The sequence below is a fragment of the Lacrimispora sp. genome (genome assembly GCF_036758025.1).
GTDB lineage: Bacteria > Bacillota > Clostridia > Lachnospirales > Lachnospiraceae > Lacrimispora.
Genome location: NZ_DAIOXM010000029.1, coordinates 1 through 52,624 on the forward strand (window position 1 = coordinate 1; position 52,624 = coordinate 52,624).

A 52,624-nucleotide genomic window follows, 5' to 3' on the forward strand; every position below is an offset into this window, starting at 1 on the left:
AGGTGCATATGAAGCATTCTGGGCATTTTCATATCAGCCGCATATTCAAGGGCACCTGTCACTTTACCTCTGGCATCAACTCTTTCTGTACAAGAGCCAATTATTTTGTCAGTATCCGGAACAATTGAGTCTAAACAATCCATGCTTTTTTCATTATTTAATATATCCCGAGCCAATTCTATGGCATCTATTATTTTAGCATAACCGGTACATCTGCAAATATTTCCGCTAAGGCCTCTTCTTATTTCAATTCTATTTGGATTTTTATTCTTTTTTAATAAAGATGTTGCCGCCATGATCATACCCGGAGTACAATAACCGCATTGAACAGCTCCAACTTTCATAAATGACCTTTGAATAATGCTTAATCCTTCAAGACCAATGCCTTCTATGGTTAGAATTTCACAGTTATCAGCTTTGACCACCGGTATCATGCAGCTTTTTTTCAGCACTCCATCAAGCAAAATGGAACACGTTCCACATTCTCCTGCATTGCATCCTTTTTTTGTTCCGATTAAATGAAGTTCTTCTCTTAAAAAATCTGCAAGTCTCATGGAGGGAGCCACATATTTACAGACTTTTCTTCCATTTATTTTCATTTCAATCTTTACAAGTTGTGAATCCATAATCTTCCTCCCTTTATAATTTGTAAATCATATTTAATTTCAAATGGTTGATTGTAAAACAAAAATAGACAACTGAATAAAAAAATCCAAAGTAATTTTCCAAGATGGTAGTTAAGAGTTACAACACATTAGCTGTTGAAGGAAAATCACTATGGGCGCTCCCAATGATAGCATTAAAAACGTAGAACGCAAGGGAGGTGAGCACTTAACTTTTACGGAGCGAGGGCAGATACAAGCTCTGAAGCGGCTGAAATATTACAGCCGTTACATTGCTCTCCAAGCCATCTCACCACACTGCAGGGTGATGAGATGATTCGGATCGCCCATTGGCATCTTTTTCTACTCATAGGTGTCCAGCTTGTTATAGCCATTTACATTTAATTTTTTATTTCAGTACAATATTGATTTCAGCAAGCGCTTCATAAAGACCGTCCAGCAAAAAGTTTCTAATAACCGTTTTTCTATACTCTCTTCTGCTTCGGGACTGAACAATATCCGATGGAATATATTTAACCATTTCATGAATCATATCCTTTGAAATGAGGCTGCCTTTTAACTTGTCTTCAATCTCTTTTAATCTTGCTGGAAGCGGGCCGACTCCTCCAAACGCAATTCTGACATCTTCAAAATATTTACCTGTTTCATCAGCTTTTACTAAAAAAGCAGAATTTACAGTGGAAATACATAAAGAACGTCTAAGCCCTACTTTTTTAAATGCACATCCATAATCTTTTAATACAGGGCATGAAATTGAGTGAATAATCTCGCCTTCAGATAATGAAGTTTTACCAACTCCCTTAATGAAATCAGCAATGGGTATATCTGTTTTATAAATACCCTTCTCATTTTTCATAATTGTATGAATGACTGCATCCATTGCTAATAAAGGCGGGATCATATCTCCGGTAGGAGAAGCATTTGCCAGATTTCCTCCAACAGTCGCCATTTCCCGTATTTGTTGTTCAGCAAACCAAATAGCTGCATGCTTCATCAAAGGCACATGTTCAGTTAATTCAGGATCTTCTAAAAACTGCTGAATCCTGGTATTGGAACCAAATGTTATAAAATTATCACGAGATTCTATAATGGAAAAATCTTCAATGCTGCTTATATCAATAGCAAATTTCGGATTATGAAAAGAATTATTTTCTTTTGCATAAAGGTCTGTTCCTCCGGAAATGATATCAAAAGAATTCCCATTATTTTCCATTAAACTGAAAAGATCTTCCTTTGATTTGGGCATATAATAGTCTTTGTATTGAAGCATGCAAGAATCCTCCTATCCCGGTATCTTCACAACAACTTTGATAGCGTCCTCGATTCTTTCTTTTGAATATTTTAACGCTGTAAGCAAATCATTAAAACCAAATGTATGAGTATGTATTAAAGATGCATCAAAATATTTTTCACTGATTAATGAAGCAGCTCTGTGAACAGCGCTCTTGCCTTCACCTCTGATACCAAACATAGAAATATTATTGCGGACTAAAGCTGCGACATCAACTTCAACAGGCTTTGACGGGAAGGCGGCTAAACAGATTTTACCACCTCTTTTGAGCATCTTGGCAGCATCATTGATAGCACTTGCAGCTCCCGAGCATTCCAGTACATAGTGAACGCCTTCACCGTTGGTAATTTTTTTCACTGCTTCAACTACATCTTCATTTCTGACATTTACCGTATAATCTGCACCAAGTTTTTTTCCAAGTTCAAGTCTGCTGTCTCTTGTACCCGTCAAAATAACAGGACTGGCGCCTAAAGTTTTAGCAACCGCTACTCCCATTAAACCGATCGGACCCGGACCTGTTACAACCAGTGACTGACCTGCAAATAAACCGCCAAGGGCATCTAAACCATACATAGCAGTTCCTGCTGTTACAATCAGTGTTGCTTCTTCATCTGTAACATTGTCTCCCACATGACATAAGGTGTTAACATTGTTAACAGCATATTCAGCAAAAGCGCCGTCTGTTGTAAAGCCGTTAGCTCTGTGACCTTTGTCATTGCCTTCGTAGTTTTTGCCATAGTTTAAGCAGGAGGTATACATACCTTCACGGCAGCGTTCACATCTTCCGCATCCGGCGTGAATTTCTACAGCAACTCTGTCACCGACTTTATATTCATCAACGCCTTCTCCCAGCTTTACAATTGTACCCATGTATTCATGACCCGGTGTAAACCCTTTATTAAAAGGTAAACCGCCTTGAATCAAAGCAGGTGAACCACGTTCAATAATCTCTAAGTCTGTTGCACAGATTGCTACTGCATCAACTCTTACAAGCACTTCTGCTTTTCCGGGCTGGGGAACAGGTTTTTCTGTGAGTGTAAGCTCATCGGGATTTCCTAAAACCCACGCTTTCATTTTTTCGGGGATCTCGTAATTCATAAAAATATCTCCTTTTTTAATAATATATTTTATCGGCAGCATTTGCATCCGCTGCTAATAATTCAAACGGATCTGCTATGTAGTTCTAAAAGCCAATTTCATGCTTCAGTTTCTGGACCCTTTCGCACCAATTGCCAACATTCCAATCTCCGAAAGCACCAAGACCGGACAATTCATCACTTCCGTAATATACAGGAATATGGATCAGGGACAGTCCATCATATTCATATGCCTGCTTTAAAGCATTTTCAAATTCTTCTATGGTTTCTCCGCCATAGAAACCTTTCACACCTTTTATAGACTCTGCCATTTGTACGTAGTCAACAACCACTGCATCATCGGTTTTATATTCTTCGTCATACTGAGAGTATTGAAGGCTGGTGATAGCACCCATGCGGCGGTTATCAAACAGGACAATCATGCCTTTTAATTTATGCTGCACTGCATCAATTAAAATTTGAGGGTTCATCATAAAGCTGCCGTCACCTGTAAAGGCCATAGGATAATCATTCTTTTCCGACAGTGCAAAAGCAAGCATGGAAGAAACTGCGAAGCCCATATAAGATGCACCGGTTTCTGTGATTGTCTGCCCGGGTTTTTCATCTGTCACAATTTGGAATCCATTTGCCTGAACATCACCTGCATCAAATATTTTAATGCATCCATGCATATCAGCAAAATCTACTGCTTTCTTTATTGCAGCCGGCTCTGTGAGAATGGTTTTTTCCCACTTTTCATCTTTTAAAACAGGATTATCATATCTTAATTGTTTAAAAGAATCCCACTCGTTCCGTTTATTTATGCACTCTTTTAACCACTCAGGGTCAGATGATTTATCTTTGGCATTCTTTACCATATCTATTAATTTCAGAATAACTTCCTGTGCATCTCCCTGTAAACGTACACTATTGTTATACTGGCCTAAGTCATCGTAATCACAATTAATATTGATGATTTTCTTTGCGTTTCGATAAGCGGTTCCGGAACTATCCCATTGACAAACGCCTCTTGCTCCAATGACAATCATTAAATCACATTCATTCATAGCATAATTTCCGCAAATAGATCCTTTTGAGCCGCCAACACCCATATTGCGCAATTTTGAATATGGATATAAGCCCGGGACCTGAGGGCCATGTACGTATGCGGCATCGATCAGGTCTAAAAATTCCTCTAATACTTCAGGAGATACATTTGCAGCTCCGCCTCCGGTTTTAACTGTGATTCTGGTTGAATGACAGATAGACTCCAGTGCGGCATGAAACAGATTTAAATCTGTACTTATGATTTTTGACTCCTGTGATTTTTGAGGAAACTCAAGCAAATTGCAGTTTTCCATTGTTTTAGGTTGAATATTCATGGGAAGCAGCATATAAAACGGTGATTGTTTTACACCTCCGTTGACGGTGGCATCACCTCTTTTTAAAGCTGTAAAAACAGCTTCCGGGGTATGTAATGAATATGCAGATCCCAGTGTTGAAAAAAGACGAAGAAAAAGCTCTTGTTCTCTTTTTGGGATTTGCTGCATATTCGGTCCTTCACTATGGCTTGTTTCATCTCCCATCAGATAATATACGCCAAGGCCATTGGACAATGAAACTAAAGATCCGGCTACAGCTTGTAACGCTCCCGGTCCAATAGAAGTAAAAACTGCCGAAACTTCATCATACTTCCATCGAAGCATTGATGCCACATGAGATGCTTCTACTTCATTGCGGACATTTACTGTTCTAATGGCATGTTCTTCTTCGTATATACGCAGTACTTCTCCCACATCTGTCATTCCATGGCCAAAAATACCTATAAAAGTTCTGACACCTTGATTTAATAAGCCTAAAACAACAGCTTCACTGAGACTGATATCCTGAAATTGTTTTAAACTGCCTGCTTCTACAGCTTTTTGCAAGGTGCCGTAAGTTTTAATCTCTTTTGCACGTTTTCTTCTCTGTTCAATTATTTCATTCATACTTAATCCTCATTAATCCTCAATATATTTTTGTAATAGAGTTTGGGTTTTTTTATCTAAGACACTGATAAAACCGGGGAAGCCGGCAACTGCTTTTACAATTTCCTGCGGCATATCATCAAGTATTTCAAAAAACGGTCTATGGGCAATTTGAGAAATACGTGAAAGAGTCTGTCTTGACTTTTGCTGTGATTCTCTTCTGTTTTCAGGATAGCCGCATCCACTTTCAACGCTGAAAATCCGGTCAAAGACAAAACGAAGATTTACATCTGCTGCCCATCCATAACCTTGATTTAAGGGTAAAGAAATACAATTTCCTCCATTAATCTGTGTGAACAGCCAGGCGTCTAAAGAAGAAGAAATCAGTCCGCAAAATACTCCCGGAAACTGCATGGCAGCATTTAAATATCCTTGTCCTGTCCCACATCCTCCAACAACAAAATCAACTGAGCCAGAGTTTAATAATATTGCTGTCATTAACCCTGTATGTATATATGTGAGTTCCGGCAATTCTGAATTTCCGGTCATACCTAAATTTAAAACTTCATGTCCCCGGCCTTCTAATGCCTTAATAATATCACTGTTTTTCTGCCTGGCACTTACTTCATTGATTACTGCGATACGCATAAATACCTCCTTGTATTGTTGATGGTTTTAATCGGTATTTTTAATTAAGCCTTCTGTTCTGTCTGCAATATCCTGAACATTCATTTTCATTTTACTAAATATGGCTTCGTCATCACCTGACTCAAGAAAAATATCCGGAAAACCAATTCTAAGCAGAGGACAACACTGTTTTTCTGTTAATACTTCCGCAACAGCACCGCCAAGACCGCCAATTCTGCTATGATTTTCAACAGTTATAATTCTTCCGCATTCTCTGGCTGCTTTAACAATTATTTCTTCATCCAGCGGTTTTATTGTTCCCATATGAATAACACGAACATTAATTCCTTTTTTCCGCAGCAGCTTACCGGCTTCTAATGCTTTTGGACTCATCATCCCGGTTGAAATAATTGCAGCATCCTTTCCATCCATGAGCTCAACACCTTTTCCTAATTCCATCTTATAAGACTCGGGAAAGATAGTAGGAACAGGGCATCTGACCGTTCTTAAATATACCGGCCCCGGTGTTTCAAGTGCCAGGCGGACAGCCGCTGCAGTTTCAACAGCATCACTTGGATTTAATATTGTCATATTTGGCATAGCTCTCATAAGTGCCATATCAGCTACCGATGAGTGTGTCGCTCCGGCTCTGCCTGTGGGGAGGCCAACATAAGCAGCATTAATTTTAACGTTTAAATTTGTATATGCTACCGAAACACGGATTTGATCAGCCGCACGTTTTGCTAAAAATACAGCAAAAGCAGAAACAAAAGGGATACAGCCGACAGACGCCATTCCGGCTGCCATTCCAACCATATTTGCCTCCGCAATTCCGCATTGGATAAATCTTTCCGGATATTGCTCTCTAAAAAGATGTGTTTGTGTTGAAGTACATACATCCGCATCTAATACATGAAGCATAGGGTATTCATCAGCCAGGTCTACTAAAGCCTTTCCAAAAGCCACTCTTGGTGCAACCATATTATTCATATTTATCTCTCCAATTCTTTTATAGCCAAGGCGTATTCCTCTTTATTAGGAGCCTTGCCATGCCACTGATAATCATTTTCCATAAATGAAACGCCTTTACCTTTGACAGTCTTTGCTAAAATCATAACAGGTCCTTCTTTTGACAGGCTTTTGGCATGTTCAAGTGTTGATACAAGCTCTGTCATAGAGTGTCCGTCACATTCTAAAACAGTCCAGTCAAATGCTTCCCATTTTTTCTTTAAGGAACCCAGTGAGAGAATGTTATTTACTTCTCCCGATAATTGAACACCGTTATAATCGGTAATACCGATCAGACCTTTTGTTTTATTTGCCCCTGCATACATAGCAGCTTCCCACACTTGACCTTCTTGAGATTCTCCGTCGCCAAGGAGTGTATATACACAAAAATCCAGATTATTTGCATCTCTGCCGGTACACATTCCTATGCCTAAGGATAAGCCCTGGCCTAAAGATCCGGATGAAATATCGACCCCCGGTGTTTTGTGCATATCCGGATGTCCTTGCAGAATAGTTCCTTCTTGATCAAAAGTCAAAAGCTCTTCCAGCGGAAAGAAACCTCGCTTAGCCAATGTGCAATAATATCCGGGTGTTGAGTGTCCTTTTGAAAGGATAAAACGATCTCTGTTTTCCATTCTCGGATTGCTTGTATCTATATTCATTATGCGAAAAAATAAGGCAGTCAGAATATCAGCTTCAGATAAAGAGCCTCCGGTATGACCGCATCCTGCATTAAAAATTGTCTTTAATATGTGACGTCTGATATCGGTAGCCGTAGCTTCAAGATCAGGAATACTCATTTTATTCATATTTTTACTCCCAGCCTATTTATGGCTTATATTTATAATCTGCTTATGCTTGTTCGAGTGCAAGGATTTGGGGAAATATACTTGAAATCCTTGCACTTAGCGCCCGGGGCATATGTCCCTGAGCACTTCAAGCTGTCACCAATGTATCTGATTTATAATTAACATTTTATGTAGCGGCAATTCTTATATGGTTCCATCCCATGTTGATACTTCAGTCTGATGGATCTCTTCTTCATCAAACCAATGACTCGTTACTACTTTCGTCTCTGTATAGAAACGGTAGCCGTCTTTTCCAAGGCAGTGTAAATCGCCTATAAAAGATTTCTTGTGTCCCGAGAATGGGAATACGCCTACAGGAACGGGAATACCAACATTCACACCAACCATGCCGCCATCTGTGTATCTTGCAAATTTTCTTGCATAATATCCGTTCTGCGTAAAGATAACAGAACCGTTTGCAAATTCATTGTGATTCATAAGCGCCAAACCTTCATCAAAGTTTTTCACACGTTTGATACAAAGTACGGGACCAAATATTTCTTTGTCTCCAATTGTCATCTCCGGTTTGATGTGGTCTAAAATGGTTGGCCCCACATAGAATCCGTTCTCAAAACCTTCCACCTTCACATCTCTTCCGTCTAACGCAAGCACTGCACCTTCTTCCAAACCTTTTTCTATCCAGGAAAGTACGGATTTCATATGAGGCTCATTGATTACAGGACCCATGTTTGATTCTTTATCATAGGCAGGACCCACTTTTATTTTAGAGGCCAACTTCACAATTTCCGCTACCAGTTCATCGGCAATTGCTTCTTCCACAACCACTACAGGCAATGCCATACATCTTTCTCCGGCACATCCAAATGATGCATTGATGATACCTGCGGCCGTCCTCTTAATAGGCGCATCTCTTAAAACTAAGGCATGATTCTTTGCTTCGCACAAAGCCTGCACTCTTTTTCCGCTGGCTGCTGCTGTGGAATAAATATGCATCCCCACGCTTGTAGAACCGACGAAACTGATACCTTTGATGTCCTCATGTTTTAAAAAGATTTCCGCTTCGTTTCTGGAGCAAGTTACAATATTAAGTACTCCGTCAGGTAATCCGGCCTCTTTATATAATTCAGCAATCCTCATACACGTCTGGGGTGTAAATGTAGCTGCTTTTAATACGATTGTATTACCGCAAGCGATACACATAGGTGTCATCCACCCCATCGGAATCATTGCCGGAAAGTTGAAAGGAACGATTCCTGCAAATACACCCAGCGGCTCTCTGTATAATACAGTGTCATATCCGGAAGACGCATCCATAAGGCTTTCACCCATCATAAGGGACGGCGCTGCGATTGCTTGTTCTGTACCTTCCTTTGCCTTTAAAATGTCTCCCTTTGCTTCATCCCATGTCTTTCCATTTTCTGTCGCCACCAGATGGGTTAATTCATCCATGTGCTCAATCAGTAAGTCACGTAATTTATATAAAATTTGCACTCTCTTGATAACCGGTGTACCGGACCAACCGGGATAGGCCGCTTTTGCCGCAGCTATTGCTTCTTCAACCTCCTGTGGTGTACAAGTGGGAACTTGCGCAATCACCTCTCCCGTACTGGGGTCAAACGCATCCAAATATTTTGTTGTTTTTGATTCTTTAAATTCTCCATTGATAAAATACGGTAGTCTTTTCATTGATATACAAAGCCATTCCCTTCCGCCTTTCGGCAACTTATAGTCAGTACTCACAAAATTTTATTTGCAAAAACAAAGAAAGTTTTGTGCCATACTTAATTTAGCACAAAACTCTCTTTGTTTCCAATACTTAATCTGTCATAAATTTATAATAAATTTGTTATCATTGTCAAAACATGTGCATTTGCCTTAGCTAAAAGCACGGTTCATAGTTGTCGGAAATTTCAAAATAGCGGATCAAATAGTCCCTGAAGTTCTTAGCAGACGAAGACAAGTAATCGTCCTCCCGCCACGTCAAGTTTAAATAGCTGTAACACCTGGGAAATGCAACAGGAAGTAAAGAAATATTATCACCACCCAACACTTTGCCCCAAGTAATAGAAGGGGTAAAGGAAACTCCCAGCCCTTTATCAATAAAATTTTTCACCGTTTCCGGACTATTGCTTTCTAAAATAATTTTTGGCTTAAAGTTCACCATTTCACAATAAAAGTCAGTTATGGTACGGATACTTTTGCCTTTTTGCAAGCAGATAAAATCCAATTCAGATAAATCATGCAAATTTATTGCTTCTTGCTTTGATAAGGGATTGCTTTTAGGCAGGGCAACTAAAATTTCTTCTCTAAACAGCGAACATGCGCAAGGATGGTCGAATATGGGGTGAGCAGTGGAGTATAAAAACAAATCATGGGCAGAATTTGATGCCGTTTTATAATCCCCATGCAAAATTTTGAATTTAGTCGTTGGGTAAATTTTGTTAAATTCCATTATAATTTCAGGAAGTATTTTTGATGCCGATGACAGCGAAATAATAACTGTGGTGTCAAAATCTTTTTTACTCTCCTCAATATCTGTAGTAATACCGTCAAGCTCCTTAAAAACCCTGTTTGTTCGTTCTAACAGTATTTTACCATACGTATTCAGCTTAATATACTTGCCTACACGGTCAAAAACCGCCACCCCTAATTCATTTTCTAAGTTATTGATTGTCCGGCTCAATGAAGGCTGCGCAATATGAAGTTCATTAGCAGCCTTAGTGAAATGTTCCAATTCCGCAATTTTTTTAAAATACAATAATGATTGAAGATCCATATTTACACCTCCTCATGTTTCACGGTACTGTAAAGTTTGTTCCGTGCGCCGTAGTAATGGTTTTGGGGGAAGAGAATCATCTGTCAAACAGTACATATTGGGCAGAATAAATCAACTCCAACATTATGTCGGCTGCCTCACGGCGGGACTGCTTACGGCGTTTCCCTGCCTGTGAACGGCCATCATAAGAAGTTGCTGCGAAAAGGAGACAATGATTGACTGAAACCAAGATTTTCACAATTTATAGTTTACTACAATATTCCAGATGTTTCAATATAAACATTCAATCTCCGAAAAGTGGCAGAATTGATTTTTTAAATCCCACTCTTTTAATCTTCTTTTGGAATATCTGCAAACATCCCCTTTTATTATTAAAATCCTCTGACAAACTCCAGCACCTGCCGGTATATTCCCATTTCATCCAGCTGATATTTCTGCAATAATTCCTTTGCCGGTCCGGACTCACCAAACACATCCTGGATTCCTATTTTCTTTACCGGAACCGGGCATTCCCTGCATACGGCATCACAGACAGCGCTTCCCAGTCCGCCGACCGTTGAATGTTCTTCAACCGTGACAATCTTTCCGGTCTCCCTTGCTGCCTTACAGACAAGCTCCTCATCCAGCGGCTTAATGGTATGTATATTGATGACTCTGGCCGAAATCCCATCAGATTCCAGCCGTTTTGCTGCGGCAAGGGTTTCCGGCACTTCAAGCCCGGTAGCAATCAAGGTCACATCCGTTCCCTCACGAAGCACAATTCCCTTTCCCAGCTCAAAGGTATAATCCGGCCTATCATTGATGACAGGAACTGCCAAACGTCCAAACCGCATATAAACCGGTCCGTCATATTCCGCCGCTGCCTTTACCGCTGCCTTTGCCTCTATATCATCCGACGGGCAGAGTACAACCATCCCTGGAATCGTCCTCATTAAGGCAATATCCTCGTTGCACTGATGGGTAGCCCCATCCTCGCCGACAGAGATACCTGCATGGGTAGCTCCAATTTTTACATTTAAACCGGGATAACCAATGGAATTCCTGACCTGTTCAAAGGCCCTGCCTGCTGCAAACATGGCAAAGGTGCTTGCAAACGGTATCTTGCCCGTAGCGGCAAGACCGGCGGCAATCCCCATCATATTGCACTCTGCAATCCCGCAGTCCACATGGCGCTCCGGAAATGCCTTTTTAAAGATTCCGGTCTTTGTCGCCGCAGCCAGATCTGCATCCAATACGATGATTCTCTCATTTACTGCTCCCAGTTCCACCAGTGCATTGCCATAGCTTTCCCTGGTGGCAATCTTCTTTACTGCCATTTCCTTTATCTCCGGCATAGCGCTTCACCTGCTTTCTCCAAATCTGCCATCGCAATTTCATACTGCCCGTCATCGGGTGCTGTCCCATGCCATGCCACAGAGCCTTCCATGAAAGAAACACCTTTGCCTTTAAAGGTTTTGGCAATGATGGCTGTCGGCATCCCCTTCGTCAGCCTTGCTTCCTCAAATGCGCTCTCGATCTGTGCAAAATCATGGCCGTCAATATTGATGACATGGAAATTAAAAGCCTCAAACTTTTTGTCAATGGGATACGGAGAGCAGACATCATGGATGGGACCATCAATTTGAAGCCCATTATTATCGACAATAACCACCAGATTATCCAGCTTTCTATGACCGGCAAACATTGCTGCCTCCCAGACCTGTCCCTCTTCTATCTCCCCGTCCCCAAGGAGGGTATACACCCGGTATGATTCTTTGCTGAGTTTTGCAGAAAGCGCCATCCCCACCGCTGCCGAGACTCCCTGTCCCAAAGAACCGCTGGACATATCCACTCCCGGAATATGCTTTCTATCCGGATGACCCTGTAAGTAGGAGCCGGTATGGCGCAGGGTCTTTAAATCCTCCACCGGGAAAAATCCCCGGTGGGCCAGGGTTGAATAATATCCCGGTGCCACATGGCCTTTAGACAGCACAAACCGGTCCCTGTCCTCTTTTGCCGGATGTTCCGGGTCAATATTCATCTCCCGGAAATAAAGCCAGGTAAACAAATCTGCCGCCGACAGCGAACCGCCGGGATGACCGGATTTTGCACTATGTACTGCCGTCACAATCCCCTTTCGGATTTCATTTGCCGTTATTTCCAATTCTAGATAATTCTCCATCTTCTCTCCTCCCAGCTTACTCTCCAAAGACAGCACGATAATCCGCCTGGAATTTTGCAATTCCCTGATCGGTCAGCGGGTGCTTCGTCATCTGCTCCAATACGCCATAGGGAACCGTGGCGATATCCGCTCCGGCAAGGGCGCAGTCAATCACATGAATGGGGTTGCGCACACTGGCGGCAATAATCTCTGTTTCAATCCCTGAGATGCGGAACATATCTGCAATCGTCCGGATTAAGTCCATTCCCGGCTGGGAAATATCATCGAGGCGCCCCAGAAATGGTGACACATAAGTAGCACCTGCCCGGGCTGCCAGCAGCGCCTGGGCTGCGCTGAAAACCAGGGTTACATTAGTTTTGATTCCCTCGGCAGTCAAAACCTTCACCGCCTTTAAACCTTCCACTGTCATGGGAATTTTAACAACCATGTTGGGATGGATTGCCGCAATCTCACGTCCTTCTTTGACCATTTCCTCAGCATCTGTGGTCGTAGCCTTTACTTCCCCGCTGATTGGTCCGTCTACAATTGAGGTGATTTCCTGAATTACCTCCACAAAGTCTCTGCCTTCCTTTGCGATCAGTGACGGATTCGTCGTTACCCCGCAGATAATCCCCATATCATTTGCCTTTTTGATATCCTCTACCTTCGCTGTGTCAACAAAAAATTTCATTTTCTTCTTCCTTTCATTGGCCTTAATATTATTTTCGTTTTATGTATTAATTCAATTAATAAATACATTCTATTAAACAATAACATTTTTTATGAAAATGTCAATAGGTTATTTCCACTTTCTGAATCAGGCAATCAAAAAAACAGCATCAAAGTCATCTTTCGCGCAAAGGCTCCATGACCTCAATGCTGTTTCAGCATAATTTCAATATTCAATTCTATATAAACTGTCCCGGGCTGTCAAAGACCCTGTCAATGGCCACGATAGCCCCGCCGGTTAAGATGGGGTCCCCCTGGTATGTGCTGATGGAAAGGGTAAGCGCCTCCCAGACATCCGGCAGAATTCCTTTCTGCACCGTCTCCCGCACGGTCTGCTCCATCAATTCCGGATTTGGACGTGCCATATCGTCACCGATAATAATCCGGTCCGGGTTAATCACATTGACAATATTTATAATTCCCACGCCAAGGCTCTCGCATGCCCTGCGGTAATGCTCTGTATAGACTGTATCGCCGCTTCTGATTCCCTGCTCCAAATCCTCAAAGTTACAGCCTTCCATACCGGCCCGCTCTCCATACACTGCCTTTACAAGCTCCAGGGAGGAGGCGTAGCGTTCCAGACAGCCCCTGTTTCCGCAGGCACATGGCTTTCCGTTTCTGTCTATGGTCATATGCCCAATCTCACCCGCCGTCCCCAGCGCTCCTTCGTAGATTCTGCCATTCATCACAATTCCTGCACCAATCCCCTGACCGGCGGCAATGTAAACCAGAATATCATCATGATAGGCGTCCTTCAAATCCCACATATGAGCATAGGCTCCGGCATTTGCATTGTGTTCTAAGAACACCGGGATATCCATCTCCTTGTCAAAAAAAGCTTTCAAATCAATATCTTTCCATATATCTGCACCCGTTATTAATGCAATACGGTTCTTTTTCGCAATAAAAGGCCCCGGCACTGCAAGTCCCGCAGCCAGCACAGAGTCCTTTCCATACTGCTGAATCAGCAGGCGCATCCGCCCCGCAATCTGATTTAAGATTTCTTCCGCACCTGGCTGTTTTTCCGGCTCGAAATCCACCCGCTCCTTCACAATCTCCTTACCCGTCAAATCAAACAATCCCACACTGTAATGCTTTCTCGCAAGCCGCACGCCAATGACGCGGTAGCCGTCAGGATTGATGGACACTCCAATCGACCGGCGCCCTTTGCTGCCATTTAAGAAACCAACCTCTTTTACGATTCCCCAATTCAGGAAATCTTTCATGATGTTTGTCACAGTCGCCTGTTTGAGTCCTGTAAGTGCCGCCAGATGTGCCCTGGAGCATACGCCTTCTCTTCTTAAACTTTTTAAAAGGAGAGACCGATTCATCTCCTGTGTCACATCCTGGTTAATGCCCCGGTTCTGGTTCATTCCGTCATCCTCGCCGCTCTATAATATGCATCAGATATAGTTTCTGTCAGCAACTTATATTATATCATGTTTTTTTGATATACGTCAAATATGTGGAAATTCTTTCATGCTGTCTTTTTTTATCAAGAAGCAATTTTGTTCCGATTCCTGCTGCAGCGGTAATTCCTATGATGTTTTTAATAACTTGATCAAGCTATGAAAGGGATTTTAATCTGGCTGTCAAACGAATTAAAAAGTAAAATATTATTCAAAATTTGATATTAAATACTGAATATGATAGGTTTATAGACTTGGAATTTATTATATAATGAAATGGCTTTTATTTGTGGTTTGCAAACCTACATTTATTTTAGCACTGGGGCTGAGCCACCAGTGCCATTTTTATTAAAGGAACATTATTTTCATTTATTAGAAAAGGTAATTTATTAAAAAATATTCTGATTTTCCCGGAATTGTCTCCATACGTTTTCGAAGAAGTTGTCATCCTCAGGAATGGGCCTTACCTTTCTCCATTCAAATTCTGCTTTCCCGTCTTTATAAGAGACCTCCTGTATCAAGTCAGCTCTGCTTCCGTCATCAAGGCAGAAGGAAAATTCCTCCGGCAGCCTTGGGTCCGGCTTCTGTCCCCAGGAATCGGTATACAGGGCACTGCCTCTGCTCTTTCCCTGGTTCTTGATATAATCCTTCATAGCGGAAAGATAGACAAACTGGCTGATAAGCATATCTCTTAACCGGAAGACAAGCCAAAGTTCTTTTTCTCCGTTTGTCCAGACTAAATCGTCAAAAGCTGAAAGTTCTTCCTGAACCTCCCGTATGACCAGTTCAATCTTTTCCGGATTCCGGATTGCCGCTCCGTACCGGCTCATGCGTGTTGCAGCTTTTCTCCAGAACTCTCTCACTGCTGTTTTTCCTTTTTTATTTTCAGTGACCAGAAAAGTTGTCTCTTCTGCTTCTCGAAGGGCTTTTAAGGCTGCTTCTTCAAAACCCGGACCTGCTCCAGGCTCTCCATGCCTTTTTGCAGCTATGAACTGGGCAGCTCTCGTAGAACCTACCTGTCCCGAATTCAAAGCGCTGCCTCCCGGACGGTATACACCGTGGCTTCCGCAGACTTCACCGGCCGCAAACAGTCCTTCCACATCCGTGTGCCACCAGGCATCAGCCGCCAGACCTCCATTGTTGTGCTGGGCGCATACTGCTATTTCCAGCGGCTGTGTTTTCAAGTCCACCCCTCTTCCAAGGTAAAATTCCACCGCCGGCATATTCATATGGCTTAGTCTCTCAATAGGTGTTTCAAGGCAGGCACCCGCCCTGTTTAAGTATTCAAAAGCTTCCGGAGCCAGCTTTTCAAATTCTACTGGTTCTCCTCCCGGATTTTTACGAAAATCAAGGAAAATCCGCCTGCCGCGGCTTCTTTCCAGATACACCAAAATGTCAATGACAGAGCTTCCTCCCGATAGCTTTCTCACGTCAAAAGGCCACTGATAGCCTTTAAGGAAAATGCTGCTGAGCATGATATTCCTGTCTTCAAAAAAATCCGTTAAAAATTCCTTTTCATCGCTGCCGTCTTCTTCCGCAGAAAAGAAACGGGGAAGAGCCTGCATATAAGTGCCCGACACATTCCACCTTGGATGAATGGAGGCAATTCCATACTGCCACTCTGTCAGATTCTTTCCCTTAGCTCCTGCTTCAAAGGCCAGACCACTGGAGCCGTAATGCCCGGCCGGATAAACACTGTCCGCATACATACCGGCTGGTCCGCCGGTAGCCAGCACCACATTTTCACAGGCAAAAAGTACGAAACGTCTTTCCTGGTCCTCCGGGCAGCTTAAATCCAGGCAGAGAAGGCCGTATACCTTCTCCCCATTAGAGAGAATCCTGATCACCTGCATCCCGTCAAAAATCTCAATATTCTTTTCCCTGACCGACTGCTCCAGACATTCCGTCATCTGCTTTGAAGTATAGGGTCCTACGCTTGTTGCACGGTACCTGGGATCGTGATCCGTCTTATAACCGACGAATTCCCCCCACCTGTTCTGGGGAAATGGAACGCCTAAATTTACCAGTTTTAAAAAACTTCTGGCCGACAGAGCTGCTTCACATAAAGCAATATCGCCGTCCATGCACTGGCCGTCAAACAGCGTACGTGCCATTTCTCCCACGCTGTCAGGTTCATCTCCGCAAAGCGTCAGCTTATAATATGTCTGTTTGTCAGAACCTGTATTGCGGGATGTTCCCGCTCCTACATGATCTGTGACGATTCCAATATCCTTCTGGCCTAAGGACCATAGCTGGTCCGCCGCATTGAATCCGGCTGCCCCAGTTCCTACGATAACCGTATTTAGCCGGTACAGCCGAATTTTATGAAACATCTCTACCTTCATCTCATCCACCTTTTCCCTAAGAATAACAGGGCTTATTACAGCCTGCGGATATGAAAGCCGCCATCCACATCAATATAATTTCCCGTTGTATAGAGGAATTTATCACCGCAGAAGGCGCTGACCGCATTGGCCACGTCCTCCGGAGTTCCCCATCTGGCTATGGGGAATTCTCCCTGCCCAATCAGGTCGTCGTACTTTCCCTGTACACCGCTGGTCATATCTGTAGCGATAACTCCCGGACGGATTTCATAGACGAAAACGCCTTCTCCCGCAAGCCTGTCTGCATAAAGAGTTGTCAGCATCGATATTCCGGCTTTGGAAACACAGTACTCTCCCCGGTTTATGCTGGATACAACGGCGGAACAGGAAGAAATATTGATAATTGTTCCCCGTTTTTTTCCCTCCAAGGGCTGTTTCAGCATCTGTTTTGCCACTGCCTGAGTCAGGAACATATTTCCTTTTGTATTAATATCCATAACCCGGTCAAAGCTTTCTTCTGACATCTCTAACAAATCCGCCCTTACGTTTGGGGCAACACCTGCGTTATTGACAAGTATATGAACGGCTCCGTATTTCTCAACCGTTTTCTTAACAAGTTCTTTTCTGTCTTCGGAATCTCCCATGCTGCCCTGGACATACAGATAATCAATTCCGTCGTTTCTAAGTTTATCCAGGTTTTCTTTATTTTTAGATTCGGAAGAAGTGGCCATGATGACTACATTACAGCCGTCAAGCCCCAGTTGGCGGGCAATAGCAAATCCAATGCCCCGGCTTCCTCCTGTTACAATCGCTGTCTTTTTCACTTTCTTTTTCACCTTTCATCTCTTCCTGCATTTATATGGCATAAAGGTATATACCTGCAGGATATTTCTCTTAAACCGTATTTTTACGGATGTAAAAGGACCTTAATACTGCCCGATTTCCGGTCAAGGCAAGTTTCAAGAGCCTTCTGAATATCATTAAGGGAAAAATGATGGGTGATCAGAAGCTCAAGATCTAATTCTCTGGCAATTTTAAGAGCAATAGGGAAGTCCCAGCAGTATCCCTGGGCGCCCTGAATCTTAATTTCATGGGTAACAAACCTGCTTGCAGGAATATTAATCCGAGGATTCTCAAAGATTCCGATAATCGTAGCCATACCATTTTTCTTTAGTGTCATCATTGCCTGTAAAAATGTCGCTTCCAGTCCGACACATTCAAAGCTCTTATCGACGCCTTTTCCATTGGTAATTCTGAAAATTTCCTCTTCCAGATTGACTTTTCCTGAGTTTACCGTCATGGTGGCACCGAGCTTTTTGGCCGCTGCCAGCCTCTCATCAGAGTGATCTGCAATAATCACTTCTGCTGCTCCGCTTTTTCTGCAGATTGCGGCAACCAGCATCCCTATAGCTCCTGCTCCGATAACGAGAACAGTCTCCCCAAGGCAGATATCCGCCCGGCGTACTGCATGAGCTGCAACGCTTAACGGCTCAATTAAAGACCCTGTGTCATAGGTCAGATATTCCGGAAGCTTATATACATATGGCTCATTAATAAGGATATAATCCGCCATAGCGCCGTCGCCGTTTCTGTATGTAAATGATATATTCTCACAGTATCCGTAATCACCATGTTTACAGGCATCACATGTTCCGCAGACAATGCAGGGCTCCACGGTTACCCGGTCTCCCACTGCCACACTGGTAACGCCTTCCCCTATCTCCGCTACGTCTCCGGAGAATTCATGTCCAATGGTCATGGGGAGAGGGGCTGAAGGATGTTTTCCCTTAAAAATATGAATATCGCTGCCGCAAATGGCGCTGGATTTTATTTTAATTAAAACCTGGCCTTGTTTTGGAGACATGACTTCTCTTGTCTCAATGACCGCTTTCTCCGGCTCTGTTACTTTTCCAATTCTGCTGATTTTTACACTCACGTTTCGGTCCTCCTTTATTGGAAACTGCGTTCACGCTTTGTAGCTTCCTCTCTATACTCCTTGTAAAAGTCCGCATAGATTTTGCTGTCTTTAATAACGCAGCCGGTTCTGCCGTGGTCTCTCATGATCTGAGTGCATTTTGAGCAAGTGACGCAGCACTGCCTGGGATTCATTTCTCCATTTAAAAGGATATCACGGGGTGCGTCCGGGTAAGCGAAGCTGGAACGTCCCAGTCCCACAAATTTGCAGCTTCCGTCAGCAAGATTTGCCGCCCCTGCAAAGGGAAGAAACTGGCGCAGCCATGTGTAGCCATTTCCCACAACAGGAACATCACCGGCCGCCTCCTGAATCTGTCTGGTAAATTCAAACAGCCTTGCCATGCTTTCAAGAGGATGCTCATCCGGAGTGGGAATTCCCATGCTGGACAAGTCGAAGGGTCTTGTTACCTGGGGGTAAATATAATAGGGATTTCCTGCAGAATTGCTTAAAAGGTCAACGCCTTCTTCCACCAGCATCCGTACCAAAGCCATGGGCTCTGTGGGATCGAATTTCCACATATCTTCTTTATCACATCCAAAGCCATAGGGATAGGGATGGGCGTCAAATACATTAAAGCGGCAGGCTATAATAAAGTCCTCTCCCACTGCCTCCCTGACTGCCCGGATGGTCTGGCGGAGGAACCGGCTTCTGTTTTCAAAGCTTCCGCCGTATTTTCCCTCTCTGGTGTGGCTTGCAATCAGTTCACTTAAAAGGTAACGGTGACAGTTTTTTATATCCACTCCATCGAAACCGGCTTCCTTGGCGAGAACCGCACTTTCCACATAATGACCTGTCAAATTGTCCAGATATTCATCGGTCACCACCGGCCCATCTGCCGCAAGTCCCACTCTGGGGTCTAAAACCGGATCATGCTGAGGAACAATTGGTGCCCCTTTATGGCCTTTCGGCCTGGAATACCGTCCGGAGTGTGTCAGCTGCAAAATATTGAGAGGCTTCATTCCATTGCGGTCAACTGCTGACTGGTTGCAGCGCTCCAGCACTGCCTGAAACTGAGCCATATTCTCCCTTGTCATCATCATCTGAAGAGGGTTGGCCCGGCCTTCCGTTACGACTGCACAAGCCTCCCACCAAAGAAGTCCTGCTCCGCCTTCCGCAAATCTTTTGTATCTTCTCTCCACAAGTTCAGAGGGTGACCCGTCCGGATTGGAATCGCAGCCTTCCATAGGAAGAACTGCAATTGCATTGGGCGCAACCCGCTTTCCTACTTTTACTTCCTTGTGAAGCGGTGATAAATCTTCGCTGAATTTTATGTTCACACCGAGAGATTCTGCTTTCTCTTTCACCTCAGCCAGTGTCTTATAATTAAATTTTTCATGTGATGCCATTCTTAAGTCTCCTTATTTTTAATGCCAGTCATGCTGTCTTATATAACGGATTCCTGATTCGGCAATTTCATCCCGGCTCTTTCCAGGCTCAATCCATCCCCCGTCAAAGCCGCCGGTCATAAATGTCTCCATGGTAATATGTTCTCTATAATCGTATGTACGCATCAGATTCCACAAATCTTCCCATGGAAAAAATCCCTGTCCGGGAACTCCTCTGTTATTGGAACAAGCATGAAAATGGTACAGTTTTCCCGCCTTCAATACAGCTTCAAAGGCATCTGTCATGCTGTCTTCTTCAATTCCGGCCTGATAGGAATCAAAATGTACACCTACATTTTCTTCTCCAATATCAGAAACCAGCTTTAATGCCTGGTCCGCTGTATTTACCACACTGGTTCTGTACCGGTTCAATGGTTCGAGGGCAAGCCGGACTCCGCATTCCTTTGCAATTGCGGAAACTTTGCGGATTCCTGTCACCGCAAGCTCCCATTCTCTCTTTTTATCCTCCTCAGAAAGCCAGTGTCTTTTTCCTCCTCCTGTGTAAAGAGGGCCGGCAAACACCTTTGCAGAAACAGCCTCTGCAGATTTCAGACAGCCAACCATATATTCCATTGTGTTCTGACGAACCGCCTCATCAAAACTGGAAAGGTCACGCCCGGCTCCAAGAGAAGCACAAAGACTCACTTCCATATCCAGAGAATGGATTTCATCGGCCAGTTTAGGAGGGAGCTGCGAAACAGTCATGGGAAGCTCTATTGCTGTAAATCCCATTTTAAAAGCCTTTTCAGTCAGTCCTGTGCATTGTGGCCCAAGCTCATTTACCCAGTTCCAAAGATTAATCCCCCAGCGGTTTCCCATAAATATCTCTCCTATCTCGTTGATGCCCGTATAATCAAATCTGTTTCCAACATCTCTTTTAAGGGCTGCGGAAGCACACCTTTTTCACCTTTATACTGAATCTGGTGAATCAGGTTATTGGTCGCCCTTACACCGATATCGTAAAACGGCTGTGCTATCGTGGAAAGGGGCGGCTCCACCATTGCCGAAAGAGTTACATTATCAAAGCTGAGAACTGAGACGTCCTGGGGAATACGAACTCCCATCTCATGAAGGGCGTGAAGAACAACAAATGCTTTCGGGTCGCTGGTTGCAAAAATCGCATCCGGCCTGTCTTCTGAACTCATCAAAGCCTGTGTCATGCTGTAAAAGTTATCGCTTCCCGTTGTCTCCCTCATAACCAGATTTTCATTATAAGGAATATTATGATCTTTAAGCGCCGCCCGGTATCCGCGGTAACGCTCGTTATACAAGTAAAGGTTTTCTCTTCCCAGTGCCAAGGCGATTTTTTTATGCCCGGAGCTGATTAAATACCGGACGCCATTGTAAGCTGATTTAAAGTTGTCTATGGACACAATATCTATTTTCCCCTCATCCTGGGCATAAAAACGGTTTATCAGTACAAGAGGAAATCCTTCGGCACGGAGATTTCTTATATGAATTGAGTTTGGAAGCATGGAACCCACCAGAAATCCGTCCACCAGACGGGATTTCATGGTAGAAATATAGTCTTTTTCAACGCCGCTGTTCTCATCCGTATTGCATAAAATGACTGTGTAATTTTTCTTCCTTGCCGTATCCTCTACTCCCCGAGTAATCATGGGGAATATAAGGTTCTGTATATCCGGCAGCATAAGTGCAATGGTGTTTGTCCTGCCCATCTTCAGTCCTTTTGCCATAACATTAGGGCTGTATCCTGTTTTCTGGATGGCCTCCATAACCCGTACACGGGTGTCGTCACTTACATAACTTTTTCCGCTTAAAACTCTTGATACGGTGGTGGCTGAAACACCTGCCAATTCCGCAACCATCTTAATATTTGTCATCCTAATCACCTCAATATGTAAATTCCATAATATGGATTCTTTTGAATTGATTTTATCACATATTGCCAGAATATACACGGGATTTCAGTATGCTGCCAATTTATAATCAATCTTCCCAGTACACAGTTGCACCCCGGTGTGCTGAGGTACAGTTTTTGCGGTAAAGGTTTAACCAACCGGAAGCCGGTTTGTGAACAGGCTTAAAGCCCTTCTTTCTCTCTGCAAATTCCTCTTCTGTCACTTCTGCGGACAGTGTTCTGGCCTCAATGTCTATATGAATCATATCACCGTCTTTAATCAGGGCCAGATTTCCCCCTTCATAGGCTTCCGGGCTCACATGTCCGATAGCAAGACCTCCCGTTGCTCCTGAAAATCTGCCGTCGGAAACCAGCGCCAGTTTGCTTCCAAGCCCTTTTCCCAAAACAGCAGCCATAAAGGTTTCCATATGAGGCATTCCGGGGCTTCCCTTAGGACCTTCATACCGGATAACCACAACGTCTCCAGCCACAATCTCATCTTTTAAAATGGCATTCCAGGCATCATCCTGGGAATCATAGCACTTTGCCGGTCCAGAAAACTTCCACGCTGCCGAATCTACGGCGCTGAATTTGACAATGGCGCTGTCCGTACCGATATTTCCGTGAAGAACGGCAAGGCCTCCCTGTTCATGGATTGGATTTTCTACCGGATGAATGACATCTGTATCTTTATTTTCGGCAAGCTCCGCTTTATGGCCTATTGTTCCAAACATTCCATCTGCTGAGGTATCTAATTTTCCCGCAGCAGCCAGCTCTTTCACAACAGCCCCCAACCCTCCGGCTCTGTCAAACTCCTCCATGGTGTAAGTGGGGTGATTAGGGTAAATTGTGCTGATAACCGGCACTTCACGGCTGATTTCATCAAAGGTTTCCGGAACAATGTCACATTTTATCTGGCGTGCAATGGCCGGAATGTGAAGCAGGCTGTTGGTGGAACCGCCGGTTGCCATCATATACCGCACCACATTTTCAAAACTCTTCTGGTCTATAATATCACTGGGACGCTTTTCTTCTTTCACTGCCTCCACAATCTTTTTAGCCGCCTCTTTTGCCATCTCATGCCACTGGGGTGTCTGGCTGCGGACGCTGGCATTGCCGTGAGGAGAAAATCCTAAGACTTCAGCCATGGCGCACATGGTATTGGCTGTTCCCATAAATGGGCAGGCACCTGGAGTCGGACAGGCATTCCTCACGATTCCCTTATAGTCTTCCTCGCTCATATCACCTGCAACATAAGCTGCATAAGCCTGCTTTGTATGGGTAAGTGTCAGCATTTTTCCATTATAATGGCCCGCCGCCATATATCCGCCTGTGAGCATGACGGTCGGGATATTTACTCTCAAAGCTCCCATAACCATGCCCGGAACCACTTTATCACATGTCGCCATAATGATCATGCCTTCCAGCATATTCAATTCTGCTACGGTTTCTACCTCACTTGATACTAAGTCTCTGGCCGGAAGCGTATACCGGTCTCCCGGTGTATTGGAGCAGATTCCGTCACAGATACCGGTTATGGGAAGCTCCAGAGCAAGCCCTCCTGCTTTGTAAATTTCTTCCTTCATCTCTGCGATGACATCCTTAAAAGGGAAATGCCCCGGATTCATCTCATTCCACGAGTTAACCAACCCGATCACAGGCCTTTTTGCATCCTCCGGCGATATTCCCATTGCATATAGCAGTGTATTACGGTGATCGAGAGACTCTTCATTCCATTGACGTATCATCTTATCCTCCTGTCCTTACCTCATGCAGTTTATCACCCACCAAGATAAGCCTTTCTTACAACATCAGACTTTAGCAGTTCCTCTCCGGTTCCGCAGATATTAACGATACCGTTTTCAAGAATACACGCTTTATCGCAGATGGAAAGAGCTTTTCTCGCATTCTGTTCCACCAGAAGTACAGTGATTCCCGAATCCCGGATCTCTTTAATTAAGTCGTAAATCTGATTTACAATAATCGGTGCAAGCCCCAGGCTTGGTTCATCCAACAGCAAAATCTTAGGGTGTTCCATAAGCCCTCTGCTGATGGCCAGCATCTGCTGTTCTCCACCCGAAAGGGTTCCGGCAAACTGATGCTCCCGCTCCTTTAAAATAGGAAACCGTTTAAACTGCTCCTCTATATCTTTTTCCAACTGTTTTCTGCTATGTAAATATCCTCCTACCAGAAGGTTGTCCCGGATAGTAAGGCCCGAAAAAGTTCTGCGGCCTTCCGGTACATGCACAATTCCCTTTGCAACGATTTTGCTGGGTTTGGCCGGTATGGGTTCTCCAAGAAATTCGATGGTTCCCTTCACCGGTTTTACCAGACCGGAAATAGTACGCAGAAGGGAGCTTTTTCCGGCTCCGTTGGAGCCGATAATGCTGACAATCTGTCCTTCGTCCGCTTCTACATGGACATTTTTCAGTGCCCTGACGTGTCCGTAGGAGACGCTTAAATCCGTTACTTTTAACATTGCCATGTCAGCTCTCCTCCTTTCCCAAATACGCCTCAATTACTTCCGGATTTCTCTGTACTTCGGCGGGAGTGCCTACTGCAATGGTCTTTCCAAAGTTCTGGACATGAATAACGTGGGAAATGCTCATAACCATTTCAAGTCTATGCTCAATTAAAAGAATTGCAAATCCTATATCCTTAGAAAGGGTTGAAATCAGTTCTGTCAGTTCCTGAACCTCTGTGGGATTCAGTCCAGCTGCCGGTTCGTCTAAAAGCAGTACCTTAGGAGTGCAGGTTAAGGCTCTTGCAATTTCAATACGCCTCTGCATGCCGTAGGCCAGATTTTCCGGCCTTTCATCTTTATAATCTGCCATGCCTACCATTTCCAAATAGTGCTCACAAAGTTCAATTCCCCGCTTTTCCTCGCTTTTGCGTTTTGGAGTAGGAAGCAGGCCTCCTATAAGAGAGTATTTTGCCTGGGGATCAAAGGCGCACATGACATTTTCCAGCACTGTAAGCCCCTTAAATAAACGGATATTCTGAAAAGTACGTCCCATTCCTTCTCTCGTAACGAGATACTGCTCCTTTTTAGTCACATCCTTGCCATCCAGAATCACATTTCCCTGATCTGCGGTATAGACATTGGAAATCACATTGAAAATAGTTGTTTTTCCGGCTCCGTTAGGGCCTATGATTCCATGAATCTCCCCTTTGTCCGCACTGATGGAAAAATCCTGAATGGCTTTTACTCCGCCAAAGCTTTTATAAATGTTCTTAACTTCCAGCAGACTCATCAGTTTTCCTCCTTCTGCAATTTCGCGCGGCCTTTTCTTCTTTTGAATAAATCCGGAAGCTCATACTCACCCATGATTCCCGAAGGTTTAAAGTTGATAATCAAAAGAACCAGAATTGCATAAATAATACTTCTGTAATTTGCAAGCCCTCTCAGTACTTCCGGCAGGGCACTTAAGATGGTTGCTCCTAAAATAGAACCTGTCAGGCTGTTTACGCCTCCAAAGAATACCATAATTACCCAGTCAGCACTCTTCTTCCAGCCAAAAATACTGGGGTCCACGTATGTGATATAAAAAGCATACAGACAGCCGCTGAAAGCGGTAAAACCAACACTTAATAAGAATGCGGTAATTTTGATCCTGGCTACGTTGATTCCCATAGCCTTTGCTGCCAGTTCATCTCCGCGGATCGCAACACACTGGCGTCCGTATTTGCTTTTTTTAAACCAGTTTACCAGCAGGATCGCAACAAGTGCGGAAGCAAATGCCAGAAGTGTAGTTGTTTTCTTCGGAATACCGATAAAGCCGGAGGCACCGCCTGTCAGCTTGGTTGTCCGGTTAAGGAGAGCAGTAATGGCCTCTCCGAATCCAAGGGTAACAAGAGATATGTAATCCTTCCTCAGCCGAACCGTAGGAATTCCCACTATAAAACCAATGCCGACTGCGATCACGACCGCTCCAATGCAGGCAATGGGAAAAGGAAGACCCAGTTTTACTACAAAAATACCGGATACATAAGCTCCAACTGCCATGAATGCTGCCTGTCCAAGGCTGAACATTCCCGTCAGCCCTGTCAGCACATATACACCTGCAACCGCCACAAGGGTAATGCATATCTGTGTGAAAATATTTGTGTATAATACCATTGTGAGTACCCCCTACGCCTTTTCCTGGATGTTGCATCCGGCAATTCCGCATGGACGAACCAGCAAAAATACCAGCATAATCAGGAAGGTAAATACCGGGGTGTAGCCTGAACCCACAGTACCAATTAACAGTGTCTCAATAAGCCCCAGAAGCACAGCTCCAATGATGGCTCCCGGCAGACTTCCCAGTCCGCCGATTACCGAAGCAATAAATCCTTTTACTACCAGGCTGCCCAGAGTCGGATACAAGGTGTAGTTAATTCCCAGAAATACGCCTGAGAGTCCGGCCAGAGCGCCTGAAACCATAAATGTGAACTGAATAATCCGCGTGGAATCAATTCCCATTAAATTGGCGGTATCCCTGTCAAAGCTGACACTTCTGAGGGCTCTTCCGATCCTGGTTTTCTGAATAATGTAAGCCAGCACAAGAAGTGCAACGGCACTGCTGCAAAACATCAGAAGATCTGATGTGGAAACAACAACTGAGCCGAACTTAATTGCTGCTTTTTCAAAGAACTGAGGATAATTGTAAAAATTCGCTCCTACCTTTACAGTAACAAGTCCTTCATACAGCGTTCCTAATGTAATAGAAGAAACGAAATAATATACAGAAGAGCTGTTACGCTGTATAATGCGGCGGAATGCCACAAATTCTCCAAAAAGTGCGACACATCCACCGGTAACCACAGCTATGAGTATTGTGGGAACCAATCCCAGTCCCTTTGAAGCTGCCAGAAAATATCCGGCAAAGGCGCAAAGCGTCATGGTAGCTCCGTGAGAGAAGTTGGAAAACTTCAAAACATTAAATATCAGTGAAAAGCCTGTCGCAATCAGCGCATAGACGGAGCCCGTCGCAAGGCCGTTGATTATAATCTGCAATGACATGATATGCCTCCATCCATTCAAAAGCTGTTCAAACGCTTAATTATCTGCGCCGAATCTTTCTAACATCTTTGGTGTAGTTCCTTCATATGTAAACATAACCATTTCAAGACCGGTTGTCATATGAGTCTCAGGATCGATTGTAATTTTTCCTGTAAGGCCGTCAAAATCCTTTACATTTTCAATGGCAGTCCGCAGAGCAGCCGGATCGTCTGTTCCTGTCTCTTCCAGGGCCTTAGCAGCAATCTTTACAATGTCATATCCAAGGAAAAACTTGTTGGTAGCTTCTACTCCGGTTTTTTCCTTAACGGCTGCTATCATCTTCTGAAGCTCTGGATCTGTATCATCTACGTTATTGATGCAGTATACTCCATCACTGCTTCCGCCAAGCATGGTGTTAAATGGCGGACAGGCATCCAGGCCGCAGATAATTGCACCTTCATATCCAAGGGCACGTGCTGCTGTAACAATGTTTACAAGGTCCTTTGTATAGTTGGGCGCATAAATAGCATCAACGCCTGCACTCACAATAGGAGACAGCAGTGTCTTGAAATCCGTATCATTGGCGTTGTAGGCAATCTGCTGTTTTTCATCAACTGTTCCGCCCCCTTCTGCAACCGATGCAATGAAAGGATCTTTCAGAGAAAGTGAATAGGCATTGCTTTCATTATAGATGACACCGAATGTTTTAAAGCCGTTCTTCATAGCGTACTTTGCCATGATTGTTCCCTGCTGGATTGCGTTTGGCTGAAAACAGAACATATTCTTATAAGGAGTTCCGTCTGCTTTTAACTGTGCGCTGGGATCCAAGGCCAGACCCATTACCGGAACTTCGTACTGTTCAGAAGTTTCCTTGATGGCCAGCGCTATATTTGCCACAGGAGGCCCTACAATAAGAGAAACCTTGTCAGAAGTGACTGCTTTTGTGTATGCATTGATCGCTTCTGTTACATCTGCCTTGGTGTCATAGGTGTTCATGACCAGCTTCTTTCCGTTAATTCCCCCTGATTCATTAATTTCATCCACAGCCCACTGAGCTCCTGCCTGAACCATCTGTCCAAGGCTGGAAGTCGCACCTGTAATGTCCTGAAGACAGCCAATTACGATTTCGCCGTCTGTTGCCGCTCCTCCTGATGATGCTTCCGTTTTTCCGGATTCTGCATTTGCTGCAGTAGTAGAAGCTGTTGGTGAAGATTTCTGGTTGCTTCCGCATGCGGCCAGATTGAATACCATCAATCCGGTAAAGATAATTGCTATTGCCTTTTTCATGTACTCTTCTCCTTTTCTCTTTTGGAGGAATCAGCGGTCTGCATAGAAAGCTTTCCCCCAGTTTTTTCTGTACCATTTGGACAATTTTCTTGTCAGAAGCACTGTATGTTAACGTTTTCATACGGCTTCTAAAAAAATTAAAGAACTATATTTGTCATTTTGTTCAAATATTCATTCTTTAATTACAAAAATATAATACATCTTTTTACTTTCCCTGTCAATATACATGATAAAAAATTTTTTTTATATTATTTGACGTATGAAAAAGATTTCATATTTCTTATTTTTAGCATTTTTTACTTGACGCCATTCTTAATATGAGTATAATGTATAAGTAAAATATCAGGAAATTTATATATTTTTATATACTATTGAGTTAATATGTCAACATAATCAAAACAAAAGGAGAACTCTTCTATGAATACCGTTCTAAACGAAATCCAAAAAATTGGAATTCTTCCAACTGCTATGCTCGATGATGCCCGCAATGCTCTCCCCCTTGCAGATGCTCTTTGCAAAGGAGGAATTCCCTGTGTGGTAATAAATTTCTGTGACGAAACTACCGGCGAAGCTATTTGTGAAATCATGAAAACGTTTCCTCAGATGATAGTTGGTTCCGGAGCAGTTACAAACGTTAAACAAGCCTGCCTTGCCATCGATGCAGGTGCGCACTTTATCACCAGCCCAATATTTGATCCGGCCGTCATAGAGTATTGTAAGGACCGGAACATTGAGATAATACCAAGAGTTTCCGGCTCAGCACACGTGGAATCCGCACTTTCCCTGGGACTTGGGGCAGTAAGCATTCTCCCCGAAAGTCTTACAGACGGCATCCATACGATTCAAACCATGTCCCGGCTTTATCCCAGCATAGGATTTATTCCGGAAGGCAGTATCTGCGAAAAAGATACCGAATCATACCTGGAACTTAATAATATTTTCGCCTGTTCCAACAACCAGATTGCAAAGAAGGAGTGGATTCAGGCGGGAGAATTCAACAGAATAGAACGTATGGCAAAAGAGTCTGTCCGTGACATGATGGGGTTTGAAGTCTCCCACATCGGTATCAATTGCGGCAGCAGTGAGGAAGCCGAAAAAACAGCCGGAGTATTTGAAACGATGTTTGGGTTCCCAAAAGACCCGGGTCCAAGTTCCGTCTATGCCGGCACCTTTCTGGAATGCATGAAACCGCCTCACCTTGGCACAAACGGCCATATCGCCATTGCAACCAATTCTATTATCCGTGCAAAAAATTATTTTGAGGCCATGGGTTATGAATTTAATGAATCCTCTGCCAAATTTAGTGAGGGAAACATGATAGTCATTTATTTCAAAGAAGAAATCGGGGGATTTGCAGTGCATATTCTTCAAAAATGATTTCTGCACCGTCCCCTTTGCTTGTGATTTTCCTCTGCACATAAAAAAATCAGCTCTGTACACCACCGAATTTTTACATCTCCGGCCACGATACAGAGCTGACTCTAAAAGCAGTTTTTTCCTCACTAAATTTCCTTCAAAGTTTGCCAGAAAAAATTTTCCTGACCGAAGTTTCCTGATTTAAGGACTAATCTGATTGCTTCGTTCTGGAGTGGAATCATAATCGGTACTCCCGGAGCTACTGACTTTCCGATATGGTAGGAGGAAAAACCCAGTCGTTTCGTGACTGCACCGGATGTTTCACCGCCGGCCACAATAATTTTAGTCCTTCCAACTCCCAGAGCATACGCTGCGACTTCCGACATTGTGGACTCCAAAAGCCTGGCAACACCTTCCTCTCCGGTCGCTTTCACACGTTTCACTTCATCAGGTTCCGCCGAACTATAAATCAGAACCGGAACCTCCTGATGTTTGGTCAAAAAATCCTGAACATCCAGAAACGTTTGTGAGCCGTTTAATAAAACTAAAGGATGAAGTTGATAGGCTATTCCGCCTTTGCTTTTAAAATCGTTAATCTGCCTCAAGGTCATATCGGAACAGCTTCCTGCCAATAAGATTGCCTGTCCGGAGTACCCGTTTTTTTCCGGCACCTTTTTTCTTTTGGTTACTTTATTCTCACTTGCCAAAGCCGCTCCAACAGGCTCCATTAACCCAGAACCTCCTGACAGCAGCGTAAGCTTCCCGAACAGTTCCACAATCCGATATCCATGATTTTGATCATAGTAATCCGGAACAAGATAAAAGTGGCTGTGTGCTCTCATAAGCTCTTGTATGTATGTGTTTAAATCTTCCTGCCGTCCGATTAATTGCTCAACTCCCAATTCAAATACAGGATAGCGGCTCTGCATTTCCATCAGCGTCTTGACTCTGGACTGGCGCATGGGTGTGAGTGGATGATTTCGCATATGAGTTTCTGCCAAAGGCTTCCCTCCCGCATATAAAATCCCCTCCTTAACAACCCTCTGATTTATCGGCAGAGAGGGACATAAAAGCGTAAACGGTATATCAAATTCCTCAAGCAAGGCATCTAAAACCGGACCAATATTCCCTTGCTCCGTTGAATCAAAGGTCGAACAGTATTTATAATATAGTTGTCCTGCACCGCTCTTTTTCAGAAAGCGAAAAGCCTTTATCACATCACTTACTGCACCTGCTGCCTCCTGCGTTCTGCATTTTAGGGCAATTACGGCAGCTTCCGCTTCATGGACGTCCGTTGCAGGATCTGGTATCCCATTATATAAAATGGTTGAGACTCCTTCTTCAGCCAGGAAAGATGCGGCATCGGAAGCTCCTGTAAAATCATCTGCCACGCAGCCAAACCGGATTGTATTTTCAGCCTTCATAAGCCTCCAGCGCCTCCAGCATTTCCTTTACCCTTTGTACTCCGGAATCCGGACTGTTTAAGATCGGTTTTTCAATATCCTTAAGTTCCGGAATTAAAACTGCCATACTTGCCTGAGCCAGAACCAGTACATCATAATCTTTTTCCTTTTCCCGGATTAATCTTTTCAGCAGAGCATTATGCTTGTTTTGATCTCGTTCTATTGTCAGGGCTTCAAAAGCTTCCTGACAAAGATAAGAATCCACAGTTATCTCTTTTCCCTTTTCGCAAGCTGTCCTCCGGATCAGGCGGGTACTGGGCTCCAAAGTGGTTTTTACGGTTCCAAATACAGCAACCCGGCAGCCTTGCTCCACGGCCAGCTCCGCCATTGGCTCATCAATTTTCAGGCAGGGGATAGAAATCAGATTCCGGAGCACATCGGCAGCTTCTCCAACTGAAGAGCAGGCATTGAGAATTAAATTGGCTCCTGCACCCTCTGCAAGCATTCCGTATCCGCAGATTCTCCTGACAATATCCTCATTCAGCCCATCGTTTGCTCTCACATCGGGAAGCAGACGGTCATCCACGATATTCATGACTTCAACCTCCGGCATGATATTGCGAATCATGCTGTTTAAGCTCTCATAAGTCACCATACTGGTGTGAATCACTGCAACTTTTTTTGCCATCCGTACACCCTCCTATTCATTTACTACTTTCCGGCGCAGTAAAGAGCGTTTTCTAGTCATTTCCATATAATCTTCCGGTAATGCACGCAGCTTCATCCCTGTAGCAAGAATCGGCAGATACATTTCGCAGGCACGTTCTACATTATCACTTGCGATCATGGCAGCCTCCATTGTAACTCCGACACCGATGGCGCCATGATTAGCCATAATAAGTCCGGCATTGGTTCCAATGGTGTTTTTTACATTCTGCGCTAATTCCTTGGAGCCTGGAGGTGCAAACGGTGCAACCTCCAATTCTCCGCCTAAATATACTACACCTTCAATATCCATGGTAGGAACCTCTTTAATTCCATCAATAGCACTGACTGCCGTCGCATATTTGGAATGAGTATGGACCACTGCATTTACCTCCGGCCTCAGCAACATAATTCCAAGGTGCATAGAAAATTCAATGGAAGGCTGATACTTTCCGGATACTATATTTCCCTCCATATCTGCCACCACCAAGTCCTCTTCCGTCAACGAAGTATACGCCATCGCCGTGGGGGTAATCACAAATAAATTTTCGCCTTCTACCCTCGCACTGATGTTCCCGGCTGTTCCCAATGCATATCCCTTTTCTACCATCATTTTACAGCCCCAAAGAACATCCTGCTTTACTTTACTTATATTTGATGACATAATCTTTTCCTCCGAATCTATTTTTTGTATTGAAACCCAGCTATCAATCCGGCAGCCTCTGCTGCTGTCCTGGCATTCCGGATAGCAGTAAGCGTATCCTTTTCTTCCAGCACATGAAACAATTGATATAAGGCGGTTAAATGACAAGTTGTATCGGGAGTGGCCAGAACCACAATCACATCTGCCTCCATATATCCATCAATTGAGATGCGCTGCGGCAATATCATCAAGGACATACCAATCTGGATCACACCGTCTTCAATCCCGGCATGAACAATAATGACGCCATCTTCAATCATAATAAACGGATTGTTTTCCTCAATCTGCCGGATGACAGCGTTCACATACTTTGATATGATTTTACCCGATGCAAGCAGTGGTGCCGCTGCGCTGCGGATCGCTGCTCTCCATTCTAAAACTGTTTCACTGATTTGAATTGTTTGCTTTGTCAGTAAATCAATCAGTTTTAAATCATAATTTCGAATCGTTTTCCTGACAACTCTATCATTCTGTACAGGATTAAAATACTTCCCCAGACTGCGCAGGAGCTCTTCCCAGTCTTTAATTTCGGCATGTGCTTCAATAATTCCCATCAGCTCCCTGGTATCAATAGGATTCACCTGAAAACCTTCCAGTTCCTGCATCACCTTTTTCCGGAAAGCGTATCTGGCCTCTCCGGAAAGAATCGGACTTACCATAAACTGGATCTTTTCCGTTTCCAACCTGACTGTTGTAAAAACAATCTGGTAATCCTTTTGATACTCCCTAAAAGTCCTCACTGACATGCACTCTATAAATTCAATCTCCGGAAACAATTCCCTGAGAGTGATAAAGAGGAAGTTGGAGACGCTGATTCCATTGGTGCAGACCACGATTGCCTTTCTTCTGACACCAATATTTTGAAGGCTCCCTTCCCGGCGCAGCCATGCTCCGAATAAAACTGTAATATATACCAGTTCCTTATCCGGAATCTCCTCCTCCAGCATTTGTGCAAATGCCTTGGAAGCCTTTTTTATCATCTCATGCAGATACTGATACTGGGGAAGAACCATTTCTGTAATATCCGGCTGAACATGATAATGATACCTGATCCGGTAGTAAGCAGGTCCTAGATGCTGTAACAATGCATTCAAAAGTTCCTCCTTTTCCTGGATACGGATGCAGCTGATTTCTTCAAACTTACGAATGATAATACTTGCCACATTCAGCAATCGTTCACCAATGTCCCGTTCTTCCCCACGGTTACTGTTAATATTTGACACCTGAATCTGGATCGTTAAATAGATAATTTCAAATACCGATCTGATCTGGTATTTATGGGCGAAGTCTGCCATCACTTCATATTCCTGTGTCCCCTGAATAGCTGCGTTTCCTGACACCCCATGAAAATCCGGAAGCCGGTCCAACAGGTGCCCGTTTCTGATTCGGAACATAATAAAGTATAAAATAAACGGCAATTCTTCCACCCGGTCATCGGTAAAATGCACTTCCAGATTTTTTTCCACCTCACTGACGTTGAGCCGGAGCATGGCCATATCTTCATCCAAAATCTTAAAACGCTTCATCAGCTTTTCTTCTCCATCGGGAATAGATAGAATTTTTCGGATGTCATCGATCATCAGTGCCCGCTTGCGGTACTCCTCGCCCTCCAGCCGGTAGCCGTCTTTCCTTGTATAAATAATGGAAAGGCCCTGGCTTTTAATCCGTTCCTGAATCTTTCTCATATCCGTCATCAGGGTATTTTTGCTGATTTGCAGTTCATCCGTAAAATGGTAGGTGGATAACTCCTCTTCCCGGCAAAGCAGCCTCAAAATAATGAAGTATGACCGCTCTTCGTCTGAATAATTATATACAAGTTGGGGGTGCCCGGCTGTTTCTGACCGAAATTCATCAATCACACGAACCGAAACCTGAAACCTTCCGGTTTTCATTCTTGTAATTGGATCAAACCCGCTGGACTCCAGATAATAATTGATTTTCTCCATATCATAGCTTAACTGCTTTCTGGACATTTGCAGTTGTTGTTCCAGCTCTTTCCCCGTGATGGCCGGATTATCCGCGATTGTTCTCAGCACAGTATAACTTCTCTGATCCAAATACATAAACCCCTCTCAATATTAAAAATTACATATTATTCTGACTGATTCTCTAAATCTGCTTTCGCTTCTGCCATTAATTCACGATAATACATAATAAAACCAACGAACCACAAAACCAGAACAACAAGCGGCACATAATTTCCACTTAATGCCTGAAAGACATGGGAGATGGCGTATGTAAAGACCGGTCCGTTAATCAGACTATTGCTGATCAGCTCTCCCTGTTTCAAATCAATGCTGCCGGTCGCCATGGCAAGCTCCGTTAAAAACGGTGCAAATGCCGTTCCTACCCATAAAAAAACCGGTGCGCCAATAATACAGAGAATCAGCATCTGTTTTAGGTTTCCTTTTGTTACCAGAAATGCCGGCAGGGCCAGTGATGCACTCATCAGTCCGGCAAACGGAAGAATCATATTTCCCGGCAGGAACATGGAATATATCAGCATAAACGGAATGCTCCAGAGAATTGCCAGCCAGATCTCGTTGCATCCGCCGAGAATCGGCCAATCAAGTCCTACAATCAAGGTTCTGCCTTCAAATTTCTTATTCATAAAGGCACTGATTGCTTCTGAAATAGGAGACAGCGCCTGCATGAAATATTTTGCCACTACCGGAAACAGGGTCATAGAAGTGGCCGCTTTCACACCTAGTGTTAAAATAGCCGCCAGATTATATCTCGCCAAAATACCGAATAAACAACCGAGCAAAAATCCCATTACATGGTTCTCGGCAAAGATGCCGAACTTCTCTTTTAAGCGATCTGCATCAAAGCTGCCGCTAAGCCCCGGTATCTTTCGCAAAATGAGTGCAAATGGGTAAAGTACCGCTCCAAAAAACAGGGTTGTATGAGTACATGTAACACCTGGAATACCTGTCAGTTTTTCGATTCTATGCTGATGGGCGTCACCAGATTTCAGCTCCAGGATGATCTGTACTGCCGCAACTAAAAACGCCAGAAGCACACTCTTTGTTATGGAAACTACTGCAACCGCAGTGAATATTTTCAACCACACATTCCATAGGTCCGCATTGATGGTATTGGTCTTCTTTAATACCAGCATCAGAATATTCACACCGATCAACACCGGAAACATTAGAAAAGCGTATGGCCATGCCCAGGATATAGTCGCCATGGTACTCCAGCCACCGTCCACAATCGGCAGTGAGATTCCGGTGGCTGTCATAATCGCCTGTGCGGCAGGTGTAATCGCCTCTTTCATGAAAGAAATCAAAAGATTCATACCAGTAAATGCAACTCCAAGCGTGATGCCGGAAGACAGCGCATCCCTGATTTTCATGCCGACCAGAACACCGGCAATAATCATAATAATAGGAACAAAAACCGGTGCTCCCAATCCTAATAAAAAGTTGATAACATTACTTAATATTTGCATAATATCATTCCCTCTCCTTTATTCTTCTATTCCCCTCAACCTATTTACAAGCTTCCAGCAGCTTTTCAAGCTCCGCTTCCATATTGACACCTGTCAGAAATGCAATTCCGTTGATGAGCGGTACCGGATACTGTTTGGATAATTTTGTAATAGTGATATATGCCACACAGTTTTTAATTTCCGTATCCAGCGATTTAATATTTACCGCATCGACCTTTGCATCCACTTTTTTCTCTTTCAATAAACGGTTTATTTTACTGGCGATGGCTTGGGATGTTGCCACACCATTTGCACAAGCAACGATTACTCTCTTCATATTATTCCTCCAATCCATCCATAGATAAAATCAACTTTCTGTATTCATCAACACTTTTGGCTGCATCCAGCTTATCCATCAGCTCTGCATTCTGAAAATTTTGAACCAGAATCTGAAGCAGCTCAATATGCGCATCGGCACCTTCCTGACCTTCTGTTTTATGAAAGCCAAGCATAAAGACAAATTTCACATCATACATGACATCCGTGCCGGTCATCTCCCTCCATTTCACCGGCTTCTTTAATCTAATCGGTGCAATAAAAGGACGAATGATACAATCCGGGTCCGTATGGGGAATTGCAACTGCATAGGGTTCAATCCCCAAAGCGGTGGGATAATCTTTCTCCCGCTTCTTAATCGCTTCCAGAAATGTCGGCCTGACAAATCCCATCTCCTCAAGCTTACCGGCCATGTACTCAAATACCTGATCGGTATTTTCCGCCTCGATATCCAGCTGAATCAGCTCTTTATATACAATATCTCCCCTCACTGCTAACTCTCCTTATTTATCTTTTTAAAAGTTGGATGCGCGCATACATTTATTCAACCTTTATACGTTTATTATAAAAGATCTCTTTCTTATGTGCAATTTGTATTAAGCGTAATTGATGCGCCACCAGTTGCGCATAATTGTGATATGCAATTTTTGTGCGCAACACTTCACTTAACTCAACTGGATGTTCCGGATAAGATTCTATTTCCTACATTCTTTGTATCTACCGCCAGTGAAACTTCTGAGCCACTGGCCATCAGAATTACCTCCGGCTTTTCATTGTTTATAGTAAGTAACTTGAAAGCCTTATTTTACTGTGGTAAACTTGTTCTATATTACTATAGAATAACTCTTTTGATATGAGTAATAGTAAACTTTTACGCTCTGGAAGCAAATTTATATAACAGGAAGGTAATGCAAATGGATCATCAGGAATATTTTTCACAGGTTAAAACCAATTTTATCAATACAAAACAGGCAAATATCAGTGGGTTAGATACTCTCGTGATTTATGAGGAAGTATTTAAATGGAAATGGATTGCAACAAAGTTGAAAATATTTTCATTTGCAGCTTATACCGATAGGATTGACGAGAAGTTGATAAAAAACTACACCGGAAAATGTTTACAATATGCGTGTAAAAATAAAAAAGGCCTCCCAAGAGGTTTTCAAAACGGGGTTGTTAGTTACAGTATTTTAGTTTCGGAAAGCATAGATCCATCTGCGATATCTTTTGTGTCAAAAAGACCAGACAAACATTGGTCAGCCTTTGAAATGCCAATCATCGTTGATTTATCTAAAAAAGAACTGTATTATTACAAAGAAAACATTTTATGGGGAGCACTTTATGATTCGTTTTTGAATGAATATATTATTTGCAATTTTAATTTTAAGTGAGATTATGAGCATACCTTCCGAGCCACCCTTAAACCATATACCAGATAAAACCTCACTAATTATAAAATTAAGCGGTTACATCAAAACAATGATGCAACCGCTCTCTGCCCGCTACATACCTAGTATGATCCAGACAATGTTTGCATAAGAGCAGTGGAAATCAATGGCGCCTTGCGGTATAACAGCAGAAAGCAGAAATTTGATTGCAGGAAAGGAGGACAAAAATGTTACCAGCCATAATAGACAGACGCAGCATACGGAAATATAAAAGTATAGATGTACCTAAACCTATGATAGAGGAAATTTTACAGTCGGGAATGCTTGCACCATCCTCAAAAAACCGTCAGCCATGGAAATTCATTGTAGTGACAGGCAGTGCAAAGAAGGATATGCTTGAAGTTATGAGTAAAGGATTAAAGCGGGAAAAAGAATACCCGCTTCTTCCGGGAAGCGCACAGTACCTCAGCGGTGCGGAATATACTTTAGGAATCATGGAGCAGGCGCCTATTATTATTTTTATTGTTAATTCACTTGGAATAGATATCCATTCTTTCTTGAATCCCGAAGAACGCATTTATGAAATCTGTAATGCTCAATCAATAGGCGCTGCAATTGAGAACATGACACTTACTGCTACCGAACTTGGTTTGGGCAGCTTATGGATTTGTGATACCTATTTCGCATATAGGGAACTGTGCGATTGGTTAAACGTTGATGGAGAACTTTTTGCAGCGATGGCCGTAGGATATGCAGACGAAATCCCTTTTGCCAGACCAAGAAAAAGTATGAAAGATGCTATTGAGTGGCGTGCATAACCAATGCTCCCGGTCATCGAAGCGTCGGATGCTGTCATCTCAAAAATATTGTCCAGGCATTCTTTTTGTAAAGTGATAGAGGAAGCCTTTTGGTGCCGAAATGCATTCATATACCATCTAATCTTCTCCTTTATGGTTTTTTCGGACTGATATGCCAATCCTGCCATAAATTATCCCGAATGTTGAGACTGTCTGTGAAATTGGCTGACAGCATTCCACTGTATTTATGCTGTAGATTTTCTCTTCATTTCCATTTTGGTAATAAATTCGGTCACAGGATACATAAAACCACGGCGTCCAATCGTTGTTAAGTTTACGGTTATCACTGCCGTTGATATTCATACTGTAAAGAGTTCCATGATCATAGCTGTTAGTATAATAAATCTTTTCACCTTGAATCGCACAATTCCCACAGTTATTTACAGCCTTTGATATCCATAATCACAGTGAAATGGTGCGTCGATTGCAATATTCTCTCCCATGCCACCTAACAATTCCCGAAGAATCGTATTTCTTTTTTCTGAATCTTGATAATCAGTAAAATAATATGTTCTTGTTAATTCTCTTGCACGGGAAATTGTATCTAATATATCTTTGCTGGCAGTTTCTAAAAATTCTGATTCTTCATACTGCATAATATTCCCTCTATCGAAAGCTATTCTCAACGACTCCCGGCAGCAAGTCATAAATAGAACAGCCTATTTTCTTTTCAAACAAAGACTTTATTTCTAAAATCTTTTTCCAACGGTCTATGGTAGCAGAATGGAGGCCATAACGGATTGTTACATCAACAAACCGTTTTTCTAAAATGCAGAAACCTGTTGGCAGTGCTAACGCATCACATAGTTGTACCAGCCTGTCATAATTATCATATACTGCACTGTTTATGAATTGCTTCATAAACTGATAATCTTCTTCACTCACATCAAATTCGCCAATAGAGGTATCAATATCCTGTATCATAAACGCATGGGAAATGCAGATTTGAGCCGCTTTTTCCCATTCACGCTCCATGCAATAACGGTATCCGTCTATCAGGTGTTTTTCTGAGCTTACTCCGGCATATCGTCCAATATCATGCAATAAGCCTAAAGTATATGCCATATCATCAGAAAGGTTATTACAATGCAGCGCTATATTTTTACAAGCCATTGCAACGTAGCGGGAATGGTCTATCCAAAGCCCAGGATTAGATTTTGCTGCCTTTTCTAATTCAAATTCTGCTTTTTCACTATCTAACTTTATATTTCTAATTCCTTTTTGATATAGTAGGAGCCTGACCCGCAAAATGACCAAGCTCCTTTATTGCGAAGTGTTTCAAATTACTACTTAGCAGTCTCCAATTGTGAAATATACTATACTAAAATAGTCTTTTATCGTTGGAATACTCAATGAGAGCCTCAGACAGCCTTTATTTTCCCTATGCTTTTGCAGCAACTCATTCTGAATACCATATTTTTTGTTAATATTTTCTTCACTTCCGTCCGGATACAATAGATTGACCACTCCGGAACACTCATTTACTGTTTCTAAAAAGTTTTTCATATTAAAGATTTTTAGTTTTACCATTGCACACCCTCCATTCAAAAAAAGTTTATATGGTGATTGCAATGAGTTTGCTGTTTTGATTGCCTATCACCTATACAAATATCATTATAGTGCAATCTCTTCTGAATAAATATCCTATTTCTGCCTTTGTATATCACTATCCTGCCATTTCTTGCGATACTCTAAGGGAGTACAGCCGACATGTTCCCGAAACACTTTACCAAAATAGCTGCTGCTTCCCAATCCGCAGGCATGACTGATAGATGTAATGGATTCCCGGCCTTTTGATAACATATTACATGCCATTTGCAGCCGGTAATTTTTTATATATTCCACCGGTGTCATATGCAGACAATCATGGAACGCCCGAAAGCACTCACGTTCACTGAAAAAGGCGGCAGCGGCAATTTCCGCAATTGAAATTTTTTCTGCATAATGATCATGAATATATATCATCATCAATTTTATTTTATCATTTATTTTATTGTAATCTCCCTTTTTCTCAAGTAAAGGGAGAGATATGGTAAGAAGATGGAGCCATATTTCAGACAAAGCCGTTCGCAGTTTTACTTCATATCCAAAATCACTTTCAGAAAGGTTAAAGGATTCACAAATTGTATTTAATAACTCTGCCTGTATGGGATTATCAGGATATAATGCTATGATTTCTACCTGCGGAGCCGTAATAACTGGTGAAATAAATTTTTGTTCAATCCGGCTTCCCAGCTCGCCGCCTATAAAAGAAGTATCAAAAATATGCAAAAGCTGAACAGTTCCATTTGCTTCCGCCTGAGGTCTTGTCATATGGAGTACATTGGAATTGACCATTCCGCCGGAGCCTGCTGGAAATACCATTTTTCCTTTTGGGGTATAATACTCTAATTCACCGCTTTGCATATAAAAAAGTTCTACTGCTTTATGCCAGTGCCAGGGTACGAAAGGATCGATATATTTATCCATTTCAACGCGAGAAGCAATGTATTGAAAATTGGATACAAAATCAGGTAATAATTCTTCTTTACTTCCTGTATGAAATTCGATGTTGGAGATATTCCTCAAATCTTTTCCCCTCCTTTTTATGATATCTACAGTCCTTTTTTGCCTTTTCCAGCTTTGTTTCTTCCCATTTTTCTAATATTCTTTTCCAGCCTGACAGCCCTAATATTCTCATTATAACATGAATAATCAAACATATGGGAATATTAGATTCCTTATACGATTCAGTCTGTTTGAAATTATCTTTCCTATTCTCCAGAAGCCGGTTATAGGGTAGTGATTACATATAGTTGCAGAGCATATGATTGCATATAGATCTTTAGAAAAATAAAATACTATGTTTTTCGTTCTCCAAAAACATGAACCATACTTTATATCTGATGATAAAAAGACACATCCTCGCAGTTGAAAATATACCTTTTCCTGCTATTAATGAAAAAGGAAGTATCAGTCTTTATTTACCAATACTTCCTTTTTTATTTTGTTATTGTATTTAAGTAATCATCGATGAAAACTTATTTTTAATTTCTACAGGACGCATGGCCTTCACATACTATTCCATATAATTCACGAAAGTGCATTACCGTCATTCCGAAGTCATGTAAAATCTTCTGTACTTCCCTTTATCAAATTTATATAAGGTGTACTTCCTCATTAACCCGCAGCCCATATTTCTATTTCTATTTTTATTGCCTCCAAACCTAAAGCATTTACATAAGCAATTGTCATAGAGGGGGGAATTTCTCCGAAAAAATCACAATAAATCTTATAGAAATAATCCCAATCGATTTCTTCTTTTGACCATATATTTACCTTTATAACATTATCCGGTTTCAAATCTATACTTTTAAGTAGGTTTGATATATTTATAAATGTATTTTTTACTTGTTGATTAAACTCCTCCGGAATATTTCCGTCTAAATCCGCTCCAATTTGTCCTGAAAATGTATAAAACGTTGCATTAGGATCTATTTTTGTTATATGGGTATAATTCCCCACTGCTTTGCTTATTCTCCCTGATGAAGATAATCTTGTAACTACATTATTATTCATTTGATAACATCCTTTCTCTGTTGGATAAGTAATTTCTAACACTATATACCATCAAATATACAGTTATCCACTGCCAGAAATTTACTCTATAAAAACAGAGATGGAATGTTCGTTATTTTTTATACTGCTATTTATGAAAACCAATCTCATTCCCTCACCACCCTTTTAAAGGATTATATAGTTGATAAAAGCTATAGTCAAGTATTCATTTATAAAACTGGCAAAAGCAGGCCAGCGGTGCGTTCTTCACACATTTTTTTAGAATATCCTGCCTTGTGGTAAGCGATGGGAACATCATGAGTTTGGGAATAATTGTGAATAGATAATCTAAGGGCCTTGGCCAAACTTGAAAGTGTTCCCACACTGCATCGGTCCAGCCTGGTTTTTCCAGAATAAATATCTGCAAGGGTCGGCCATGATATCCCACTGATTTTTGATAAATAATAACGGGATATATTCATATCTGGCAAAGGTTGTTGCATTGTCATTTTCATCACCTGTCAAAATTATATCGGTGTCCCGATGCAGTGCCAAGAAAAGCTCAGATAGGAAAACTCAGAAGATTTCAACAACTTTTTAAGCAGAAACTATTTTATCTGGTTCCACTTATTATTTCTCTTTACGAATTGGGATTTGCAGGTTTTCCTACAGCAAAAGTTATAACGATTTCAAATAATACAGTAATCTTTCTTTGGTTAGCGGTTCTGCATGGCCTAAAATACAATATTTGCAATCAGTACTTTCTATCAAATTTATCAACTTATCTAATTTATCTCTGTCCATATAAGAATCATTAAAGAAATCCTCACTTGTCGAATCTCCCAAAAATAATATTTTTTCTTCGGGTACATAAATAAGCACAGTATCCTCGGAATGGGGTGATTCTGCATGAAAAATCCTTGCAGTCACTCCACCCAAATTAATAGTAAGTTCTTTTTCAAACTGAATATCTGATCGTACGACAACAATTTTTTTGTTATCTCCGTACTCTCTATTGAGACATTCATCATCCTTTTTTAAAAATTGTACATATTCATTGTCTGATAGTTTGGCTCTTTCGATGTCTAAAAACTCGTTCGTTCTATTATGAGCAATAGATAGCCCGTGAATATGGTGCATTCCAAACGTGTGATCCCAATGCCAATGGGTTATAACTGTAAAATCCGGTTTTTTTAATCCCTTAGACTCTAACGCACTATAAAACTCATCAACATGATCTGCTGAATTACCTGCATCAACAGCCATCATGATTTTTTCACCTTTTAAATAAACCAGCATAGGACGGTCTGTTTCCTGCTGATGTGGATAATAAAATATCCTGTCATTTAATTTTTTAAGTTCCATTTATCATCCCACCTTTCCGGTAACAAATCTTGAAGCAATATTTAGCTTTCTCAAAAGTCAAAATTATTTTGTAAAAGAGGGGTATTAATTGGCCCCGGCAACACACAATTGACTCGTATCCCATACTCTGCATACTGCTACCTGTTACAACCGCTACCTTTTTATCTTCCATAAATATATATATCTTCTATTCGTTATGAAATTCCGTTTTGCTTCCCATTATGCCCATAATAGTTAGTTATGAATATTTACGTAATAACTCTTTAGGAATATGACAATAGTCATTAGGGCACCTATCTAATCTATCTTGATGTTCATCTGCACTTTTGACATAATTCATAAGTGGCAGGACTTCCACTACAACTTTTTCCCTATCCGCCCTTTCTGCTATATAATTCTTGGCATCTTCCAAATGTCGAGGCACTTTACTGTATACACCTGTGCGATATTTTTTCCCCACATCATTCCCTTGTTTATTCACACTGTAAGGATCTATAATCTCAAAAAAATAATCCATTAGTTGAGAAACAGTTACAATTCCAGGGTCAAATTCTGTTCTTACACATTCAGCATAACCATCATACTCGCCTTCCAGAGTATTTGAGTGACCATTTGCTCGTCCTGCTTGAGTATTAATAACACCGTTTAGTGTTTTGATAAATGCTTGTACACCCCATAGACAGCCACCTGCAAAATATATTGTTTCAACCATAGCATTCACCTATTTTCTTTCATCAAATATGAATAATCTGTACTTCACATTGGAATTTGTTATTTTCAGACACCTATAGTATAGTCTATATTTCCTCAACTTTGTATAGGTCTGTTCTTCTTGCACTCAAAAGAGGCAATTGATTTCGGATACTTTTATTCATTTCCAAATCAAAGTCAATCACGGCTGTTGTTGGCTTTTCATCCGCACGGTAGACAACGTCTCCCCATGGTGAAACCACAATAGAATTTCCATACGAAATATAAGGACCATTTTCATCCCTGGCAGGAGCTACACCAATAGTATATAATTGGTTATCAACTGCTCTCTGGCGGAATAGAAGTTCCCAATGGGCAGGACCCGTCGTCATATTAAAAGCAGCAGGAACAACGATCATTTGCGCATCATTCAATGTCATAATACTGCTAAGTTCAGGGAATCGCATATCGAAGCAGAGACAAAGACCTATTTTGATACCGAAAGCTTCAAACATAGTAATGCTGTCTCCTGCAGAAAAAACATCAGATTCTTTAAAGCTCTGACCGCCTTTAACGTCAATATCAAAAAGATGAATTTTTCTGTGTCTTGCTATCTCATTTCCGTTAGGGTTAAATACAAATGAAGCATTGAATATCTGGTTTCCATCTCTTTCTGGCATGCTTCCGCCAATAAGAAATACACCGTTATTTTTTGCCGCATCAGACAACGTTTTCCATGTCTGTTCTCCTGCTTGTTCAGCATAGACTGGAAAATCCTTATTGGAATAAGGACACATAAACATTTCAGGAAGTATGACCAACTCTGCACCCTGTTGGGTACACTCGTAAATGCTCTGTACAGCATATGAAAGATTCTTTTCTTTATCCCTTGTAACTGGCATTTGTATTAATCCGATTTTCATATTGGACTCCATCATATTTTTTCTTAATCTCTTTTTTCCGAATCCTGAATATCCTTCGGTATTTGATTTGTAAAATCAGTACTCATCAAAAAATCAGCGGTTTGCGCCTTTCAATATCAATAAATATATCAATTGCTGTTTGCTATTTTTATCATGGCTGTTAATGCCCGATAGATATCAATAATTGTTTTTCCACTATATGATACAATATTGGGACTGATAAGTTCTGTTCCAGGCATTATTGATGCGGATTCAGCCTGACCGCTGTTAAGGAAAGTAACTCTCATTTCAATTGGCCCTTGTATTTTTACAGGGTCGATATTCCTTGCATTCATCAAAGCAACTTTACTTTTTTCTTTTATTTTTTCAAATGCTACGGATGGCGCTAAACATTTTGCCGCATATCTTCCATACGATGTTTTAACTACAACTGATTCAATTGGAGAATTTACGTCTTTTACTTCCTGCTCCAGAATGTTGTCACCTGATACTAAAACAACCGGAACATTAAAATGACCTGCAACGCATGCATTCATATAAAACTCTCCAACATCTTTACCATTTATATTTATATTTGAAATAACACCTCCATGAAAAGAGTGACTCAAAACACCACTTGTATTCATCCTGGAATGATAGCCTATAAATATTGCTGCATCAAACGATGAATCTAGTCCTTCCAACATTGCACCCTTATGAGATGGACCCATAATTAATTGGGCTTTACTGTTCAAAGATTCTATAAGTATATTAGTTCCGGCACTATGAAGATCATTTACGACAATTTCTGTTGCACCAATCTCAATTGCTCCTTCGATAGCAGCATTAACCTCTTGAGTCATAAGTTCTCTTGATCTCTCATAATCCCGCTCCCCAGGTAATACCTGATTAATAGCAGTAATTCCGCTTATGCCTTCAATATCTGATGAAATATATATCTTCACAATATCACACCTTTCATATGATTCTTTAATAAAATATTAAAAAGGAAACATTCCATACTCTCTCTAAATAAATACTATTAAACATTTGAGATTTGTTTTTCCAATTCTATTGCCCCCTGAAGTGTAACAAAATATCCTCAACCGATTGCTTCGGTGACTGTTCTGAGGTGTCGAGCCAAAATCCAATTTTAGGAGTTTCCCTCACAAAGTCCGCATATAAAGCCTCCGGCGTAAAACCGATATATCCAACCTTTCCCCGCAACGCCTCACGCTTCTTTACTGTTTCCACATTTGGGCAAAGCACTACTACATGAACATTCCGATCCCCCAGCATATCTAACATGCGGGGAAGTTCTTCGCCGTAGTAATTATCCTGCATAACAACGGAAAATCCGTTATCATAATAGGTTCTGGCCGCTTCTGCAGCCAAGCGATAGCGCAGATGCAGCTGTCGAACTGCTTCGTCAGATGGCTGTGCGGACATCTCTGCACGACCTGATACAATCATTGTACGAAATATATCACCGTGCAAATGTACACAGTTCTCAATTTTTGAAGCGAGCAGTTCTGCAACTGTTGATTTTCCTGATGCCATAACACCAGTAATTAAATATATTGCTTTCTCCAGCATAACACGTCTCCTATTGATACTTATTAAATCCGTAAAGTATTTTATCCCAACGATAAATTGGTATTTGTGTATCTAAATATAGGGATACTCCCCACTGCAATACTAATTTTCCTCTATAAACGGAATAAATGTTGGATGTTCGTAAACATACTTTCCAATAATTTCTCCTGCCTGTTCCTCACTGATTGGTTCTGCATTTTTCGCATCAGCTTCCGACACCGTTGAATAAAACCATGGATTAACCCTATCTTTCGTCCCATCATAAATAACTGATTCCACTAATTGAAGCTCTGATCCATAAAAGTTAAAATAAGAATAGCTAAAGTTCGCAGCACCGCTGGCACCTTCATTTGCAATCATCCCATTCTCGCAGAAGTAATATCTGTTACGCTCCCATCCATTTAATACATGAATAAGATCTCCGTCAGAAATTGTATACATGCCATAGATAACGCCATTCCACGGATCACTAAGTGATGGATCCGTTGTATTTCCTCCCCATATCAGCTCATCGACTCCGTTTCCATCTACATCTTCTATTAAATATCCCAGTGTTTCATCAGCCCCACTTGTTTTTATAACAGTGCTAAAACCATACTCCAACGGTATTTCTTCCTCTTTCTTTACGATACATTCTCTTGCAGCTGATATCACTTTCTCATAATATTCATTTTCTTCTATATGTTCTTCCTGATTATCTTCGGATAAAACAGTTGTTTCCACGTTATTCTCAGATTGCACTTTATCGTCTGCGTCAGCGCTGCATCCTGCTGTCAATAATGGTACACAAATGCACAAAATACCAACAAGAACCTTATTCTTCAACTGACCATAACCTTGTCTAACACACGAATCAAAAATATATGTTTGCCTTCCAAAATTAAACATCACAACTCACCTCAACAAGTGTATTTTAAAATCCTGATATATTTAATACAGAAAAATGTTTCTTCCAAATTATGATCTTCCTTTATTGTAGCATGTACAGTTATAATTGCAAATTTTTCACATCAATATACTTCTATATAAAAGATATACTAATTATAACATGGCAACCTGTATTTTTCGATGCTTAATTTAGTAAGGCTAATATCCCCAACCCACTGGAAGCCTTAGCCTTAACCATTTTCAGAAGTTCCTTTGCCTTTGTTTTTTTTTACTTTTTTCAGCCTCTTATAATTAATCACCGGTTCTGTAGATTGCTTTGTCAATTTTTTTGCAATTGTTAGAAATTTGATATTGACCACATTGGTCGGTTGTGTTATATTGAAATCACCGACCAGTGTGGTCAATCCATATATAAGGAGTGTGGTAACAATGCATGAAAATTTCATCGGACTAAAAGAGGAAAAGAGGGATATTATCATAAATTCGGCCCTGCTGGAATTTGCTGCAAAAGGTTATGATCTGGCTTCCACCAACGAAATGGTAAAGGCGGCAGGCATCTCAAAAGGAGCTCTGTTCCACTACTTTGTGAGCAAGAAAGATTTGTTCTTCTTCCTTTGTGACTATGTATTTGAGGTGGTCAGCAGGGAATTTTACGAGCAGATTGGCCATTGCAGCGGCGACCTGCTCATTCGTTACCGCCGGGCCGCCATGCTCAAGGGAGCGGTTTATCAGCGCTACCCCCCGATGTTCGAGTTCATCAAGCGGCTGACCGTGGAAAAGTCACCCGAAATCGCTGCCGATCTGAAAGAGCTGCTTGAAAAGATGATAAAGTATGGCTATGAATGCCTGCTGGGCAATTTAGATACATCTTTGTTCCGGCAGGACGTACCAGCCAGCAAAATCCGAGACCTCATCAGTTGGGCGCTGGAGAACTACGGCAACCGTTCACTCGAATTGATTGGAGAGAAAAAGGTGGTAGACATCAACATTGAGGCTCTCAACGCTGACTTTGACGAGTATTTGGAAGTGCTGCGCAAATGTTTCTATAAACAGTAAAGGAGGAAAATGATATGTCTGCTATCGAAATACATGACTTAACCAAGCGGTTTGGCAAGACCTCCGCCCTGAATGGCCTTGATCTTTCCGTGCCCCAGGGCAGTATTTACGGCTTTATCGGCCCCAATGGTGCAGGAAAATCCACTACCATCCGTATTTTGCTTGGCTTGCTAAAAAAGAATGACGGGCAAGTAAAGCTGCTGGGCGGCGACCCTTGGCGGGATTCGGTGGAACTGCACAAGCGTTTGGCTTATGTACCCAGCGATGTACAGCTCTGGGATAACATGACCGGCGGTGAGGTCATCGATTTTCTCGGTCGGATGCGGGGTAACTATTCTAAGGAACGCCGGATGCAGTTTATTGAACGGTTTGATCTCGATCCCACAAAAAAATGCAAGACCTACTCCAAAGGCAACCGCCAGAAAGTGGCACTGATCTCAGCTTTTGTATCCGATGTGGAGCTGCTTATCCTCGATGAACCCACAACCGGTCTTGATCCACTGATGGAGGGCATATTCCAGCAGTGCGTCAAGGAGATGCAGGATGCCGGAAAAACAGTGTTTCTCTCCAGCCATATTCTTTCGGAGGTGGAAGCCGTTTGCGACCAGATCGGCGTCATACGTGGAGGGAAAATGATCAAAGAATGCAGTATGGAAGAACTAAAAGCACTCATCCATCAACAAGAACCACCTACATTGGAAGCATTATTCTTGAACTATTACAAGAAGGATCGTGAAAGGGGGCGATTAACGTGAAGAAATATTTTCACGGCACACTTTCTCTTACCAAGCTATACCTGCGGCAAAACCGCATCTTCACATTTGTCTGGCTGCTGCTACCCGGAGTATGGGTGGCCATTAACACCATATCGTCGCTAGTGCTGTTCCCTACGCAGAGCGCGTTGGCAGAGATGGGTGTCAGTCTCATTGATCCATTGACAAATGCTATGCACGGGCCGTTGCTGGATATTTCAGTGGACGGATTTGTCGCTTGGCGTACCAAAGTGTTTTTAGTGCTGTTAGGCGGGATTTTCAGTATGATCCACATGATTCGCCACACCCGGCTGTCCGAAGAGCAAGGCACGCGGGAGCTGCTGGAAGCCAATGTTACCGGCAGCCTTGCAACCTTGACGGCGGCATTAGTAAATATGATTATCACTAATGCCATTGCGGCAGTGCTGACCATATTTACAATGGTTGCACTTGGTCTGGAGGTTATGGGTTCACTGGCCCACTGCCTGGGCTTCTTTGCATCTGCCTCTGTGTTGGGGATTCTGGCAGGAACAGCCGCGCAGTTCTTTGTAAGTGCCACGGCGGCACGGGGGATGTCCTTTGGACTGTTGGGAGCACTGTTTGGCCTGCATATTATGTGGAATGTGAGCGGCGGACAAAATCTTCTTGCTTACTTCAATCCGCTGGAATGGCCGTTGTTGGTACGGCCTTTTGCCGGAGAGCATTTCATAGTGCTTTTGATTCCGCTTGTGTTGGGTGCGGCTCTGGCGGCTCTGTCTATGTGGTTGATGGCACATCGGGATGTTGGTGCGGGACTTGTGCCCCAACGGACGGGCAGAGCTTTTGCAAAGCCGGGGCTTTGTAATCTTACTGCTCTTGCCTGGCGCACGCAAAAGAGCCTGTTTCTCGCATGGTTTTGCTTTTACGGAATCTTTTCCTTCGCCATGGGCTACGCCAGTTACTTGATGGTGAACGCCGTCAGCTCAGCGGATGCTCTGACAAGTCTGATTGAGCGGCTGGGCGGTATAGACCGGGCGTTTTTATCTCTGATGTTGTATATTTTCGGGATGCTGATCTCTGTTTATGTGATGATGTCGGCAGGTATTCTTCGCCAGGAAGAGACAGCAAAAGGCGAAACATTATTATCTTTGCCAGTACAGCGGGAAAGGTTGGTCCAGAGCCATATGGTCTACATCTTCGGTGGTTCGGCGGCTATTATGTTGATTTCTGGATTCTGCGCCGGCTTAGGTGCGGTAATCGGTACCGGGGACGGCACAGCGCTTTCCAGGCTTTTCTTTGAAATGGCGGGGATGATTCCGGCAATCTGGACTATTGGTGGTATCGCCCTGTTGCTTTTCGGTACGATGCCAAGATGGATGAGCGGAATCAGTTATGGCGTGCTCACTCTATTTCTCCTTATGGAGATCTTCTGGGAGCAGCAACAGATTCCCGAAGTACTCTATGTCCTTTCCCCCTTCTCTTGGATTACACCGTTAAAAGCCACCCAGCCAATGGCCGCACCGCTGGTGCTGTATATTGTGACAATTATATTGACTGGAATTGGAATCAGCCTGTTCCACCGAAGAGATGCGGCGCTGTAATATCGGGACAGCTGAAAATATTGTGAATAAATAAAGATAAGGGATTGATACTGTTTTTAGTATCTAATCCCTTTTTTTATCATGATTTTAATTTGGGCGGTGATAAATAGGTGGCATTCCCACCAACTACTCTATTAGCTTCATTTAAAATACTAATTAATTCGAGATAGTAAGCAAACACTAAATATTTTGATGCCCGAAACATTTTGTGCAGTTTATGCTCATCAAACGGAAGAAATTCTGCTATTGTGAATCCGACAACATCGGAATTCTTAGTTATACACTTCAGTACGCCAGAAAGCTTCCCCATTGTCATCTTACCGCTGCCGCTGCCATCTCCAACCAACTCTTTATTTGCAAAATAGGTAGAGTGAAATAGTTTTGTTCAATTTCTTTTACACTAACCCGTACAGATAAATCATATAATTCCCAATCCCACTGGATTTGCTTATTGAGTTCAAGCCTTCCACTACTTTTAGTAAACCAAAACTTTGTAGTAATGGAAGGGTTGATAAATGCTTCATATACTTGGGCAACTTTTCAACCTATCCTCCAGTTGGGCAAGAACCAGCGGCCATGCCTGTTCATGCTTGTCCCTTGATTCTTCATCTGGAAACCCTGCATGATTTAATTGTAATACTGTTCCACTCTCAATTTCTTTTAATTCCACAGTCACAACAGTTTCGGCGCCTTTGGTTCCGTCAGCACCTGTCAGCCATGTAAGTTCGACCAGTTGGTCAGGCACAAGTCGAAGAAAACGGCCATAATGAGGATGGCGCTTCCCTTCAAAGGCTGTTTCAAAGTAAAAAACGGTGTTGACTTCTCCTTTCATTAGGACTGAACCTGGTTCTGCAAACCATAGATCAAACTGTTCAGTCCAAACACGGTACAATACATGGGCTGGAAATGGTATTGTCCTATCTACAGAAAGACTAAGTGGCCGTAATGATAAATCAGGTGTACAAATTGGCATTGTTTGTTTCATAGGTTAATCTCCTTAAATTAAATGTTTATTCTGCTAATAACACATTATAAAATCCGCTGTTAAAACTTTCCGATAAATTACTACTTTGACACAATATGGATTTCACTATAATCAGATTAGTCCCATACAATTTCTAAACATCTAAACCCCTCTGGAATAGGTGGAATGCGTGAAAAAACATTTAATTCTGAGTCCTTTATTGCAATTACCCCATCAGAGCATAACCACTCGCAATTTACCAATTTTTCTACTTCCGCAGGTTGGGCAGTTGTGCAGAGCGCGATTGTATCTCCGGAAAGATTTAATATTTCTTTCCCATCACATTCTTCGATTTCCGTATCATCATGGAGGACAACTCGAACCCAGGCCATCTTTGGTATTAATTCGACTTTATGCAGAACCTCCCATATTTCAGCAAGCGAAGGGCGGCCATAGCCCCATTGATTTGGAGCAATGGAATCTTCAATCGTGTTACCATTAAAAAATTCGTCAAGGGTTAATAAAGGAAGCCACTCTCCATATTCTTTCAACAGTTTTTTGAATGTATCCAATTCTATCATAGTTATAACCTCTCTTTCAGCTTCAAATATAACTTATGATTTAACAGTGCTTTATCATAATAAGTTCTGGCTGCATCTGCCGCCAAACGATAACGTAAATGCAGATGCAAACTTTCCTGTTTCCCTTATCTTTTTGATCTCATTTCGTATTTTACTATATAAGCCTGCGGCGTAATCTTTTGGCAAAGAGTTCCAATCAGTTCATAAGGTATCGTCTCCAGCTTTTTAAACCGGATGCAGCTTTTACCCATATCCAGTTTA

53 protein-coding genes are annotated in these 52,624 nt (G+C 42.3%); 6 read left to right on the top strand and 47 right to left on the bottom strand.

Going from position 1 to position 52,624, the window contains the following annotated elements:
* From V7M78_RS18955 to V7M78_RS19075, 25 genes are all read right to left on the bottom strand, one after another.
* The coding region (locus tag V7M78_RS18955; protein WP_333651937.1) for a (2Fe-2S)-binding protein at nt 1–626 on the bottom strand (626 nt) is incomplete at its 3' end.
* Between the two features lie 385 nt (nt 627–1,011).
* Nucleotides 1,012–1,893, bottom strand: a complete 882-nt coding sequence (locus V7M78_RS18960; protein WP_333651938.1) for an FAD binding domain-containing protein — start codon at nt 1,891–1,893, stop codon at nt 1,012–1,014.
* Nucleotides 1,894–1,905: 12 nt separating this feature from the next.
* Entirely contained in the window at nt 1,906–3,012 is a 1,107-nt protein-coding gene (locus tag V7M78_RS18965) for a zinc-dependent alcohol dehydrogenase (RefSeq protein ID WP_333651939.1), read from the bottom strand.
* Nucleotides 3,013–3,097: 85 nt separating this feature from the next.
* Complete coding sequence (locus V7M78_RS18970; RefSeq protein WP_333651940.1) at nt 3,098–4,978, bottom strand: thiamine pyrophosphate-dependent enzyme; 1,881 nt, start codon at nt 4,976–4,978, stop codon at nt 3,098–3,100.
* 12 nt (nt 4,979–4,990) lie between these two features.
* Nucleotides 4,991–5,605 (bottom strand): RpiB/LacA/LacB family sugar-phosphate isomerase, encoded by a 615-nt coding sequence (locus tag V7M78_RS18975; RefSeq protein WP_333651941.1) that lies wholly within the window; start codon nt 5,603–5,605, stop codon nt 4,991–4,993.
* Nucleotides 5,606–5,632: 27 nt separating this feature from the next.
* The gene (locus V7M78_RS18980; RefSeq protein WP_333651942.1) at nt 5,633–6,574 is read right to left on the bottom strand and encodes a transketolase family protein; all 942 of its coding nucleotides are present in this window, start codon (nt 6,572–6,574) and stop codon (nt 5,633–5,635) included.
* Between the two features lie 2 nt (nt 6,575–6,576).
* Nucleotides 6,577–7,401: a transketolase gene (locus tag V7M78_RS18985; RefSeq protein ID WP_333651943.1), complete on the bottom strand. Its 825-nt coding sequence runs from the start codon at nt 7,399–7,401 to the stop codon at nt 6,577–6,579.
* Between the two features lie 183 nt (nt 7,402–7,584).
* Complete coding sequence (locus tag V7M78_RS18990; RefSeq protein WP_333651944.1) at nt 7,585–9,087, bottom strand: CoA-acylating methylmalonate-semialdehyde dehydrogenase; 1,503 nt, start codon at nt 9,085–9,087, stop codon at nt 7,585–7,587.
* Nucleotides 9,088–9,280: 193 nt separating this feature from the next.
* Nucleotides 9,281–10,177 (bottom strand): LysR family transcriptional regulator, encoded by an 897-nt coding sequence (locus V7M78_RS18995; protein ID WP_333651945.1) that lies wholly within the window; start codon nt 10,175–10,177, stop codon nt 9,281–9,283.
* Between the two features lie 371 nt (nt 10,178–10,548).
* The gene (locus tag V7M78_RS19000; RefSeq protein ID WP_333651946.1) at nt 10,549–11,511 is read right to left on the bottom strand and encodes a transketolase family protein; all 963 of its coding nucleotides are present in this window, start codon (nt 11,509–11,511) and stop codon (nt 10,549–10,551) included.
* Nucleotides 11,499–12,338: a transketolase gene (locus V7M78_RS19005; protein ID WP_333651947.1), complete on the bottom strand. Its 840-nt coding sequence runs from the start codon at nt 12,336–12,338 to the stop codon at nt 11,499–11,501. The genes V7M78_RS19000 and V7M78_RS19005 overlap by 13 nt, the downstream gene beginning before the upstream one ends.
* 16 nt (nt 12,339–12,354) lie before the next feature.
* Nucleotides 12,355–13,008 carry a fructose-6-phosphate aldolase gene (gene fsa / locus V7M78_RS19010; RefSeq protein ID WP_333651948.1) on the bottom strand — a complete coding sequence of 218 codons (654 nt, stop codon included), beginning with the start codon at nt 13,006–13,008 and terminating at the stop codon, nt 12,355–12,357.
* Between the two features lie 217 nt (nt 13,009–13,225).
* Nucleotides 13,226–14,419 carry an ROK family protein gene (locus V7M78_RS19015; RefSeq protein ID WP_333651949.1) on the bottom strand — a complete coding sequence of 398 codons (1,194 nt, stop codon included), beginning with the start codon at nt 14,417–14,419 and terminating at the stop codon, nt 13,226–13,228.
* Between the two features lie 425 nt (nt 14,420–14,844).
* Entirely contained in the window at nt 14,845–16,800 is a 1,956-nt protein-coding gene (locus tag V7M78_RS19020; RefSeq protein ID WP_333651950.1) for an FAD-binding protein, read from the bottom strand.
* A gap of 35 nt (nt 16,801–16,835) precedes the next feature.
* Nucleotides 16,836–17,615 (bottom strand): 3-ketoacyl-ACP reductase, encoded by a 780-nt coding sequence (locus V7M78_RS19025; RefSeq protein ID WP_333651951.1) that lies wholly within the window; start codon nt 17,613–17,615, stop codon nt 16,836–16,838.
* A gap of 71 nt (nt 17,616–17,686) precedes the next feature.
* Nucleotides 17,687–18,715 (bottom strand): zinc-dependent alcohol dehydrogenase, encoded by a 1,029-nt coding sequence (locus V7M78_RS19030; RefSeq protein ID WP_333651952.1) that lies wholly within the window; start codon nt 18,713–18,715, stop codon nt 17,687–17,689.
* Between the two features lie 14 nt (nt 18,716–18,729).
* Nucleotides 18,730–20,100, bottom strand: coding sequence for an oxidoreductase (locus tag V7M78_RS19035; RefSeq protein WP_333651953.1), 1,371 nt, complete (start codon nt 20,098–20,100; stop codon nt 18,730–18,732).
* 18 nt (nt 20,101–20,118) lie between these two features.
* Nucleotides 20,119–20,958, bottom strand: a complete 840-nt coding sequence (locus V7M78_RS19040) for a sugar phosphate isomerase/epimerase family protein (RefSeq protein WP_333651954.1) — start codon at nt 20,956–20,958, stop codon at nt 20,119–20,121.
* A gap of 11 nt (nt 20,959–20,969) precedes the next feature.
* Complete coding sequence (locus tag V7M78_RS19045) at nt 20,970–21,983, bottom strand: LacI family DNA-binding transcriptional regulator (protein WP_333651955.1); 1,014 nt, start codon at nt 21,981–21,983, stop codon at nt 20,970–20,972.
* Between the two features lie 106 nt (nt 21,984–22,089).
* The gene (ilvD, locus tag V7M78_RS19050) at nt 22,090–23,748 is read right to left on the bottom strand and encodes a dihydroxy-acid dehydratase (protein ID WP_333651956.1); all 1,659 of its coding nucleotides are present in this window, start codon (nt 23,746–23,748) and stop codon (nt 22,090–22,092) included.
* Between the two features lie 32 nt (nt 23,749–23,780).
* Nucleotides 23,781–24,485 (bottom strand): ABC transporter ATP-binding protein, encoded by a 705-nt coding sequence (locus V7M78_RS19055; protein WP_442914679.1) that lies wholly within the window; start codon nt 24,483–24,485, stop codon nt 23,781–23,783.
* Nucleotide 24,486: 1 nt separating this feature from the next.
* A complete protein-coding gene (locus V7M78_RS19060; protein WP_333651957.1) occupies nt 24,487–25,254 on the bottom strand; it encodes an ABC transporter ATP-binding protein in 768 nt (255 codons plus the stop codon).
* Nucleotides 25,254–26,120, bottom strand: a complete 867-nt coding sequence (locus V7M78_RS19065) for a branched-chain amino acid ABC transporter permease (RefSeq protein WP_333651958.1) — start codon at nt 26,118–26,120, stop codon at nt 25,254–25,256. The genes V7M78_RS19060 and V7M78_RS19065 overlap by 1 nt, the downstream gene beginning before the upstream one ends.
* Before the next feature lie 12 nt (nt 26,121–26,132).
* The gene (locus V7M78_RS19070) at nt 26,133–27,005 is read right to left on the bottom strand and encodes a branched-chain amino acid ABC transporter permease (RefSeq protein WP_333651959.1); all 873 of its coding nucleotides are present in this window, start codon (nt 27,003–27,005) and stop codon (nt 26,133–26,135) included.
* Nucleotides 27,006–27,041: 36 nt separating this feature from the next.
* A complete protein-coding gene (locus V7M78_RS19075) occupies nt 27,042–28,271 on the bottom strand; it encodes an ABC transporter substrate-binding protein (protein WP_333651960.1) in 1,230 nt (409 codons plus the stop codon).
* Between the two features lie 417 nt (nt 28,272–28,688).
* On the opposite strand from V7M78_RS19075, the gene V7M78_RS19080 reads away from it, so the two are divergent.
* The gene (locus tag V7M78_RS19080) at nt 28,689–29,648 is read left to right on the top strand and encodes a keto-hydroxyglutarate-aldolase/keto-deoxy-phosphogluconate aldolase (protein ID WP_333651961.1); all 960 of its coding nucleotides are present in this window, start codon (nt 28,689–28,691) and stop codon (nt 29,646–29,648) included.
* A 125-nt stretch (nt 29,649–29,773) separates the two neighbouring features.
* On the opposite strand, the gene otnK is transcribed toward V7M78_RS19080, so the two are convergent.
* From otnK to V7M78_RS19115, 7 genes are read right to left on the bottom strand one after another with little or no spacing between them, the layout of a single operon-like run.
* On the bottom strand, nt 29,774–31,051 hold the full coding sequence (otnK, locus tag V7M78_RS19085) for a 3-oxo-tetronate kinase (protein ID WP_333651962.1): 1,278 nt from the start codon (nt 31,049–31,051) through the stop codon (nt 29,774–29,776).
* Nucleotides 31,041–31,718, bottom strand: coding sequence for an aspartate/glutamate racemase family protein (locus V7M78_RS19090; protein ID WP_333651963.1), 678 nt, complete (start codon nt 31,716–31,718; stop codon nt 31,041–31,043). Before V7M78_RS19090 ends, otnK begins: the two co-directional genes overlap by 11 nt.
* A gap of 12 nt (nt 31,719–31,730) precedes the next feature.
* Nucleotides 31,731–32,399 (bottom strand): class II aldolase/adducin family protein, encoded by a 669-nt coding sequence (locus V7M78_RS19095; RefSeq protein WP_333651964.1) that lies wholly within the window; start codon nt 32,397–32,399, stop codon nt 31,731–31,733.
* A gap of 17 nt (nt 32,400–32,416) precedes the next feature.
* A complete protein-coding gene (locus V7M78_RS19100) occupies nt 32,417–34,495 on the bottom strand; it encodes a BglG family transcription antiterminator (protein WP_333651965.1) in 2,079 nt (692 codons plus the stop codon).
* Between the two features lie 35 nt (nt 34,496–34,530).
* Entirely contained in the window at nt 34,531–35,892 is a 1,362-nt protein-coding gene (locus tag V7M78_RS19105; protein WP_333651966.1) for a PTS galactitol transporter subunit IIC, read from the bottom strand.
* Between the two features lie 40 nt (nt 35,893–35,932).
* The gene (locus V7M78_RS19110) at nt 35,933–36,208 is read right to left on the bottom strand and encodes a PTS sugar transporter subunit IIB (RefSeq protein ID WP_333651967.1); all 276 of its coding nucleotides are present in this window, start codon (nt 36,206–36,208) and stop codon (nt 35,933–35,935) included.
* Between the two features lies 1 nt (nt 36,209).
* Nucleotides 36,210–36,698: a PTS sugar transporter subunit IIA gene (locus tag V7M78_RS19115; RefSeq protein WP_333651968.1), complete on the bottom strand. Its 489-nt coding sequence runs from the start codon at nt 36,696–36,698 to the stop codon at nt 36,210–36,212.
* 423 nt (nt 36,699–37,121) lie between these two features.
* Here V7M78_RS19115 and V7M78_RS19120 point away from each other — a divergent pair, with 423 nt between their 5' ends.
* Both V7M78_RS19120 and V7M78_RS19125 read left to right on the top strand, forming a co-directional pair.
* Complete coding sequence (locus V7M78_RS19120; protein ID WP_333651969.1) at nt 37,122–37,598, top strand: hypothetical protein; 477 nt, start codon at nt 37,122–37,124, stop codon at nt 37,596–37,598.
* 224 nt (nt 37,599–37,822) lie between these two features.
* A complete protein-coding gene (locus tag V7M78_RS19125; protein WP_333651970.1) occupies nt 37,823–38,413 on the top strand; it encodes a nitroreductase family protein in 591 nt (196 codons plus the stop codon).
* 117 nt (nt 38,414–38,530) lie between these two features.
* On the opposite strand, the gene V7M78_RS21665 is transcribed toward V7M78_RS19125, so the two are convergent.
* From V7M78_RS21665 to V7M78_RS19185, 13 genes are all read right to left on the bottom strand, one after another.
* Nucleotides 38,531–38,848, bottom strand: a complete 318-nt coding sequence (locus V7M78_RS21665; protein WP_442914681.1) for a DUF5050 domain-containing protein — start codon at nt 38,846–38,848, stop codon at nt 38,531–38,533.
* Nucleotides 38,833–39,048 carry a maltose acetyltransferase domain-containing protein gene (locus V7M78_RS19130; RefSeq protein ID WP_333651971.1) on the bottom strand — a complete coding sequence of 72 codons (216 nt, stop codon included), beginning with the start codon at nt 39,046–39,048 and terminating at the stop codon, nt 38,833–38,835. Before V7M78_RS19130 ends, V7M78_RS21665 begins: the two co-directional genes overlap by 16 nt.
* A gap of 10 nt (nt 39,049–39,058) precedes the next feature.
* Nucleotides 39,059–39,658 carry an HD domain-containing protein gene (locus V7M78_RS19135; protein ID WP_333651996.1) on the bottom strand — a complete coding sequence of 200 codons (600 nt, stop codon included), beginning with the start codon at nt 39,656–39,658 and terminating at the stop codon, nt 39,059–39,061.
* An 84-nt stretch (nt 39,659–39,742) separates the two neighbouring features.
* Entirely contained in the window at nt 39,743–39,982 is a 240-nt protein-coding gene (locus V7M78_RS19140; RefSeq protein WP_333651972.1) for a ribonuclease HII, read from the bottom strand.
* Nucleotides 39,983–40,096: 114 nt separating this feature from the next.
* A complete protein-coding gene (locus V7M78_RS19145; protein ID WP_442914680.1) occupies nt 40,097–40,816 on the bottom strand; it encodes a helix-turn-helix transcriptional regulator in 720 nt (239 codons plus the stop codon).
* 795 nt (nt 40,817–41,611) lie between these two features.
* Nucleotides 41,612–42,010, bottom strand: coding sequence for a RidA family protein (locus V7M78_RS19150; RefSeq protein ID WP_333651974.1), 399 nt, complete (start codon nt 42,008–42,010; stop codon nt 41,612–41,614).
* A 209-nt stretch (nt 42,011–42,219) separates the two neighbouring features.
* Nucleotides 42,220–42,498 (bottom strand): helix-turn-helix domain-containing protein, encoded by a 279-nt coding sequence (locus tag V7M78_RS19155; RefSeq protein ID WP_333651975.1) that lies wholly within the window; start codon nt 42,496–42,498, stop codon nt 42,220–42,222.
* Nucleotides 42,499–42,667: 169 nt separating this feature from the next.
* Complete coding sequence (locus tag V7M78_RS19160; protein ID WP_333651976.1) at nt 42,668–43,354, bottom strand: MBL fold metallo-hydrolase; 687 nt, start codon at nt 43,352–43,354, stop codon at nt 42,668–42,670.
* A gap of 238 nt (nt 43,355–43,592) precedes the next feature.
* A complete protein-coding gene (locus V7M78_RS19165; protein WP_333651977.1) occupies nt 43,593–44,066 on the bottom strand; it encodes a peptide-methionine (S)-S-oxide reductase in 474 nt (157 codons plus the stop codon).
* Between the two features lie 85 nt (nt 44,067–44,151).
* The gene (locus V7M78_RS19170; protein WP_333651978.1) at nt 44,152–44,967 is read right to left on the bottom strand and encodes a carbon-nitrogen hydrolase family protein; all 816 of its coding nucleotides are present in this window, start codon (nt 44,965–44,967) and stop codon (nt 44,152–44,154) included.
* Between the two features lie 128 nt (nt 44,968–45,095).
* Nucleotides 45,096–45,911: a M55 family metallopeptidase gene (locus V7M78_RS19175; protein ID WP_333651979.1), complete on the bottom strand. Its 816-nt coding sequence runs from the start codon at nt 45,909–45,911 to the stop codon at nt 45,096–45,098.
* Nucleotides 45,912–46,017: 106 nt separating this feature from the next.
* Nucleotides 46,018–46,542 carry a phosphotransferase-like protein gene (locus V7M78_RS19180; protein WP_333651980.1) on the bottom strand — a complete coding sequence of 175 codons (525 nt, stop codon included), beginning with the start codon at nt 46,540–46,542 and terminating at the stop codon, nt 46,018–46,020.
* A gap of 102 nt (nt 46,543–46,644) precedes the next feature.
* Nucleotides 46,645–47,430 carry a hypothetical protein gene (locus V7M78_RS19185; RefSeq protein ID WP_333651981.1) on the bottom strand — a complete coding sequence of 262 codons (786 nt, stop codon included), beginning with the start codon at nt 47,428–47,430 and terminating at the stop codon, nt 46,645–46,647.
* A 429-nt stretch (nt 47,431–47,859) separates the two neighbouring features.
* Here V7M78_RS19185 and V7M78_RS19190 point away from each other — a divergent pair, with 429 nt between their 5' ends.
* The 3 genes from V7M78_RS19190 to V7M78_RS19200 are packed head-to-tail and all read left to right on the top strand — an operon-like array spanning nt 47,860 to nt 50,818.
* The gene (locus V7M78_RS19190) at nt 47,860–48,486 is read left to right on the top strand and encodes a TetR/AcrR family transcriptional regulator (RefSeq protein WP_333651982.1); all 627 of its coding nucleotides are present in this window, start codon (nt 47,860–47,862) and stop codon (nt 48,484–48,486) included.
* Between the two features lie 14 nt (nt 48,487–48,500).
* The gene (locus V7M78_RS19195) at nt 48,501–49,241 is read left to right on the top strand and encodes an ABC transporter ATP-binding protein (protein ID WP_333651984.1); all 741 of its coding nucleotides are present in this window, start codon (nt 48,501–48,503) and stop codon (nt 49,239–49,241) included.
* A complete protein-coding gene (locus tag V7M78_RS19200; RefSeq protein WP_333651986.1) occupies nt 49,238–50,818 on the top strand; it encodes an ABC transporter permease in 1,581 nt (526 codons plus the stop codon). The genes V7M78_RS19195 and V7M78_RS19200 overlap by 4 nt, the downstream gene beginning before the upstream one ends.
* A gap of 520 nt (nt 50,819–51,338) precedes the next feature.
* Here the strand turns inward: V7M78_RS19200 and V7M78_RS19205 are convergent.
* Nucleotides 51,339–51,803 (bottom strand): SRPBCC family protein, encoded by a 465-nt coding sequence (locus V7M78_RS19205; RefSeq protein ID WP_333651988.1) that lies wholly within the window; start codon nt 51,801–51,803, stop codon nt 51,339–51,341.
* A gap of 116 nt (nt 51,804–51,919) precedes the next feature.
* On the bottom strand, nt 51,920–52,363 hold the full coding sequence (locus tag V7M78_RS19210) for a hypothetical protein (RefSeq protein ID WP_333651990.1): 444 nt from the start codon (nt 52,361–52,363) through the stop codon (nt 51,920–51,922).
* Nucleotides 52,364–52,624: the final 261 nt, after the last annotated feature.

What these genes read in the sequence shown, in the direction of transcription:
- V7M78_RS18960 (WP_333651938.1), bottom strand. Translation starts at nt 1,893, where the DNA reads ATGCTTCAATACAAAGACTATTATATGCCCAAATCAAAGGAAGATCTT.
- V7M78_RS18965 (WP_333651939.1), bottom strand. Translation starts at nt 3,012, where the DNA reads ATGAATTACGAGATCCCCGAAAAAATGAAAGCGTGGGTTTTAGGAAAT.
- V7M78_RS18970 (WP_333651940.1), bottom strand. Translation starts at nt 4,978, where the DNA reads ATGAATGAAATAATTGAACAGAGAAGAAAACGTGCAAAAGAGATTAAA.
- V7M78_RS18975 (WP_333651941.1), bottom strand. Translation starts at nt 5,605, where the DNA reads ATGCGTATCGCAGTAATCAATGAAGTAAGTGCCAGGCAGAAAAACAGT.
- V7M78_RS18980 (WP_333651942.1), bottom strand. Translation starts at nt 6,574, where the DNA reads ATGAATAATATGGTTGCACCAAGAGTGGCTTTTGGAAAGGCTTTAGTA.
- V7M78_RS18985 (WP_333651943.1), bottom strand. Translation starts at nt 7,401, where the DNA reads ATGAATAAAATGAGTATTCCTGATCTTGAAGCTACGGCTACCGATATC.
- V7M78_RS18990 (WP_333651944.1), bottom strand. Translation starts at nt 9,087, where the DNA reads ATGAAAAGACTACCGTATTTTATCAATGGAGAATTTAAAGAATCAAAA.
- V7M78_RS18995 (WP_333651945.1), bottom strand. Translation starts at nt 10,177, where the DNA reads ATGGATCTTCAATCATTATTGTATTTTAAAAAAATTGCGGAATTGGAA.
- V7M78_RS19000 (WP_333651946.1), bottom strand. Translation starts at nt 11,511, where the DNA reads ATGCCGGAGATAAAGGAAATGGCAGTAAAGAAGATTGCCACCAGGGAA.
- V7M78_RS19005 (WP_333651947.1), bottom strand. Translation starts at nt 12,338, where the DNA reads ATGGAGAATTATCTAGAATTGGAAATAACGGCAAATGAAATCCGAAAG.
- fsa (WP_333651948.1), bottom strand. Translation starts at nt 13,008, where the DNA reads ATGAAATTTTTTGTTGACACAGCGAAGGTAGAGGATATCAAAAAGGCA.
- V7M78_RS19015 (WP_333651949.1), bottom strand. Translation starts at nt 14,419, where the DNA reads ATGAACCAGAACCGGGGCATTAACCAGGATGTGACACAGGAGATGAAT.
- V7M78_RS19020 (WP_333651950.1), bottom strand. Translation starts at nt 16,800, where the DNA reads ATGAAGGTAGAGATGTTTCATAAAATTCGGCTGTACCGGCTAAATACG.
- V7M78_RS19035 (WP_333651953.1), bottom strand. Translation starts at nt 20,100, where the DNA reads ATGGCATCACATGAAAAATTTAATTATAAGACACTGGCTGAGGTGAAA.
- V7M78_RS19040 (WP_333651954.1), bottom strand. Translation starts at nt 20,958, where the DNA reads ATGGGAAACCGCTGGGGGATTAATCTTTGGAACTGGGTAAATGAGCTT.
- V7M78_RS19045 (WP_333651955.1), bottom strand. Translation starts at nt 21,983, where the DNA reads ATGACAAATATTAAGATGGTTGCGGAATTGGCAGGTGTTTCAGCCACC.
- ilvD (WP_333651956.1), bottom strand. Translation starts at nt 23,748, where the DNA reads ATGATACGTCAATGGAATGAAGAGTCTCTCGATCACCGTAATACACTG.
- V7M78_RS19055 (WP_442914679.1), bottom strand. Translation starts at nt 24,485, where the DNA reads ATGGCAATGTTAAAAGTAACGGATTTAAGCGTCTCCTACGGACACGTC.
- V7M78_RS19060 (WP_333651957.1), bottom strand. Translation starts at nt 25,254, where the DNA reads ATGAGTCTGCTGGAAGTTAAGAACATTTATAAAAGCTTTGGCGGAGTA.
- V7M78_RS19065 (WP_333651958.1), bottom strand. Translation starts at nt 26,120, where the DNA reads ATGGTATTATACACAAATATTTTCACACAGATATGCATTACCCTTGTG.
- V7M78_RS19070 (WP_333651959.1), bottom strand. Translation starts at nt 27,005, where the DNA reads ATGTCATTGCAGATTATAATCAACGGCCTTGCGACGGGCTCCGTCTAT.
- V7M78_RS19075 (WP_333651960.1), bottom strand. Translation starts at nt 28,271, where the DNA reads ATGAAAAAGGCAATAGCAATTATCTTTACCGGATTGATGGTATTCAAT.
- V7M78_RS19080 (WP_333651961.1), top strand. Translation starts at nt 28,689, where the DNA reads ATGAATACCGTTCTAAACGAAATCCAAAAAATTGGAATTCTTCCAACT.
- otnK (WP_333651962.1), bottom strand. Translation starts at nt 31,051, where the DNA reads ATGAAGGCTGAAAATACAATCCGGTTTGGCTGCGTGGCAGATGATTTT.
- V7M78_RS19090 (WP_333651963.1), bottom strand. Translation starts at nt 31,718, where the DNA reads ATGGCAAAAAAAGTTGCAGTGATTCACACCAGTATGGTGACTTATGAG.
- V7M78_RS19095 (WP_333651964.1), bottom strand. Translation starts at nt 32,399, where the DNA reads ATGTCATCAAATATAAGTAAAGTAAAGCAGGATGTTCTTTGGGGCTGT.
- V7M78_RS19105 (WP_333651966.1), bottom strand. Translation starts at nt 35,892, where the DNA reads ATGCAAATATTAAGTAATGTTATCAACTTTTTATTAGGATTGGGAGCA.
- V7M78_RS19110 (WP_333651967.1), bottom strand. Translation starts at nt 36,208, where the DNA reads ATGAAGAGAGTAATCGTTGCTTGTGCAAATGGTGTGGCAACATCCCAA.
- V7M78_RS19120 (WP_333651969.1), top strand. Translation starts at nt 37,122, where the DNA reads ATGGATCATCAGGAATATTTTTCACAGGTTAAAACCAATTTTATCAAT.
- V7M78_RS19125 (WP_333651970.1), top strand. Translation starts at nt 37,823, where the DNA reads ATGTTACCAGCCATAATAGACAGACGCAGCATACGGAAATATAAAAGT.
- V7M78_RS19130 (WP_333651971.1), bottom strand. Translation starts at nt 39,048, where the DNA reads ATGCAGTATGAAGAATCAGAATTTTTAGAAACTGCCAGCAAAGATATA.
- V7M78_RS19140 (WP_333651972.1), bottom strand. Translation starts at nt 39,982, where the DNA reads ATGGTAAAACTAAAAATCTTTAATATGAAAAACTTTTTAGAAACAGTA.
- V7M78_RS19145 (WP_442914680.1), bottom strand. Translation starts at nt 40,816, where the DNA reads ATGGTATTTCCAGCAGGCTCCGGCGGAATGGTCAATTCCAATGTACTC.
- V7M78_RS19150 (WP_333651974.1), bottom strand. Translation starts at nt 42,010, where the DNA reads ATGAATAATAATGTAGTTACAAGATTATCTTCATCAGGGAGAATAAGC.
- V7M78_RS19155 (WP_333651975.1), bottom strand. Translation starts at nt 42,498, where the DNA reads ATGACAATGCAACAACCTTTGCCAGATATGAATATATCCCGTTATTAT.
- V7M78_RS19160 (WP_333651976.1), bottom strand. Translation starts at nt 43,354, where the DNA reads ATGGAACTTAAAAAATTAAATGACAGGATATTTTATTATCCACATCAG.
- V7M78_RS19165 (WP_333651977.1), bottom strand. Translation starts at nt 44,066, where the DNA reads ATGGTTGAAACAATATATTTTGCAGGTGGCTGTCTATGGGGTGTACAA.
- V7M78_RS19170 (WP_333651978.1), bottom strand. Translation starts at nt 44,967, where the DNA reads ATGAAAATCGGATTAATACAAATGCCAGTTACAAGGGATAAAGAAAAG.
- V7M78_RS19180 (WP_333651980.1), bottom strand. Translation starts at nt 46,542, where the DNA reads ATGCTGGAGAAAGCAATATATTTAATTACTGGTGTTATGGCATCAGGA.
- V7M78_RS19185 (WP_333651981.1), bottom strand. Translation starts at nt 47,430, where the DNA reads ATGTTTAATTTTGGAAGGCAAACATATATTTTTGATTCGTGTGTTAGA.
- V7M78_RS19190 (WP_333651982.1), top strand. Translation starts at nt 47,860, where the DNA reads ATGCATGAAAATTTCATCGGACTAAAAGAGGAAAAGAGGGATATTATC.
- V7M78_RS19195 (WP_333651984.1), top strand. Translation starts at nt 48,501, where the DNA reads ATGTCTGCTATCGAAATACATGACTTAACCAAGCGGTTTGGCAAGACC.
- V7M78_RS19205 (WP_333651988.1), bottom strand. Translation starts at nt 51,803, where the DNA reads ATGAAACAAACAATGCCAATTTGTACACCTGATTTATCATTACGGCCA.
- V7M78_RS19210 (WP_333651990.1), bottom strand. Translation starts at nt 52,363, where the DNA reads ATGATAGAATTGGATACATTCAAAAAACTGTTGAAAGAATATGGAGAG.